The organism is Streptosporangium sp. DT93, from assembly GCF_049844535.1.
Lineage (GTDB): Bacteria > Actinomycetota > Actinomycetes > Streptosporangiales > Streptosporangiaceae > Streptosporangium.
Map to the genome: position 1 here is coordinate 360086 of NZ_JBNCLF010000005.1, position 57671 is coordinate 417756.

General features: G+C 73.4%; 38 protein-coding genes (1 of these 38 cut by a window edge). 19 read left to right on the forward strand and 19 right to left on the reverse strand.

The annotated features are described in order from the left end of the window. Positions 1-195 precede the first annotated feature (195 nt). Positions 196-747: a nitroreductase/quinone reductase family protein gene (locus ACLQ2R_RS14285; protein ID WP_425959960.1), complete on the reverse strand. Its 552-nt coding sequence runs from the start codon at positions 745-747 to the stop codon at positions 196-198. Between the two features lie 76 nt (positions 748-823). Then, positions 824-1933 (reverse strand): amidohydrolase family protein, encoded by a 1110-nt coding sequence (locus ACLQ2R_RS14290; RefSeq protein WP_425959961.1) that lies wholly within the window; start codon positions 1931-1933, stop codon positions 824-826. A 143-nt stretch (positions 1934-2076) separates the two neighbouring features. Here ACLQ2R_RS14290 and ACLQ2R_RS14295 point away from each other — a divergent pair, with 143 nt between their 5' ends. From ACLQ2R_RS14295 to ACLQ2R_RS14305, 3 genes are all read left to right on the forward strand, one after another. Next, positions 2077-4188 carry a M6 family metalloprotease domain-containing protein gene (locus ACLQ2R_RS14295; RefSeq protein WP_425959962.1) on the forward strand — a complete coding sequence of 704 codons (2112 nt, stop codon included), beginning with the start codon at positions 2077-2079 and terminating at the stop codon, positions 4186-4188. A gap of 255 nt (positions 4189-4443) precedes the next feature. Beyond that, entirely contained in the window at positions 4444-7041 is a 2598-nt protein-coding gene (locus tag ACLQ2R_RS14300; protein ID WP_425959963.1) for a tetratricopeptide repeat protein, read from the forward strand. 283 nt (positions 7042-7324) lie between these two features. Continuing rightward, positions 7325-8143, forward strand: a complete 819-nt coding sequence (locus tag ACLQ2R_RS14305; protein ID WP_425959964.1) for a tyrosine-protein phosphatase — start codon at positions 7325-7327, stop codon at positions 8141-8143. A 15-nt stretch (positions 8144-8158) separates the two neighbouring features. On the opposite strand, the gene ACLQ2R_RS14310 is transcribed toward ACLQ2R_RS14305, so the two are convergent. Both ACLQ2R_RS14310 and ACLQ2R_RS14315 read right to left on the reverse strand, forming a co-directional pair. Beyond that, entirely contained in the window at positions 8159-9277 is a 1119-nt protein-coding gene (locus tag ACLQ2R_RS14310) for a Gfo/Idh/MocA family protein (RefSeq protein WP_425960049.1), read from the reverse strand. An 82-nt stretch (positions 9278-9359) separates the two neighbouring features. Then, positions 9360-10268, reverse strand: a complete 909-nt coding sequence (locus tag ACLQ2R_RS14315; protein WP_425959965.1) for a proteasome assembly chaperone family protein — start codon at positions 10266-10268, stop codon at positions 9360-9362. A 490-nt stretch (positions 10269-10758) separates the two neighbouring features. Here ACLQ2R_RS14315 and ACLQ2R_RS14320 point away from each other — a divergent pair, with 490 nt between their 5' ends. Continuing rightward, positions 10759-11742, forward strand: coding sequence for a 4-epi-cubebol synthase (locus ACLQ2R_RS14320; protein ID WP_425959966.1), 984 nt, complete (start codon positions 10759-10761; stop codon positions 11740-11742). A 72-nt stretch (positions 11743-11814) separates the two neighbouring features. On the opposite strand, the gene ACLQ2R_RS14325 is transcribed toward ACLQ2R_RS14320, so the two are convergent. Then, on the reverse strand, positions 11815-13923 hold the full coding sequence (locus ACLQ2R_RS14325) for an ATP-binding protein (RefSeq protein WP_425959967.1): 2109 nt from the start codon (positions 13921-13923) through the stop codon (positions 11815-11817). A 167-nt stretch (positions 13924-14090) separates the two neighbouring features. Here ACLQ2R_RS14325 and ACLQ2R_RS14330 point away from each other — a divergent pair, with 167 nt between their 5' ends. Continuing rightward, a complete protein-coding gene (locus ACLQ2R_RS14330) occupies positions 14091-14255 on the forward strand; it encodes a hypothetical protein (RefSeq protein WP_425960050.1) in 165 nt (54 codons plus the stop codon). Between the two features lie 24 nt (positions 14256-14279). Here ACLQ2R_RS14330 and ACLQ2R_RS14335 read toward each other — a convergent pair whose 3' ends face one another. The 4 genes from ACLQ2R_RS14335 to ACLQ2R_RS14350 all read right to left on the reverse strand — a co-directional run bounded on the left by ACLQ2R_RS14335 (position 14280) and on the right by ACLQ2R_RS14350 (position 21182). Further along, positions 14280-16343 carry a glycosyl hydrolase family 28-related protein gene (locus tag ACLQ2R_RS14335; RefSeq protein ID WP_425959968.1) on the reverse strand — a complete coding sequence of 688 codons (2064 nt, stop codon included), beginning with the start codon at positions 16341-16343 and terminating at the stop codon, positions 14280-14282. A 254-nt stretch (positions 16344-16597) separates the two neighbouring features. Beyond that, a complete protein-coding gene (locus ACLQ2R_RS14340) occupies positions 16598-17365 on the reverse strand; it encodes a class I SAM-dependent methyltransferase (protein WP_425959969.1) in 768 nt (255 codons plus the stop codon). Between the two features lie 54 nt (positions 17366-17419). Continuing rightward, positions 17420-18427: an ABC transporter permease gene (locus ACLQ2R_RS14345; RefSeq protein WP_425959970.1), complete on the reverse strand. Its 1008-nt coding sequence runs from the start codon at positions 18425-18427 to the stop codon at positions 17420-17422. A 34-nt stretch (positions 18428-18461) separates the two neighbouring features. Next, a complete protein-coding gene (locus tag ACLQ2R_RS14350) occupies positions 18462-21182 on the reverse strand; it encodes an alpha/beta fold hydrolase (RefSeq protein ID WP_425959971.1) in 2721 nt (906 codons plus the stop codon). Positions 21183-21425: 243 nt separating this feature from the next. On the opposite strand from ACLQ2R_RS14350, the gene ACLQ2R_RS14355 reads away from it, so the two are divergent. After that, positions 21426-22586 (forward strand): hypothetical protein, encoded by a 1161-nt coding sequence (locus ACLQ2R_RS14355; RefSeq protein ID WP_425959972.1) that lies wholly within the window; start codon positions 21426-21428, stop codon positions 22584-22586. Here ACLQ2R_RS14355 and ACLQ2R_RS14360 read toward each other — a convergent pair. From ACLQ2R_RS14360 to ACLQ2R_RS14380, 5 genes are all read right to left on the reverse strand, one after another. Then, on the reverse strand, positions 22544-23578 hold the full coding sequence (locus ACLQ2R_RS14360; protein WP_425959973.1) for a CopD family protein: 1035 nt from the start codon (positions 23576-23578) through the stop codon (positions 22544-22546). The two genes, ACLQ2R_RS14355 and ACLQ2R_RS14360, sit on opposite strands and share 43 nt — an antisense overlap. Continuing rightward, positions 23575-24159 (reverse strand): copper resistance CopC family protein, encoded by a 585-nt coding sequence (locus ACLQ2R_RS14365; RefSeq protein WP_425959974.1) that lies wholly within the window; start codon positions 24157-24159, stop codon positions 23575-23577. The genes ACLQ2R_RS14360 and ACLQ2R_RS14365 overlap by 4 nt, the downstream gene beginning before the upstream one ends. Before the next feature lie 166 nt (positions 24160-24325). Next, positions 24326-25597 (reverse strand): 2-oxo acid dehydrogenase subunit E2, encoded by a 1272-nt coding sequence (locus tag ACLQ2R_RS14370; RefSeq protein WP_425959975.1) that lies wholly within the window; start codon positions 25595-25597, stop codon positions 24326-24328. After that, positions 25594-26616, reverse strand: coding sequence for an alpha-ketoacid dehydrogenase subunit beta (locus tag ACLQ2R_RS14375; protein WP_425959976.1), 1023 nt, complete (start codon positions 26614-26616; stop codon positions 25594-25596). Before ACLQ2R_RS14375 ends, ACLQ2R_RS14370 begins: the two co-directional genes overlap by 4 nt. Beyond that, complete coding sequence (locus tag ACLQ2R_RS14380; RefSeq protein WP_425959977.1) at positions 26613-27542, reverse strand: thiamine pyrophosphate-dependent dehydrogenase E1 component subunit alpha; 930 nt, start codon at positions 27540-27542, stop codon at positions 26613-26615. Before ACLQ2R_RS14380 ends, ACLQ2R_RS14375 begins: the two co-directional genes overlap by 4 nt. Positions 27543-28049: 507 nt before the next feature. Here ACLQ2R_RS14380 and ACLQ2R_RS14385 point away from each other — a divergent pair. From ACLQ2R_RS14385 to ACLQ2R_RS14420, 8 genes are all read left to right on the forward strand, one after another. Then, complete coding sequence (locus ACLQ2R_RS14385) at positions 28050-33839, forward strand: amino acid adenylation domain-containing protein (RefSeq protein ID WP_425959978.1); 5790 nt, start codon at positions 28050-28052, stop codon at positions 33837-33839. Continuing rightward, entirely contained in the window at positions 33836-34084 is a 249-nt protein-coding gene (locus tag ACLQ2R_RS14390) for an acyl carrier protein (RefSeq protein ID WP_386248320.1), read from the forward strand. The genes ACLQ2R_RS14385 and ACLQ2R_RS14390 overlap by 4 nt, the downstream gene beginning before the upstream one ends. Positions 34085-34254: 170 nt before the next feature. Then, the gene (locus ACLQ2R_RS14395) at positions 34255-35856 is read left to right on the forward strand and encodes a class I adenylate-forming enzyme family protein (protein WP_425959979.1); all 1602 of its coding nucleotides are present in this window, start codon (positions 34255-34257) and stop codon (positions 35854-35856) included. A gap of 1 nt (position 35857) precedes the next feature. Continuing rightward, positions 35858-37576 carry a condensation domain-containing protein gene (locus ACLQ2R_RS14400; RefSeq protein WP_425959980.1) on the forward strand — a complete coding sequence of 573 codons (1719 nt, stop codon included), beginning with the start codon at positions 35858-35860 and terminating at the stop codon, positions 37574-37576. After that, positions 37573-39117 carry a condensation domain-containing protein gene (locus ACLQ2R_RS14405; RefSeq protein ID WP_425959981.1) on the forward strand — a complete coding sequence of 515 codons (1545 nt, stop codon included), beginning with the start codon at positions 37573-37575 and terminating at the stop codon, positions 39115-39117. Before ACLQ2R_RS14400 ends, ACLQ2R_RS14405 begins: the two co-directional genes overlap by 4 nt. Further along, complete coding sequence (locus ACLQ2R_RS14410; RefSeq protein WP_425959982.1) at positions 39114-40625, forward strand: condensation domain-containing protein; 1512 nt, start codon at positions 39114-39116, stop codon at positions 40623-40625. Before ACLQ2R_RS14405 ends, ACLQ2R_RS14410 begins: the two co-directional genes overlap by 4 nt. Then, complete coding sequence (locus tag ACLQ2R_RS14415; protein ID WP_425959983.1) at positions 40619-42802, forward strand: non-ribosomal peptide synthetase; 2184 nt, start codon at positions 40619-40621, stop codon at positions 42800-42802. Before ACLQ2R_RS14410 ends, ACLQ2R_RS14415 begins: the two co-directional genes overlap by 7 nt. After that, positions 42799-46065, forward strand: coding sequence for an amino acid adenylation domain-containing protein (locus tag ACLQ2R_RS14420; protein ID WP_425959984.1), 3267 nt, complete (start codon positions 42799-42801; stop codon positions 46063-46065). Before ACLQ2R_RS14415 ends, ACLQ2R_RS14420 begins: the two co-directional genes overlap by 4 nt. 208 nt (positions 46066-46273) lie before the next feature. Here the strand turns inward: ACLQ2R_RS14420 and ACLQ2R_RS14425 are convergent, their stop codons facing one another. Next, positions 46274-47263 (reverse strand): AurF N-oxygenase family protein, encoded by a 990-nt coding sequence (locus ACLQ2R_RS14425; protein WP_425959985.1) that lies wholly within the window; start codon positions 47261-47263, stop codon positions 46274-46276. Positions 47264-47479: 216 nt separating this feature from the next. Between ACLQ2R_RS14425 and ACLQ2R_RS14430 the strand changes: the two genes are divergently transcribed. Beyond that, on the forward strand, positions 47480-48376 hold the full coding sequence (locus ACLQ2R_RS14430; protein ID WP_425959986.1) for a DMT family transporter: 897 nt from the start codon (positions 47480-47482) through the stop codon (positions 48374-48376). A gap of 121 nt (positions 48377-48497) precedes the next feature. On the opposite strand, the gene ACLQ2R_RS14435 is transcribed toward ACLQ2R_RS14430, so the two are convergent. Beyond that, the gene (locus ACLQ2R_RS14435; RefSeq protein WP_425959987.1) at positions 48498-49112 is read right to left on the reverse strand and encodes a TetR/AcrR family transcriptional regulator; all 615 of its coding nucleotides are present in this window, start codon (positions 49110-49112) and stop codon (positions 48498-48500) included. A gap of 94 nt (positions 49113-49206) precedes the next feature. Further along, a complete protein-coding gene (locus ACLQ2R_RS14440) occupies positions 49207-50643 on the reverse strand; it encodes a sensor histidine kinase (protein WP_425959988.1) in 1437 nt (478 codons plus the stop codon). Between the two features lie 162 nt (positions 50644-50805). On the opposite strand from ACLQ2R_RS14440, the gene ACLQ2R_RS14445 reads away from it, so the two are divergent. From ACLQ2R_RS14445 to ACLQ2R_RS14455, 3 genes are read left to right on the forward strand one after another with little or no spacing between them, the layout of a single operon-like run. Then, positions 50806-51984, forward strand: a complete 1179-nt coding sequence (locus ACLQ2R_RS14445) for an acyl-CoA dehydrogenase family protein (RefSeq protein WP_425959989.1) — start codon at positions 50806-50808, stop codon at positions 51982-51984. Positions 51985-52036: 52 nt separating this feature from the next. Next, positions 52037-53017 carry an acyl-CoA dehydrogenase family protein gene (locus ACLQ2R_RS14450; RefSeq protein ID WP_425959990.1) on the forward strand — a complete coding sequence of 327 codons (981 nt, stop codon included), beginning with the start codon at positions 52037-52039 and terminating at the stop codon, positions 53015-53017. Between the two features lie 8 nt (positions 53018-53025). Further along, positions 53026-54585, forward strand: a complete 1560-nt coding sequence (locus ACLQ2R_RS14455) for an AMP-binding protein (RefSeq protein ID WP_425959991.1) — start codon at positions 53026-53028, stop codon at positions 54583-54585. Here the strand turns inward: ACLQ2R_RS14455 and ACLQ2R_RS14460 are convergent. Beyond that, complete coding sequence (locus tag ACLQ2R_RS14460; RefSeq protein WP_425959992.1) at positions 54560-55651, reverse strand: dipeptidase; 1092 nt, start codon at positions 55649-55651, stop codon at positions 54560-54562. The genes ACLQ2R_RS14455 and ACLQ2R_RS14460 overlap by 26 nt on opposite strands. 55 nt (positions 55652-55706) lie before the next feature. After that, positions 55707-57170, reverse strand: coding sequence for a flavin-containing monooxygenase (locus ACLQ2R_RS14465; protein WP_425959993.1), 1464 nt, complete (start codon positions 57168-57170; stop codon positions 55707-55709). 66 nt (positions 57171-57236) lie between these two features. On the opposite strand from ACLQ2R_RS14465, the gene ACLQ2R_RS14470 reads away from it, so the two are divergent. Continuing rightward, positions 57237-57671: the 5' portion of a Nif3-like dinuclear metal center hexameric protein gene (locus tag ACLQ2R_RS14470; protein WP_425959994.1), read on the forward strand. Its footprint extends 402 nt past the window's final position; only the first 435 of its 837 coding nucleotides appear in the window; its start codon is at positions 57237-57239; its stop codon lies beyond the right edge, outside the window.

The window sequence follows — 57671 nt, forward strand, 5'->3', positions numbered from 1 at the left end:
CGCGCCGCCCCCCCCCCCCCCCCCCCGCCCCCCGCCGGCGGCGGCCGCCCCCCCCCGCCCCCCCCCCCCCCCCCCCCCCCGCCCGGCCCCGGGGGCGGTTCGTTCCCTGGCGCGCCGTGCCCCGCGGCACGGCGCGCGGGGGCGGCTCCCCGGCCCCGCCGGGCCTTCCGGCCCGGCGGGGCCCGGGACGGTTCCCTAGCGCGGCGTGAGGTAGACGACCCCGAGGTTGCGCCGGCGGATCGCCTCCGCCAGTTCCTCGCGGGTCGGCAGGCGGTCGACGTGGACGACGATGCCGAGCCGCTGCTTCGCCTCCTTGAGCCCGATCCGCCGGACCAGGCCCTCCATCTCGGCGGCCATGGTGTCGGGATCGTCCATCAGTTCGGCGCGCATCGGGGTGCGCACCCCCATGTCGGTCACCTCGACGTCGGCGCCGCCGCGCAGGTTCGCCTTCCACCGGGCCTCGGTGTAGACGCAGAGCCTGCCGCCCTCGTCCTGCTTCATGACGGGAACCTCGTACCGCTTGCCGGTCTTTCTCCCGGTGAAATGAAGAAGGATCACATCGCCGATGGTGCGCGCTTTCCCCCTGCGTATCTGGACGCGCATCAGAGGGTTGAAGAGGCGCATCATGAATTTCATCATGATGGGCGTTTCCTTGATGGTCACCGCATGAGTCGTGTTTTCCGCCATGACCCATTGTTTCATCTCCGCATGGAATTGAAAAAGGGTGACGGCCGATTCACGCGTCACGGCGGGGGAGTCCGGGGCCGGGGACGGTGAAACATGGGATGAAAGGACGTTTGGGTGGGAAGGGGCGGGTGCCGGTTCAGGCGAGGCGCCTGCTCCTCGCGTCCCCCGCGTCCTCGGCGCCACCGCCGCCACCGGTGCCGCCGGTGATCCCGGTGCCGCCCCGGTGAGCGGGCTCGTCGAGGCGCCACCGGGCCACGCCGCCCGCGAACGTGGCCACGCACCGGCCCGGCCCCTCGTGCAGCAGGACGGTGTACGGGTCCCGCCCGCCGGGCTCCACCGCGAAGACCGCGAAGTCGGCGCGACCTCCCCGCTCCAGGCAGCCCAGGCGACCGGGACCCTCGCCCATGCCCAGCGCCCGCGCGCCGCCCAGCGTCACGGCCTCGACCAGGAGCCGGTCGTGACCGGGGGCGCGCGAGAGGGCGCGGGCGACGGCCAGCGGGTCGCCGCCGCCACTGGTGCCGATCGCGATCGCGCTCTCGCCGTCGAGGAGCCCGTCGGCGGCGAACGGCGACGAGATGGCGACGACCGTGCCGCGGGCCCGCAGGAGTTTGCGGTCGGCCTCGTCCAGCGGGCCGGAGATCGCGATGTGACAACCGGCGTCGAGCGCCCCGACCTCGTCGAGGAAGGCGACGGTGTGCCGTCCGGGCTCGACGTGCAGGCGCAGGCCGAACGTCCTGGACAGGACGGTCAGGTCCTCCATGACGATCGCGTCCGAGGAGTGGGCGGCGATGCCGATGACGCCCGGGTGGTCCACCTCCCGGATCGCGGTGATCAGCCGGTCGCGCGCCTCGTCCTCCCAGCGGTCCTCGTCCTCGCAGCGGGTCTCCAGGTAGGTGACGCCGCCCAGCCCGGCCTCCCCGAGGGTGGAGGCCGCGTCCAGGTCGGCGGCGATGCCCCCGGCGGCGGTGACGCCGTACACCGAGACCGGGGCCGCGGCGCGGTCGAGCCGCAGGTGGGCGTCGATCAGGCCCGGCACGATCATTCCCGGCCAGTGGACCGGGGTGAGCAGGGGATGGGCGGCCACGATCTCGGCGCGCGGGCCGACCCTGGCGATCCTGTCGTTGCGGACGACGATCGCGCCGTCGTGCACGGGAGGGCCGCAGACGGGGAGCACGACGGGGGCGCAGTGGACGGAGACGACTGCCCGGGCGCGCGTGCCGACGGTCCGACCGGCACGGGTGGGCATAGGCACTCCTGGTGTTCGTCCCCTCCGGAGAGGTTAAGGGGAGTGGCCCCCGATCTCAAATGGGTCTCCGGCGGGTCTCGCCTCCGCCCTTCCTGACAGGGGGCTGTTGATCCCACTGTAAAGGATCTATAGCGTCAATTATCGTGACTCGTCCCCCCAAGCTGGTGAAAGCGGCGATCGCCGCGACCATGCTGATCCTCGCCGGTCTCGCCACCTCCCTCCCCGCCGCCGCCGACCCCGTCCAGGACCCCGAGCACCCCTGGCGCCTGGAGCAGTGGCCCAGGACCCAGCCCTGGCAGCAGGACGCCCCCACCACCCCCGGCGCCGACGCCACGCGCCGCGCCGACCCCGCCGCCCCGGCCGCGATCGACCCGCAGAACTGGAAGAACCCGGACCACATGACGTGGGCCGACTACCGCAAGCCCCCCGGCACGAACTGGGCCGACCCCGCGGTCAAGGGCTCCAAGCGGACCTTCCGCGGCGCGCTCGTCCTGGCCGACTACCCCGGCCGGCCGTTCGTGGTGACCCAGCCCAAGGGCTCGACCGTCTTCGGCAACCCCAGCGCCGAGGCCCACGACATCCCCCGCGACCAGGTCGCCGGCTTCTACCGGGACTTCCTCAACACCCCCGGCGCCCTCAACCGGGGCCACACCATCCACGAGTACTGGATGGAGGACTCCGGAGGCCGCTACGGCGTGGAACTGACCGCGTTCGGGCCGTACGAGATGCCCGGCAAGTCACACGAGTACGCCATGGAGTTCCAGGGCGGCACGGCCTGCCCGGCCGGCGACACCTGCAACCGCAACCTGCGCACCGACGCGCGGGCCGCCTGGAACGGCGCGGTCGGCCCGGAGATCCCCGCGGGCTTCGACTTCATCTTCTACCTGAGCGCCGGACAGGACGAGTCGGCCACCTGGCAGGAGTTCGGCCCGATCAAGTTCCCCACCAAGGAAGCGGTGACCGACGCCTTCGGACCGCCCGACGAGACCCTGCCCAACTGGGCCAGGACCCGCTACGTGGAGTGGACCTCCTGGGCCTCGGCCTCCTCGATCTGGCCCAACGCCGGGGGCGGCTCCTCCACCCAGGCCGAGAGCTCCGGGCAGGGCGTCTACGCCCACGAGCTCAGCCACATCCTCGGCATCGGCGACAACTACAACAACCCGTTCGGGGTGCCGCCGCGCCGGGCCTACACCGGCGTCTGGGAGATGCTCAGCCGGGGCAGCTTCAACGGCCCCGGGGGCCCGCACAGCCGCTGGCTGATCCCGCCCACCGCGGGCGCCTCGATGGGTGCCCAGCACATGCTCCGCAACAAGATCAAGCTGGAGATGGTGGACGAGGCCAACGTGCTGCGCCTGTCCAGGGAGGCGCTGGCCGAGTCCGGCCTCGTCGTGGCGAACGTGACCGCCCGCGTCGTCCAGCCGGGGGCGAAGGACCTGTCCGGCGTCAACATCGCCTTCACCGGCGGCGACCGCGCCCCGGCCTGCGACGTGGGCACCGACCCGTTCTGCGACGGCGGCGGCTACGACAACTACACCATCGAGGTCGTGGACCGGATGGGCGCCGACTCCTTCACGCCCGACTCCGGCGTGCTGCTGGCCAAGACCAAGAACGTCGACCAGGCCCCCTTCGAATGGGTGGTCGACGCCAACCCGCAGGACATCGGCATGACCGACTACGTCCTGCCGGACGGCACCGCCGTGCCCATCACGATCGGCGACTACCGCCAGCTCTCGGACGCGCTCTTCCACGCCGGCACCGGCTCGGGCTCGGAGTTCGAGTACGTGGACCAGGCCAACAGGCTGCACTTCTACGTCCTGGACCTCAAGCGCGACCGCAAGGGCGTCCTCTCCTACACCGTGGCCGTCCGCTCCCTGGACGGCGCCGGGCCGAACCGGCGCGGGGTCACGGTGCTGCCCACGCTGGGACTGCCGTCCAAGGGCGGCGCCTCGACGTGCCGCTTCCCGCTGTTCAACACCGGCAGGACCGCGCCGGTGCGGGGGACGCACCCCGAGGACGTGAGCGCCCACCTCTCCGGTGACGTCTACCGCCTCTCGGCGACGGTCTCGGGACGGGGATGGACGGCCTCGCTGCCCAACGAGCTCGCCACCGCCGAGCCGGGCCGGAGCGCCCAGGTCACGGCCGTGGCCCGCAGGGCCGCCGGAGGCTCCCGCCTCGCCACGGTGACCCTGACCGCGGTCTCCGAGAGCGACCCGTCCAAGAAGGCCAAGGCGACCTGCCACGTGCTGGGACGCTGAGGACCCGCCTCACCGCCCGCGTCACCGACGGTGACATCGCCCGCGTCACCGACGGTGACATCGTCCATGGCACCGGCCGCGTCGTCGCCGGCGCCGTCGTCCGCGTCACCCGGGTCGTCGCCCGGGTGACGCGGCGCCACCGGGTGGCCGTCTGGTTCAATTTCCAGGAATCAAGGGACATGCCGGCCGCCACGGGGAGGCCGCGGGCGTGCCGTGGTCCTCGTGCGAGGGGTGTGGATGGCCGGGGCGCCGAACGTGCCTGACAAGCCCAGCAAGCCCGACAGGGCCGACAGGGCCGAGAGGCCGGATCTCCGGCCGCCCGGCCGGCGGCCGGGACGCCGGATCCGCCTCGCCGCGCCCGCCGCGGCCGGGCTGGCCGCCGCCGTGGCCAGCGTCCTGGCCACCTCGCTGGACGTGTGGGACCTGCCCCTTCAGGCCAAGGTCGGCGTCACCGCGGTCGCCGGGCTGCTGGTCGGCCTGCTCACCTGGGCGACGGCCGGCAGCCGGGCCGAGGAGCGCGGCGCCTCGGCGGGAACGATCTGGCGCCCGCCAGACCAGTGGCCGCCGGTCTCCGCGCACTTCACCGGCCGTACCGAGTCGCTGGCCGAGCTGCGCGAGGTCTTCGCCGCGCGCCACCGCTCCCGCGACCACGCGGACGCCGCCCCGCTGGTCGTCTCGGTGTACGGCAGGGGCGGGGTGGGCAAGTCCATGCTCATCGCCCGCTTCGGTCACGACGTCGCCGGCGACTTCCCCGACGGGCGGCTGTACGCCGACCTGCGGGGCCAGGTGGAGGCCCCGGTCGACCCCGCCGAGGTGCTGATCGGCTTCCTGCGCGCGCTCGGCGTGCGCCTCACCACCGACCCCGGCGGCCTGGCCGAGCTCCGCGCCCTCTGGCTGACCTGGACCAAGGGCAGGCGCATCCTGATCAACCTGGACAACGCCCGCGACGGCGACCAGGTCAAGGCCCTGATCCCGGCCGATCCCGGCTGCGCGGTCCTGATCACGTCCCGGCAGCCGCTCTTCCTGCTCAACACCTACGACAAGCAGCTGTCGGTGTTCGACGAGGCCCAGGGCGTGGAACTGCTGGCCAGGCTCGCCGGGCACGACCGGGTGGCCGCCGACCCGGAGGCGGCCCGGGAGATCGTACGGATGTGCGACCACCTGCCGCTGGCCATCGGCATCTGCGGCGGGCGCCTGGCCACCAGGGAGAACTGGACCCTGCGCCGGTTCGCCGACCGGCTGCTCGACGAGCGCCGGCGCCTGGACCAGCTGGAGATCGCCCGCAGCCTCGACAAGAGCGTGCGCGCCTCCCTCCAGCTCAGCCACGACGACTGCACCGGACTGCAACGCCGCCTGCTGCGCCTGCTCAGCCTGATCGACGCCCCGGACGTGCCCGGCTGGGTGGCCGGTGAGCTGCTCGCCACCTCCGAGCCGGAGGGCGCCGACCAGCTGGAGGCGCTCATCGACGCCCAGCTCGCCGAGTGCTCGGGCACCGACCTGTCCGGGGCGATGCGCTACCGGCTGCACGACCTGGTGAAGATCTTCGCCAGGGAGCCGGCGCTCGCCGAGGACGAGGCCCGCCGCCGGGCCGCCATCGAGCGGGTCCTGTCCGGCTACCGTCGCCGGGCCGAGGCCGCGGCCGTGGCCCGCTGGCCCCAGGACTGGGGACGCGCCAGGCCCGCCGGTCGGGAGCCGGGGCCCGAGCCGGTGACGTCGGCCGAGGTCTCGGCGGCCGACTGGCTCAACGCCGAGCGGCTGACCCTGGTCGCGGTGATCGGCCAGGCCAGGAGCATGGAGATGTGGGAGCTGGCCTGGGGCCTGGGCAGGGCCTTCTGCTCGCTCTGCCACTCGCTGCGGGCCTACTGGTCCGACTGGCGTACGGTCGCCGAGATCCTGTGCGAGGCCGCGGAGCGGACGGGCGACCCGCGCGCGCTGGGCATCGCGCTGCTGGACCGGGCGGCGGTGGCGGGCGGGCAGGGCGGCCACCGCAGCGCCCTGCGCGACGCCGAACGGGCACTGGAGATCTTCGAGGGGCTCGGCGAATCGTGGTGGGCGGCGCGGGCGAGGCGCGCGGTCGGCATGACCCTGTTCAACGACGGCAACCTCGACCGCGGGCAGGACTACCTGGCCGGCGCGATCACCGTCTTCACCGACGAGGACGACCGCTGGTGGGCGGCCAGGACCCGGCGCAACCTCGCCGAGCTCCGGCTGGCCCAGCGCAGGCCCGCCGAGGCGCGGAAGCTGCTGGAGGAGGCCCTGGGCGTGTTCGAGCGCGACCGCAACCGCTACTCCGAGGCGCAGACGCTGCGCGCGTACGGCGAGGTGCTCGGCGCGACCGCCAGGTCCCTGCGCGCCGACGGCGACGACCGCGCCGCGGGGGAGGACTTCACCAGGGCCGGGCTCAGCCTGGACCGGGCCGCGGAGATGTTCCGGCTGCGCGGCGAGCTGTGGGAGGAGGCCAGGTGCCTGCGCGCGGCCGGCGAGGTCGGCGATCCGTCCAACGCGCTGCGCGAGCTCACCTACGTGCGCCGCGCCGCCGAGATCCTGGTCGCGCTCGGTGACACGTGGGGGGTCGCCAGGAGCGAGCTGTCGGCCGGGCGCGCCCTGGGCAGGCTGGGCCGTACGGGAGAGGCGCTGGAGTCCCTGCGCCGGGCCGTGCGCGACTTCGAGGAGCTGGGCGACCGCTGGTGGATGGCCAGGAGCCTGCGCTACCTGGGGGAGACGCACCTGGAGGCGGACGAGAGGGGGGCGGCGGCGGAGGTGCTGCGGCGGGCCCTGGACATCTACCGCAGCCTGGGCAACCGGGCCGGGATGGACCGCACCCTGGAACTGCTGCGCCGCGCGGGCGGCTGAACCTCCTCGCCGCGGGGCCCGATCGGTCCTTGCGCGAGCCTCGCACCCAAGGGCGTGCTCCGACGCGAAGATTCGCGGGCCCCGCAGGGCGCGATCGGTCTTTCCACGGGCTTGCTCCGGCGCGAAGGCTCACAGGTCCCGCAGGGCGCGGTCGGTCCTTCCGCGAGCCTGATACGGGGATCGATGCGTGTTCGTCGGCGCCGTCCAAGGATGTCGGTAGTTACGGCAACAGGCGCCCCCTGTTAACGGTCCGCTGGTAAAGCGGCGTATAAGCTCGGGGGCGATGAGAGACTTCACGCGCTGGATCGAACTCGAAGGTGCCGTCAACGTCCGCGACCTCGGCGGGCTCGCCACGGTGGACGGCGGGACAACGCGCTTCGGCCGGATCTACCGGTCGGACAACCTGCAGGGACTGACCGAGCGGGACGTGCGGGTGCTCGTCGGCGACCGCGAGCTCCGCAACGTCGTCGACCTGCGCTCCGGGCCGGAGGTGCGCCTGGAGGGGCCGGGGCCGCTCACCGCCGTGCCGCAGGTGAGCATCCACCACCTCACGCTCTTCGCCGAGGGCGGCCTGTACACCGACGTCGAGGCCGACACGGCCGGGGGCGACGCGATCGAGGGCGACAAGGTGCTGCCCTGGACCGCGCGCGACGAGAACGACGAGCGCATGGCCGAGCTGCGGGTGACCGGCTACTACTACGGCTACATCCGCGACCGCCCCGACTCGGTCCTGGCGGCGTTGCGGGCCATGGCCCTCGACGACGGCGCCGCGATCGTGCACTGCGCGGCCGGCAAGGACCGCACCGGGGTGCTCTGCGCCCTGGCGCTGGAGGTCGCCGGCGCCACCCGGGAGGCGATCGTCGACGACTACGTCGCCACGGGCGACCGCCTGGAGGGCATCCTGGCCCGGCTGCGCGCCAGCGAGACCTACCGCGTCGACCTCGACAACCGGCCGGCCGACGACCACCGTCCCCGCGCCGAGTACATGCGGCAGTTCCTGGGCGTCCTGGACGAGCGCTTCGGGGGACCGCTGGCCTGGCTCGCCTCGCAGGGCTGGACCGAGTCCGACTCCCGCACGCTCCGCGCCCGCCTGCGCGACTGACCCGCGACCGGGTGGTCAGAGGGTGACGACCCGGCGTTCGGCGGCCGAGAGGCGGGCGGCCTCCAGGACGGCGAGGGCGGCGGCGACCTCCTCCGGCTCGACCGGCGGCGGGGCGCCGTCGCGCAGGCAGGCCAGCACGGCCGGGTAGAAGCCGCCGTAGCCGCCGGGCTCGGTGCGCACGGCGCGGTTCCCACCGGCAGTTCCGTCGGTGCCCTCAGCGGCGCCGGAACCGTCGGCGCCGACGGTGCCCCACCGCTCACCGGGCTCCTCGCCGAACCCCGGCGAGGCCGGGGTCAGCCCGGCCCGCAGCTGCTCCTCCTGCACGTCCAGGCCGTACTTCACGTAGCCCGCCCGGGTCCCCAGCACCCGGAAACGAGGGCCGAGCCTGGGGGTGAGCGCGCCGGCCCACAGGTGGGAACGGGCCCCGCCCGCGTGGGACAGGGCGACGAACACGTCGTCGTCGGCGCTCACGCCGTCGCGCCGGACGTCGGTCTCGGCGTAGACGTCGACGACCGGGCCGAGCAGGCGCAGGGCCTGGTCGACCAGGTGGCTGCCGAGATCGTAGAGCAGCCCCGGGATCTCCTCGGCGCCGCCCGTCTCGCGCCAGCCGCCCTTGGGCACGGGCCGCCACCGCTCGAAGCGCGACTCCAGCCGGGTCACCTGGCCCAGCTCGCCCGCCTCGACCAGCCGGGCGACCGTCAGGAAGTCGCCGTCCCAGCGCCGGTTCTGGAAGACCGTCAGCATCAGGCCGCGCTCCCGCGCCAGCGCCGCCAGCTCGCGGGCCTCGGCGGCGGTCGCCGCCAGCGGCTTGTCCACCACGACGGGCAGGCCCGCGCCGAGCGCGGCCCGCGCCAGCGGGACGTGGGTACGGTTGGGGGAGGCGATCACGACCAGGTCGACGGCACCGGCCCCTTCGGACGTGCCGCCGGAACCCGCCGCGCCGGTCGTCCCCCAGAGCGCGGCGGCGTCCGGGACCGCCCGGGCGCCGTACTTCGCCTCCGCCTCGGCGGCCCGCGCGGGGTCGCGGGTGACCACGGCGGACAGCCGCAGGCCAGGGGTGGCCGCGATCAGCGGGGCGTGGAAGAACGCCCCCGCCACCCCGTACCCGATCAGGCCGACCCGCAGGTCGTCCACCGCGCCGTCCGCCGCGCCGGGAGCGGTCACCGCGCTGCCCGTCGCGCCGGGGTCGTCCGCCGCGCCGTTCGTCGTGCCGGGGTCAGTCACCGCGCTGCTCGTCGCGTTCGGCCAGGAACGCCTCGAACTGGGCGGCGAGCTCCTCCCCGGTGGGCATCTCCGAGCTCTCGGCCATCAGGCTCTCCCGCTCGGCACCGGCGGCGAACGCGTCGTACTGCTGCTCCAGGCCGGTGATCGCGGTGGACAGCTCCTGGGAGGCCTGGATCTGCTCGGCGATCTCGGCGTCGGTCTTCTCGGCGGCCTCGCGCAGGCCGTCCAGCGGGAAGACCAGCCCGGTGCCCCTGGTGACCGCGTCCAGGGCGGCCAGCGCGGCCGTGGGGTACTCCGCCTGGGCCAGGTAGTGCGGGACGTGCACGGCGTAGCCGAGGGCGTCGTAGCCCTTGGCTCCCAGCCTGAACTCGACCAGCGAGGCCGCGCTGCCCGGCACCTGCACCTTGCCGAAGGCGCTGGTCTGGCCGGCGACGAGCTCGGGGCGGCTGGCGTGGCCGGTGACGCCCAGCGGGCGGGTGTGCGGCACGGCCATCGGGATGCCGTGGGTGGTCACCAGCCTGCCGACGCCCAGCCGGGCGGCCAGCGTCTCCATGGCGGCGGCGAACAGCTCCCACTCCCGGTCCGGCTCGGGGCCGGTGAGCACCAGGAACGGCGTGCTCGTGGTGTCGTGGAGCAGGTGCACCACGAGCTCCGGGCTCTCCACCGCCACCCAGCGGTCGGTGTCGAAGGTCATCACGGGACGCCGGGAGCGGTAGTCCAGCAGGCGATCCACGTCGAACGTCGCCACGACCCGGTGCTCCAGCTCGTCGAGCAGGTGGGCGATGGCGAGCCGTCCGGCGGCGCCAGCGTCCACGAACCCGTCGAAGTGGTAGAGCAGCACCGGATCGGTCAGCTCAGGGACATCCCCGCTGAGCCGGTAAAGATCCGTCGGGTCGGACACCGTTTCCAGCCTTTCGTCGGTCTTCTCTTCAGCTCAACCCGCCAGGGGTCCGCCGAATTCCGCAGACACTCACCGATCACCGGGAACCCTACCGGGGCACAACGGGTCACATGCAGCCTGACCCGGAGCCGGAGAGGTTCGCACCCGTCCGATCGACCGGGCCGGGAGCGGCGGGACCGGGGCCGTGCTCCCGCGCGGGACCGGAGCCGAGGCCGTGCTCCTACGCGGGACCGGAGTCCCGGCCGGACCGGCCACGCCCGGGCCGGCACGTCGCCGGCGGAGCGGTGTTCGCGGGGAAACCCGCTGTGACCAGGGCATCACCCCAGGTCGGCGCCGATCGGGGCGCCGGGCCACCGGAGCCGCGATCATGATCGGGACGTCCGGCCAGGGTGAGCCCCCGAAATGATTCGACCGTCAATGCCCTAGATCGCGGCATGGACCTGATTGGCGACGTATATGAAAACGGCCCCGCTTCGGTCATTCTGGGGACGTGGGAACTACTACTCCGCGTAGGTCCGGCCTACCTCTCCGCATCCCTCCCCTGCGCTGCCCCTTCCCCAGTGAGATCAGTCCCTACGTCGAGAGGGTCAACACCGAGACCCTCGACTGGCTCGCGGAGACGGGCCTGCTGGAGGACACCGACACCCTGGAGCGCTACCGGCGGGCCAAGTACGGCTGGCTGGGGGCGCGCACCTATCCGTACGCCGAACACCACACCCTGCGCCTGGCGACCGACTGGTGCGTCTGGCTGTTCGCCTTCGACGACGCCTTCTGTGAGGAGAACCGCGGCGCGGGCGAGATCAGCCGCGCCCTTCCCGGGTTCCTCGCCGTCCTCGACGACCTGGACGAGGACGACAAGGTCGACGACGCCTTCGCCAGGGCGCTGCTGGAGATCAAGTGCAGGATCGCCCGGTACGGCGACCCCGACCAGCTCGACCGCTGGAGGACCGTCACCAAGGACTACCTCTTCGCCCAGGTGTGGGAGGCCGCCAACCGCGAGGCCGACGTGGTGCCCAAGCCGGACGACTACATCTTCATGCGGCGGCGTACCGGCGCCATGCTCACCGTCTTCGCCCTCATCGACGTCGCCAGCGGCCGCAGTCTCTCCCCCGAGGAGTGGCGCCACCCCGCGGTCAGGGCGATCACCGAGAACGCCAACGACGTCGTCGTCTGGGACAACGACCTCATCTCGTACGCCAAGGAGAGCGAGGGCGCCAACTCCCGCAACAACCTGGTGAACGTGCTGGCCACGCACCGGGGCCACTCCCGCCAGCACGCCATGGAGGCGATCGGCGCCATGCGCGACCGGGCCATCGCCGAGATGGTGGGACTGCGCCCCGCCCTGGAGGCGCTCGGCTCCGAGGCGGTGCTCGCGTACGTGCGCGGCCTGGAGTTCTGGATCAGCGGCAGCGTCGACTACTCGCTGACCAGCACCCGCTACACCACCGCCTGGGAACGGCGCGAACCCCGCTGAGCCGCCGCCGGTGGACCCCGTCCGGGGGCACCGGCGGCGCGGGCCCGCCCCGCGCGGCGGCCGGCGCGGGCTTCACAGCGGCCGCTCGTCCTCGTGGTCGCCGAGCGCGAGGATGATCAGCTCCTCCAGGTTCATCTTCCTGCCCTGGGCGAACGCCTCCTCCTGGGCCTGGTCGCCCAGGAGGCGCTTGCACTCCTTGATGCAGCGCTCGTGCTCGACGTTGAAGAACGGCGAGCCGAGCTGCGGCATCCCGAAGGTCCGCCAGTTGGCCTGGCCGCCGCCCATCAGCCGGGAGGCGAGCTCCGGCTGCCCCTCCTCCAGCGCCTGCTTGGCCACCACCTCGATCGCCAGGCCGATGCCGAGCACGTCGTGGAAGTAGCGCTTGAGGCGGAGCGCCTCACGGGCGTTCGACATGGCCTCGGCCGACCTGCCCATCGCCTGGTACACGCTGGCGAGCGCGTAGATGGCGTACGAGCGCAGCCACAGCTCGCCCCGCTGGGTGCAGACCGCGATGCAGTCGCGCAGCAGCACCTCGGCCTCGGCGGGCTCGTTCTGGATGAGCAGCACCATGGACAGCTCGACGATCGAGGGCAGCAGGCCCGGGTTGAGCTCGCGCCCGCTCTTGTGGAACTCGATCGCCACCCCCAGCAGCGCGCTCGCCTTCTGCAGGTCGTTCTGCAGGAACGCGGCCGTGCCGAGCATCTTGGTGGCCAGGATGACCGCGCCGGAGTCGCCGACCCTGACGGCGTCGGAACTGCACTGCTCGGCCGCCTCGACGGCGCCGCTGATGTTGCCCTGCGCGCTGTGGATGTAGGACAGCACCCACAGGGCCTTGCACCGGTCGGGGGTCGGCTGGGTCGCCAGCTCCAGGGTCTTCTCCAGGTACAGCCGGCCCTCGCGGGCCAGGCCGCAGGCCACCCACATGAACCACAGCGAGGACAGGAGCTTCAGCCCCGCCTGCACCTCGCCCGGGGTGCGCAGGCAGTGGTCGAGCGCGACGCGGATGTTGTCGTGCTCGTGGCGCATCCTGACGTACCAGTAGACCTGGCGGGCGCCGGACCACGCCTCCTCGCTCCGCTTGGCGAGCTGCAGGTAGTAGTCGCGGTGCCGCTGCCGGATCACGGCGGTCTCGCCCAGCTTCTCCAGCCACTCCTCGCCGTACTGCCGCAGGGTGTCGATCAGCCGGTAGCGGTGCCCGGACGGCGTGCCGTCGCTCAGCAGGATCGACTTCTCCACGAGGCTGGAGATGAGATCCATGATGTCCTCGGAGGGGAGGTTGTCCCCGGAGCAGACGTAGCGGGCGGCGTCGAGCTCGAAGTCCCCGGCGAAGACCGACAGCCGCGCCCACAGCAGCCGCTCGGCGGGCTCGCACAGCTCGTGGCTCCAGCCGATCGCGGCACGCAGCGTCTGGTGCCGGGGCAGCGCGGTGCGGCTGGCGCCCGCGAGCAGGCTGAACCGGTCGGCCAGCAGGCCGAGGATCTGCTCCACCGACAGGGCGCGCATCCGCACGGCGGCCAGCTCGATGGCGAGGGGGATGCCGTCGAGGCGGCGGCAGAGCTCGGCCACCGGCCCGATGTTGTTCTCGTCGAGCTGGAAGCTTGGCACCACCGCGCTCGCCCGCACGGCGAAGAGCTGCACCGCCTCGTTGGTGAAGACGTCCTCGCCGGGCGAGTCACCGGGGACGGCCAGCGGCGGGATGGCGATCGTGTGCTCGCCCCTGGCGTTGAGCGACTGGCGGCTGGTCGCCAGGATGGTCAGCCCGGGGGCGCCGGCGAGGAGGTCCTCGAAGAGCGCGGCGCACGCGTCGACCAGGTGCTCGCAGGTGTCGATGATCAACAGGAGCTCGCGGTCGCCCAGCCACTCGATCAGCGTCTCGTCCGCCGAGCGGGCGGACTGGTCGGCGATGCCGAGGGCGGAGGTGATCGTGTGGCGGACCATGCCGGAGTCCTGGAGGCGGGCCAGGTCGGCGAACCAGACGCCGTCCCCGAACCGGCTCCGCATCTCGTGCGCGATCCGCAGGGCGGTGCGGGACTTGCCGACGCCCCCGATGCCGGTCACGGTGACCAGGCGGTGCTCGCCCAGCCGCTGCCGGAGTGTGGTGAGCAACCTGGTGCGTCCCACGAAGCTGGTCAGCTCGTTGGGGAGATTGCCGTCTCGCCGCCATCCTGATGGCGTTGTCATGGCGCCTCACGGGGGGTAGCTGAAACCTGCCACCGCATCGTACCGCCTGGTTTCCCGCCTGTCCCCGGCGTTGCCGGGCAGGGGCGGTCTTTCCGGGCACTCACCCCGCGCCGGTGTACGGGCGGCTTCCCGGGCGCCCGGCCCGCGCGGGTGGCTAGCATGGGATCGTGACAGTGCCAGAACCCGATGACCTGCGCCCCGTCGACTTCGCCGACGACGGCCTGCCGATCCTGCCCGACCAGACCGTGGACGACACCGACCTCGGCTGGAGCGAGTGGCGCGAGGCCGACGACGACGCCCGCCTGATCGCGGACCGCCCGCCCCACTGGTGAGGCGGGCGGTCCCCGATCAGGTGATCACCAGGGGGACGGCGCCGGCGGCGCCACCACCGGCGGGCGGTCGTCGCAGGTGATGGTGTTCGGCAGCAGCCAGGGCGCGAGCCAGGAGCCGTCGTTGCCGCCGAGGTCGGTCAGCGAGAACTCCGAGCCGGTGGACGGGAAGCCGAACGACCCGCAGTTGTTGACGCCGACCGCGCCGACGTTGCGGGCGTCCACGTTCTCGAAGGTCGCCGAGCCCTTCACGCGGGCGCTGACCACCGAGGTGCCCGTGCCGTCGACCCTGGTGTCCTTGAAGTGGACGCCGTTGATCGAGTAGAGGTCCTTCACGCCCCAGTCGCTGACCAGCATGATCGCGTTGTAGGTGTTGTCGAGGAAGTGGTTGCCGGCCACCTGGACGTCCGCGTCGATGCTCTTGTCGAGCGCGTAGAACCAGATGGCCCCCAGGCCGATCTTCCAGTTCAGCTCGAACGTGCCGGCGCGGACCGTGGTGTTGTCCTTGATCGACAGTTTCCCGGCGAACGCCTCGGCGCCGAAGCGGGATCCGACGTGGAGCGCGCTGCCCTCGCGGACCGGGTCGGCCACCAGGTTGTTCGAGACGGTGTTGTCGGTGCCGCCGTAGACGGCGATGCCGTTGGCCAGGGTCGGCGTCTGCACGGTGTTGCGGTCGAACGTGTTGCCGGTGTTGGCGATCTTCTCCGACCACAGGGCGAGGCCGTCGTCACCCGTGTTGCGGGTGACGTTGTTCGACACGACCGAGTTCGTGACACCGCCGTGGAAGTTGAGGGCGTCGGCGATCTGGTCGACGATGATGTTGTTCGTGATCCTCAGGTTCGTCATCGGCCCGTCGAACCACATGCCGACCTTGGTGTGGCGGATGTGCAGGCCGTCGACGGTCGAGTCGCTCAGCGCCCCGCCGATCGCGTTCACCTGGTCGGTGTCGATGCGCTCGCGGACGTCGCCCTCGATCGCGAAGCCGGACAGGTGGACGTTCCTGCTGCCGCCCGCCGAGGCGTCCTTGCCGTAGAAGCCGACGCCGGTGTGGGTCGAGCCGTCGGGGGCGGGGGAGGGGAGGGCGACCTCCTTGCCCTTGATGATCGTGTACCAGTTACCGGCGCCCTCGATCGTCACGTCGTCGACGACGATGTGGCGGTTCACCTGGTAGACGCCCGGGGGGACGTACACCTTGAGGTGCTTGCGCTTGGCGAAGGCGATGGCTTTGTCGAACGCGGCGGCGGAGTCGCGGCGGCCGAACGGGTCGGCGCCGAACGCCAGGACGTTCGCCGCGACGAGCCGGACGCGCGGCGCGCCGACGAGCTCGGAGTCGAGCAGGTCGACGACCGTCCACGCGGCCTTGCTCGCGGCCGGGACGGTCAGCCGCACCCGGTCGCCCGCCCGGTAGGTGCGGCCGAGCAGCAGGCGCTGCTCGTCGTAGAAGTGGGTGGGGCGGAACGGCTTGGTGATGACCGGCGCCGGGGTCGTGGCCGAGGGCACGCAGGCGCACTCGGTGATCCACCAGTCGGGGTGGAGCAGGTCGGCGCCGGGGTCGTTGGTGAACGGGTACTGGTTGTACAGCCAGGAGTACTGCGAGGTGAGGGTCATCGCCCGCCTGCCGCCGCCGTTGACCGTGACGTCGAGCGGCGCGGTGATGCCGCCGCCGCCCGGCGCGTCGGGGATGCTGTAGCGCACCGTGATCGCGTTGGCGGTGGCCGGCAGCGTGAACTCCACGTGCTGGCCGGGGGTCAGCCTGACCGCCCTGCGGCCGGAGGCCTCGGACGGCAGCGTGTACGCGGTCCGGTCGGGGCCGATGACGGTGCCGTTCGTGACGGCGTTCTCGGCCTCCTGCTCGGCGAAGCGGACGTCGGCGCCCCGGCCCGCGACGAGCGCCGGGTTCAGGGCCGCGCGCGTGACGACGGGGGCGGCGGCGCGGGCCGTGCCGCCCGCGGCCCGGTCGGCGAGGGCGGGACCCGCGGGCACGGCGCCGAGCCCGGCGACGGTGACGGTCAGCGTCGTGACCGCCACCGCCGCTCTGCGCGCCGACCTGCCGGACCACCTCGCCATGGCTCCTGTGATGCTGCGCGACATCGAACGCTCGTTTCTCTCGGGGGGTGGGCACCTGAGGGCGCTCGGGGGCGGACGCCATGAGGGTGAGGTGACAGTAGGACTCGCGTACACCGTTCCACAAGGGTTCTGTGAAATAATTTCGTAACGTTGCCACATCTCTGCGTTACTTCTACATCTTCTTGCAAAGAGCTGTCAGGGCGACCGGCCTGCGGGAGCGCGGTCGTGGCGCGGGCGCGAGGCGGCGGGCCCGCGAGGGGCGGCCCGGGGAGGGGCCGCTACAGCTCGTGGCGCCGGCGCGCGAGGTGGACGGTGATGTCGGCGGCGAGCTCGACCGTCTCCGGCAGGACCCGCATGATCCGCTCGAACACCCGCTCCCGCTCCGGGGCCGGCAGCACGAGGTAGGCCGAGACGGTCGACAGATGGCCGACGTAGTCGCGGGCGCTCAGGGCCGGGCGCCGCTCGATCGTGCACTGCCGGACATCGGTGAACAGCCGGGAGCGCCGCAGCTCCGTACCCGGCCACTGCATGTCGCTCTCCGCGGGCGTGCCGTCGGGTGAGGGGACGTCGTCGCTCTCCAGGAACGGCGACCGCGCCACGCGCACGGCCTCCTCCACGGCCGGGTCGGCCGGCCGGAGCGGCCCGCCGAACGAGGCGAACACGCCGTCCGGCTCCAGGAGCGAGGCCATGCGTGACCACCGCCCCCGCGGGTCGGTCCAGTGCAGCGCCGCCGCCGCGTAGACCAGCCCGTACCTGCGGCCCGGCCGCAGGTCCTCGAACGCGGCCCGCACGACCCTGACGCCCGCCGGTACGTTCCCGCGCAGCTCGGCGAGCATGGCCTCGTCGGGTTCGGTCGCGGTGACCGCGACCCCCCGCCGGGCGAACAGGCGGGTCGCCTTGCCCGTCCCGGCGCCGATCTCCAGGGCCGTGCGGACCGGCCGGGCCGCGTACGCCGCCACCATGTCGAAGAGCTCCTCGGGGTATCCCGGCCGGAACCGTTCGTACGCCTCCGCGACGGTCCCGAAGCTCAGTGCGCGATCAGACATGCGGAGCATCCTGACACGGGGCGGGAAGGCCCGCCGGGAACCCGGCGGGGACCGTCAGGAGACGACGTCCTTGGCGCGGAAGCGGCGGAAGGCGAAGGCGATCAGGATCACCGAGTAGGTGACCGAGACGGCCACCCCCTTGAGCATGCCGTCGTACTGGGGTTGCGGGGCCAGGGCGTCCAGCCACGCCGTGTTCCAGAACGTCGGCAGGAACTCCCTGAGCGCGCCGAGCTCCTCGACCGCCTGCAGGATGTTGCTGACGATCACCAGGCCGACCGCCCCGCCGACCGCCCCCAGCGGGGCGTCGGTGCCGACGGAGAGCAGGAAGGCCAGGGAGGCGACCACGAGCTGGCTGACCATGGCGTAGCCGACCACCACCGCGAACCGGGGCAGCATGTCCAGGGCGGCGATCGTCTCGCCGGTCCCGGGCACCCGGACGTCGTTCCAGCCGAAGGCGAGGGTCCCGGCCAGCAGCGCCGTCACCGGCACGCAGATCACCGCCGCCGCCGAGTAGCCCAGCGCGACGATCAGCTTCTGGCGCAGCAGCCGGTCCCGGGGGATCGGGGCGGCCAGCAGGTAGCGCAGCGACGACCAGCTCGCCTCGACGGACACGGTGTCGCCGCAGAACAGCGCCACCGCGACGACCAGCAGGAAGGTCGCCGAGACCGACAGGGCGAACGCCGCGAAGTTCAGCCCGCCCTCGGTGGCCAGGTCGGAGATGCGCAGCGCGGCACCGGGCTGGCCGGACCCGGCGCCGAACGTGAAGGCGATCACCAGGATCCACGGCAGCGCGAGCAGCAGTCCGAACATCACCAGCGTGCGGCGCCGCTTGAACTGGCGGACGACCTCCACGGCGAGCGGCAGCGTGCGCCCCGGGGCATACCCGCGCGCCGCACCGGTCGGGGCCGCGTCCGTCACGGTGGTGCCCGCCGGGGTCGCACCCGCCGGGACCGTGCCGTTCGGAGGCGTGCCGTTCGGAGGCGTGCCGGCCGGGGCCGTGCCCGCGGGGGTCGCGCCGGTCCGGCCCGGTACGGGGGCGGATGCGGGGGAGACGTCGCTCACGCTTTCTCTCCGATCAGGTCCAGGAAGACGTCGCTCACGCTTTCTCTCCGATCAGGTCCAGGAAGACGTCCTCCAGGCGGGTGCCCGAGCCGTCGACGGGCGCGCGGCTGTCCAGCAGCTCGCTCACCGTCCCGGCCGTGACCAGGCGCCCGCGGTGCATGACGACCACGTGGCTGCACGACTGCTCCACCTCGGCGAGCAGGTGGCTGGAGACGATGACGGTACGGCCCCCCTGGGCGTAGCGGATCAGCACCTCGCGCATCTCCCGGATCTGGGGCGGGTCCAGGCCGTTGGTGGGCTCGTCCAGGACGAGCAGGTCGGGCAGGCCGAGCATGGCCTGCGCGATGGCCAGGCGCTGGCGCATGCCCTGGGAGTAGGTGCGCACGGCACGGTCCAGCGCCTTGCCGAGCCCGGCGATCTCCAGCGCCTCGGCGAACCGGGCGTCCTCGGCCGGCCTGCCGGTGGCCTTCCAGTACAGCTCCAGGTTGTCGCGCCCGTTGAGGTGCGGCAGGAAGCCCGGCCCCTCGACGAACGAGCCGAGCCGCGACAGCACCGGCGCGCCGGGCGCCACCCGGTGACCGAAGATCCGCACCTCGCCGCCGTCGGGCCGGATCAGGCCCATCAGCATGCGCAGCGTGGTGGTCTTGCCCGCCCCGTTGGGACCGAGCAGGCCCAGCACCTGGCCCTGCTCGACGGTGAACGACAGGTCGTTCACCGCGAGCTCGCCGTTGCGGTACGCCTTGGTCAGGCCGCTGATCCGCAATGGCACGGAGGCCAGCTCGGGATCGTGCTCGTCGGCGGCGCGGCGGCGCCCGGCCAGCAACAGGATCGTCGCGACGACCAGGGCGGCCGGCGGCAGCGCCCAGATCCACCAGGCGGGGCCGGAGGAGGGGGTGCGCAGCGCGGTGTGGGTGGGAACGGTCACCGAGGGGGAGACCAGGCCCACCGTGTGAACGGCCGGGGCCGCGGGGGTGCTGTAGCCCAGGTCGGTGGTGGTGAACGCGACCCGCAGCCGGTGCCCCACGTCGAACCCGTGGTCGATGGCGGGCAGCGTCACCGTGGCCTCGCCGGAGCCGTCCGCGCCGAGCGTGATCCTCACCGGCGCGGCGAGCCCCTCGGGCAGGATCGGCGCCTGGGTGGCGCCCGCGACGTCGTAGAGCTTGGCGAACAGCGTCACCTCACCCCCGGCCCCGTTGCCGGTGTTCCCGGTGTTCCCGGCTCCGGTCGTCGCGTCGCCGGGGGAGCCCGGCGACGAATCGGGCGACGGATCGGGCGGGGAGCCTGGCGGGGAGGTCACCCGTACGCGGACCGTCGAGCTGCCGGTCACCTGGAGCGGGGCCGTCAGCGGGGCGGAGTCGAAGGTGGCGCTCTGCCCGGCCATGTCGGCCGAGATGCTCACCGCGCCGCCGAGGGCGCCGAAACCGGGCACCGCGGAGATCGAGGCGGGGGAGCCGCCCGGCGGGTTGGCCACCGGCTGGTCGGGGCCGGTGAGCGGCACCGAGACCCGGTCGCTGCCCGACAGCCCCGGGTAGTCGCGGGCGACGGCGTGCAGCTGCACCGGGCGGCGGGTGCCGGGGTCGCGCCCGCCGTCGCGGGTCACGGTGAAGGCGCCCCGCTCGCCGCCGTCCTGACCGGCACCGGTCTTCCTCAGGTGGCGGTCGAACCAGCCGAGCGTCCTGTCGTGCAGCCAGTCGACCTCGCCGTTGCCTCCGTCGTGCCCGCCGTCGAACCAGGCGACCTCCACCGGGGCGCCGGTCGCGGCGACGGCCCTGGCGTTGGCGTCGGCCTGGCCGAGCGTGAACAGCGAGTCGCGCCGCCCCTGCAGCAGCAGCGTCGGGATCCTGATCCTCCCGGCCACCGAGACCGGGCTCGACCTGCGGAGCGTCTCCACGGCCTCGGGCGTCGCCCGGCCGCTCTCCGCGATCCCCTGGTACATCTCACAGATCTCCGGCAGGAAACGGCCGCACCGCACCTCCTGCGCGGTGAGCGGCCTGGTCGTCCCGGGGCGTGCAGCACCGCCGCCGCCGCCGTCGTCGCTGTCGCTGTCGCTGTCGTCACCGCCGTCGGTGGCGCCGCTCCCGCCGCCGAGGGCGGCCAGGCCGCCGGGGCCGGCCGAGGGGCCGCCCCGGCTGAAGAACAGCCCGGCCCACATGCGCTTGAACACCCCGCTCCCGGGGCCCTGGCCGGTGGCGTTCGGGAAGAGCGCGTCGGCCAGGTCGTACCAGGTGATCTGCGGGACGATCGCGTCGATCCTGGGGTCGTGGGCGGCGGCCATCAGCGCGATGGCGCCGCCGTAGGAGCCGCCGGCGATGCCCACCCGGGGGTCGCCCGCCGCGTCCAGCCGGACCTCGGGCCGCTTCGCGACCCAGTCGACGAGCTGGCGCACGTCCTTGACCTCGTAGTCGGGGGAGTTGAGCGCGATCTCCCCCGAGGAGCGCCCGAAGCCCCGGGCCGACCAGGTCAGCACCGCGTAACCGTCCTGCGCCAGCCGCAGGGCGGACTGCCTGACGCTCTGCTTGCTGCCGCCGAAGCCGTGCGCGAGCAGCACCACCGGGGCCCGGCCGCCCCCGGCCGGGGGGAAGAAGCTCGTGTCCAGCGTGACGCGCCGGTCGTCGCGCGGCCCGTCCACCACGGTGATCATCTGGTTCTGCGCCCGCACCTGCGGCGCGGACGGCCACACCAGCCAGGTCACGACACCGACCGCCAGCACGGCGACCACCGCGACCCAGACGGCCCGCCTTCCCCCACGTCTCATGACGTGAGCCTACTGACCGCGTCCAACTTTCCCCTGAGACCGTTCTCAGGTTCGTCGTACTGGTCCGCATAGGTTTGTGCTGCTCATTGGCTATATGTGCCCGTCTGAGGTGGTCTGGAGCGGTGTTGCCGCGGTCCTCGGCGCCGTGGACCGCCCGTCGTGGGCGGAGAGGAGACGCTCGCCCCGATGCCTCAGGGTTCTCCCCGATTGCGGAGCACGGCGCAGGGGGGCATCATTTCGCGCGTGAAGCCAGTAGAGAGCCTCCGAAGAAGAGCGACCCCCGTCATCGAATGGGCGCTGCCGTACTGGACACGGGGGAAGGCGGGCAGGGAGACCCCCGAGGACCTGTTCCGGCTCCTCTACCTCGGCTGGCTGGTGGCGTTCTCCTTCAAGGTGCTCGGCGCCTCCTGGGACGTCTCCTGGCACTTCAAGTGGCTCCGCGACGACCTGGCCCCGCCGCACCTGCTCAACAGCGTCGGCACCGCCGTCGCGCTCGCGCTCACGATCATCCACCTCTACACCGGGTACGGCGTCGACAGGCTCGCGCAGCGCCTGATCGCCTGGGGCACCGGGATCTTCCTGCTCGCCGTGCCGCTGGACCTGATCAACCACCGCGTCAACGGGCTCGACATCACCTCGTGGAGCCCGTCCCACCTGATGCTCTACATCGGCACGCTCTTCATGATCTGCGGCGTCATCAGGGGCTGGTTCGTCCGGGCGGTTCCCGGGCGGACGCGCACGCTCGTCCTGGGCGGGCTCTTCGTGTTCCTCTTCGAGAACGTCTGGTTCCCCGAACAGCACCAGGAGTACGGCGTCTACGGCCTCGCGGCCTGGGACCGGGGCACGCCCGAGGCCGAACCGATCCTGATCAGGTTCGCCGCCGACCAGATCGGCCTGCCGGTGGACGACAGGGCGGTGGCGCTGCACTTCACGCTGCCCGTGCCCGACGCGCTCTACCCGCTCTACGCGGCGATGGCCGCCCTGCTGGTGGCCGTCTACGCCCGCGCGATGATCGGCCGGATGTTCTCCGCCACCGCCGTGATCGGCGCCTACGTCGCCTTCCGCATGCTGATCTGGCCCCTGCTGGCCGCCGCCGGCTTCCCGCGCTCGGCCGTGCCGGTCTTCCTGATCGCCGGAGCGCTCGCCGTCGACCTGGCGTTCCTGATCAGGATGCCGGTCGTCAGGGCACTGGTCGGCTCGCTGGGCGCGGTCGTCCTCGTCGACCAGGCGCTGCGCCTGCAGAACGCGGCGTTCATGTCACCGCCGCTGGTCCCGCCCATGACCATGCTGATCGGGGGGGCGGGGCTGGCCGTGCTCTGGCTGGCGGCCGAGTGGTCGTTCGACCGCCACACCCTGCGGGCTCAGGACAGGGAGGCCGTGGTCAGCGCCACCGCGACCCCGTAGGCCAGTCCCATCACGACGAGCTCGGCCGCCGCCCACCCGGCGACCGCCGTCGCCCGTCCCCGCGCGACGTGCGGCATCAGGCGGAAGCGGATGTGGGCGGCGAGCGGGATCAGCAGCGCCACGCAGGCGGCCTTGGCCACCAGCAGCGGCCCGTACTCGCCGCTCAGCAGCGCCCCGGGCAGCTCCACCCCGGGCGTGAGGGCCATCGTGGCCAGGCCGTTCACCACCCCGGACACGCCCACCACCACCAGCGCCAGCGTCGCCAGCCGGGAGAACGCCGGCAGCACCCGCGCCAGCAGAGCGCGGTCCGAGGCGACCAGCGCGGCGACCGCGACCAGCCCGCCGGTCCACGCCGCCGAGCCCATCACGTGCAGCTCCATCGAGATCATGATGGGGTCGTGCCAGACCGAGTCGACCGCGTGGCCGGTCACCGGGATCGGCAGCAGGCCGAAGAAGGCGACCACGATGCGCAGCTCGGCCGGGACCTTCTCGCCGTAGCGGACGGCCAGCAGCCCGACCGCGGCGGCCGACAGCGCGCAGGCCGCGCTGAAGAGCATGCCCTGACCGGCGCCGACGCCGCCGACGTACTCCGCGATCATTCCCGGAGTGGGCAGCCGGCCGGGGGTGAGCTCGGCCGTCTGGAACACGATGACGACCAGCGCCAGCAGCGCCCACGCCCACGCGAAGGTCACGGCCATCGGCCGCGCCCGGCGCATCACCGGCTCGGTCCGCTCCGGGTCGTCGAACCCGAGCAGCTTCGGCAGCAGGCTCAGCCCGACCACCGCCACGGCCGCCAGGTCCAGCAGCACCCGCAGCACCGGCAGGCCGTACTCCACCAGCGGTCCGGGCACGGCGATGCCCGGCACCGCCTCCTGGGCGGTGAGGGCCGTCGCGGCCAGTACGGCCACGACGGCACCCGACACCAGCCCGCCGGCCAGCAGCCTCCTGGTCGTGGCGCTCTCGCGCGGGACCGGTTCGGCGGTCACGGTCATCGGGTGCCTTCCTGCTCCCTGGTACGGCGCATCGCCACCACGGTGGCCCCGCCCAGCAGCACGATGGAGCCGGCGATCCACAGCACGGCCATCCCGGCCCCGCCGTTCTGCGACGCCTCGGCGGCCTGGGCGCCCAGGCCCAGCTCCTGGGCCTGGGGTGCGGCGGCGGCGGCGGAGGCCGCCGGGGCGGCGGACGCGGGCCCGGCGGCTCCGGGGCCCGGCGCGGTCAGGGTGAAGGTGATCTTGCTGGAGACGGGGTGGCCGTCGGAGGAGAGGATCCGGTAGCCGACCACGTACGTCCCGGCGGGACCGAGCGGCCTGACGCCGACGCTGACCCGCGCGCCGTCGACGACGGTCCTGCCGTCCTCCCAGCGGGTGCCGTCCGGGCCGGTCACGCTGATCTGCGCGTACCCCTGCCGGGCCGGCTGGTCGAAGACGAGCGTGATCCTCGCGGGGCCGTCCGCCAGCGCGGCCCCGTCCTTGGGGTCGCTGCCGATCAGCACGTTGTGGGCCTGCGCCGGGGTGACCGCGCCGAGCGACGCGGTGACCACGAGGAGCAGGACCGTGAGTAACCGCCTCACCGGTCGTGGCCTTCCGTTGGGTTCGTCATTACCCGGCCATGCTCCCATCCCCGGCGGCCGCGGGGCGCGCTCGCGCGGGGGACGACGTCAGGACCGGCCTGGCGAACGGGAGGGCCCCGGGACGGGCCTTGACGGGGAGGGACCGGCCGGGGCCGTTCCCTCCCCGTCACTCCGCCGGGGGGACCGGCTTCTCCATGGCCGTCCTGAGCGCGCCGAGGAACGCGGCGGCGTCGCGGCCGTTGACGTAGCGGTGGTCGTAGGAGAGGCCGAGGGAGATCACCCTGCGGGTGACGAAGGCGCCGTCGCGGGCCTGGACCGTCTCGGGGCGGGGAGAGGTGAGCGAGAGCGCGCAGATGTGGCCGGGAAAGACGATCGGGACGGCCATGGTGATCGAGGCGTCGGTGTGCAGGGTCACCATGATGTTGCTGTCCCGCAGGTCCTGCTCCCTGAACGACCCCTTCAGCGCGATGCCGCGGAAGCGGGTCAGGTCGCGGGCGATCTCGTCGAGCGGGCGCCGCCCGGCGTCGCGCACCACCGGCACGTACATGCCGTTGCCGACGTCGACGGTCACGCCCACCTCCGCCGTCGTGGCGCGCCGGGCCCGGCGGCCGTCGAGGGGGGTGGCGAAGAAGAGCGGGAAGTCCTCCAGCAGCCGCCCGGTCGCCTGGACGAGCAGTTCGGGCAGGCCGATCAGGGCGCGCAGCCGCTTGGTCTCGGCGCGGGTGAACGGCAGCGCGTCGGTCACGTCGACCCGCATCGCGGTGAAGGAGGCGGGGATCTCCCGGTGCGAGCGCTCGACCACCTCGGCCGTCCGCCGCTGCGCCCTGGACGGCTCGATCAGGTCCGCCTCCCCGGCGCCCGGATCCGCGGTGATCAAGCCCGCGACGGCCGTGACGTCCACGCCCGCGACGTCCGTGCCCGCCGCGACCGTGCCCGCCGTGCGCGTGCTCCCGGTGTGCGCGTCGACGGCGGTGTCCGCGCCGCCCCCGCGTGCGCGGACACCGTCCGGTCCCGTCCCTGAGGAGGAGGGGACGAGCGGTTCCAGGTCGGCCCGGCGGATCACCTTCCTGCCCAGGGCGCGCACCTGCTCCATGGAGATGCCGGACTCCTCCATGAACCGCCGGGCAGGTTCGGTGACGACGGGCTCCCCCCGACCGGCGCCCGGCGCGGCGGGCCCGGCCGCCGCGTCCGCCCCGGGGTCCTCGCCCTCGGCCAGCAGGGTGGCGATCACCTGGCCCGGTTCGCACTCGGCGCCCGCCGCCAGCAGGTGCCGGACGACCCCGTCCAGCTCGGCGGTCAGCTCCTCGACCGCCTTGGAGGTCTCCAGCTCGACGAGCGGCTCCCCGGCGCGCACGGCCTGCCCGTCCTTCGCCACCCACTCCACCAGCACGTACGTGGCGTCGTTGTTGTTGAGCTTGGGCACCCGGACCTCGGTCACCGAAGGGCCTCCACGATCGCGTTCCGGATGTCACCGGCCTGGACGAGAACCTCGCGCTCCAGGTGGGGAGCGGCGGGGATGACGCTGTCGGCCGCGTTGAGCAGGCCGATGGGGCGGCGCAGGACGGGCCAGAGCCGGGGGTAGAGCACCCGCGAGACCTCCGCGCCCCAGGTGCCGCCCGCCGAGCCGTCCTCGACGACGAGCACGTGCCGGGCCCGCTCCAGACCGGCGAGCTCGGGCAGGGGGTAGAGCCGCGAGGGGATCAGCAGCTCGCAGGCCACGTCGTCCTCCAGCAGCAGGGCGCGCGCGGCCTCCAGCGCCCGGTGCGTCATGCCGCCGTGGGTGACGAGCACGCAGTCGGGCTCGGTCACCCCGTCCACGAAGACCCGGGCGACGCCGTCGCGCACCTCGTACGCGAACAGGTCGTCCACCACGCCGCCGGCGTACATCCGCCGGGTGTAGAGGACCTTGTCCTCGAACAGAAGGCAGGGCCGCTCCTGCGCGAACATCTCGGCGAACAGCGCCCCGGCGTCGTGGAACGGCGTCATCTCGAACAGCGACAGTCCCGGGACGCCGATGAAGTGCTTCTGCGGGCTCTGGCTGTGGGTGGGCCCGTACCCCCGGTTGCCGCCCGACGGGCAGCGCACGACCAGCGGGATCGGGACCGGCCTGCCGTACATGGAGGTGGACTTGGCGGCGAAGTTCACGAGCTGGTCGAAGGCGAGCGCGGCGAAGTCGGCGAACATGATCTCGACGATCGCCCGGTCCCCGGCCAGCGCCAGGCCCGCGCCGATGCCGGTGATGGCGCCCTCGCTGAGCGGGGTGGAGCGCACGCGCCGGCCGAAGCGGGTGGACAGGCCCCGGGTGACCTTGAAGGCGCCGCCGTAGGGGTCGGAGATGTCCTCGCCGAACAGGTGCACCCGGGGGTCGGTCTCCATCAGGTCGTGCAGGGCGCGGTTGAGGTGCTCGGAGACCCGCTCGTGCAGGGCGCGGTCGAGGCGCTCGGAGACCGGCGTCACCCGCGCTCCCACACCGACGGCGGCCGGGCCGCGACCTCGGCGGCGATCCGCGCGACGTTCTCGCGGGCCTGGGCGTCCAGCTGGGCGAAGGAGCCGGGGAGGTCGCGGGCGTAGCGGGCGTGCCAGTCGTGGGAGGCGGCCAGGGCGACCTCCTCGGGGGTCCTGCTGTCGTCGCCCTTGCTGTGCGGGCCGATCCGGTGGGTGACGAACTCGACGACCAGCGGTCCCGCCCCCGAGCGGGCCGCCTCGACCGGCGCGGCCAGCCCGGCGCGGATCTCGCCGACCTCGGTGGAGGTCACCCGGTGGTACGGGACGTCGAACGCGGCGGCGCGGGCCGCCACGCTCCCGGCCATCTGCTCCCGCGTCGGGGTGGACTGCGCGATGCCGTTGTTCTCCACGACGACCAGCAGCGGGACCCGCCAGAGCCGGGCCATGTTGAGCGCCTCGTAGACCGAGCCCTCGCCCCAGGTGCCGTCGCCGACGTACACGCAGGAGAGCGCGCCCGTCCCGGCGAGTTTCAGCGCCACGCCCACCGCGACCGGCAGGCTCTCGCCCTGGACGCCGGTGGACAGGAAGCGGCGGTGGTAGACGTGCTGGCTGCCGCCCACCCCCGCGCAGAGCGCGCCCTCGCGGCCCATGATCTCGGCGAGCAGCGCGTGCGGCTCGGCGTAGCGGGCCAGGAAGTGGCCGTGACCGCGATGGTTGCTGAGGACGAAGTCCTCCTCGCGGAGCAGCGGGGCGAGGGCGACGGGGATGTACTCCTGGCCCAGGCAGGTGTGGGTGGTGCCGCTCAGCTCGCCCGTCTCGAAGAGCCTGAGCAGGGTCAGCTCGAAATGGCGGATCAACAGGAGGAGCTCCAGGTCCTCCTGCGCCGGCGAGGGCGACGGTCTCCGCAGGTCATGGGGTGTCGAAATGGTGGCGACCACGTGTGCTCCTGGCATCGGGAGTGAGGGAACACGCTCGGCCGGGCGCGAGAGGACGGCATGGGAGCGCTCCCATAGGGGAGGGTAAGAGGCGGGGATGTGAGAGTCAATGACTGGGAAGATGACAGAAAATCAGGAAACCTAAAAAGTCGGATTTATCTACGTAAGGCCCCTAACAGCCTGTCTATTAGGCTTTATTGGTCTCGAAAACGCTCCTGAAACCTTGACGAATTTGGCGTGTCATCCCTAGCCTCCTCCGTGGGAGCGTTCCCACGCAGCCGTGCCAGCACGGTGGACGACGCGCTCAGGGGGGCGGTCCTCGTCCCGCTCGTGTGCCCGCGTCGCCCCGCGGCGGAGAACATCCGCGCCGATCATCACCGCCACCGGACCGGCCCGTCCCTCTCTCGGACGGGCCGGTCCGGCCGGCCACCATGGGACCGCCCGCTCGGGCGGCCCCGTTCTCCACCGCGAGGGGGCTCCGGTGGTTCCCCTCGCCAGCACGGAGGTGTCGTGACGCGAACCGGCCTCTCACCGGCCAAGAAAGCTCTGCTCGCCCAGCGTCTGGGCGGTCGCGTCGTCGCGGCGTCGATCCCGCCGCGCCCGGCGGGCATGCCGCCGCCGCTCTCGGCGGCGCAGGAGCGCCTGTGGTTCCTGGAGCAGTACGCCCCCGGCACCTGCGCCTACACCGTGGCCTTCGCCGCCACCCTGGAGGGGGAGATCGACGAGGCGGCGCTCGGCCGCGCCCTGACCGAGGTGGCGCTGCGCCACGAGAGCCTGCGCAGCCGCCTGGTCACCACCGACGAGGGCGGCCCCGCGATCGTCGTGGACGACCTGCTCACGGCGGACGACGCGCCCCCCGAGGACGGCGCGTTCGCGACGGCCGGCGCGCCCCCGGCAGGGCCGCGGATCGAGCTGCGGGTCACCGACGACCCCGCCGAGATCGACGCCGAGACCGCCAGGCCGTTCGACCTGGCCGCCGGCCCGCTCCTGCGGGCGCTGCTGGTGCGGCGCGGACCGGCCGAGCACGTACTGCTGCTCACGATGCACCACGCGGTCACCGACGGCTGGTCGTGCGACATCGTCATGGAGGAACTGCTCACCCTGCACGCCGCGTACCGCGAGGGCCGCGAGGCGGACCTGCCGGCGGTGCGGGTGCGCTACGGCGACTACGCGCACTGGCAGCGGGGGCGCGACCACGCCGGCGACGTCGCCTACTGGCGGCGGCGCCTGGACGGGCTGGCCCCGCTGGAGCTGCCCACCGACCACCCCCGCCCGGCCGAGCAGGGCTGGCGGGGAGCCGCCCGCGGCGTGACGCTCGACCCCGCCCTCACCGAGGCCGTCACCGCCCTCGGCCGCTCCCACGGCGCCACCCCGTACATGACGCTGCTGGCCGCCTTCGAGGTGCTGCTCTGGCGCTACTCGGGACAGCGCGACTTCGCCGTCGGCTCGCCCGTCTCCGGCCGGGACCTGCCCGAGCTGGAACGGGTCGTCGGGGTGTTCGTCAACTCGCTGCCCATGCGCGCCGACCTGTCCGGCGACCCCACGTTCACCGGGCTGCTGGAGCGGGTCAGGGAGACGGCGCTGGACGCCTACGCCCACCAGGACCTCCCCTTCGACCGCCTGGTCGGCGAGCTGGGCGTGGAACGGGACGTCGCCCGCACGCCGGTGTTCCAGGTGATGTTCGCCCTGCAGAACTACCGGTCCCGTCCGCTGGACACGCCGGGGCTGAGCATGACCCCGCTCCCGGTCACGGTCACGGCCAGCCGCTTCGACCTGGCCCTCTACCTGTTCGACACCCCCGAGGGGCTCGTCGGCCACTTCACCTACGGCACCGCGCTGTTCCGGCCCGACACGATCGAGCGGATGGCCGCCTGCTTCGAGCGGCTGCTGAGGTCCGTCGTCGCCGACCCGGACGCGCCGATCTCCGAGCTGGAGTTCCTGCCGCCGGACGAGCGCCGCCGGGTGCTGGCGCTGGGTGAGTCGGGGCCGGTGACGCCGCTGGGCCCCGGCCTGCTGCACGAGGCCGTGACCGGGCGGGCCCGGCTCGTCCCGGACGCCGTCGCGGTCGTCGCCGGCGAGGTCTCGCTGACCTACGCGGAGCTGGAACGGCGATCCGACCGGCTCGCCCGCCTGCTGCGGCGCCGGGGCGTGGGCGCCGGCGACCGGGTCGCCGTCCTGCTGGAGCAGTCGGCCGAGACGGCCGTCGCGGTGCTCGGCGTGCTCAAGGCCGGTGCCGCCTACCTGCCGCTGGACCCCGACCATCCCGCCGAGCGGCTCGCGTACGTGCTCTCCGACGCCGGCGCGCGGGCGGTCGTGACCACCGCCGAGCTCCGCGACCGCGCGCCGGGCGACCTGACCGTGGTCCTCGCCGCCGGTCCCGACGGGCGCGGGGGAGAGATCGACGGACCGGACGGGGACGGCGAGGGCCCCGTGGACAGCGGCGTCACCCCCGACGACCTGGCCTACGTCATCTACACCTCCGGGACCACCGGGCGGCCCAAGGGCGTTGCCGTTCAGCACCGGCAGGTCATGGTCTACCTCGCCGGGGTGGGGGAACGCCTGGAGATCGAACCCGGCGGCGTGTACGGGCTGCTGCAGTCCCTCGCGTTCGACTTCGGGGTCACGATCTTCTACCTGTGCCTGACGACGGGGGGCGCGCTGCACCTCGTCCCCTCCCGCACGGCCGGGCCCGAGCTGGCCGCCTACTTCCGCGAGCACGGCCTCGACTACCTCAAGATCACGCCGTCCCATCTGGCGGCGCTGCTCGCCGACGCGGGCCCCGACGAGCTGCTTCCCCGCAAGCTGCTGATCCTCGGCGGCGAGGCCGCGCCCCGGGCCTGGGCGGCCGGGCTCGCGGCGGCCGGGCGGTGCAGGGTGGTCAACCACTACGGCCCCACCGAGGCCACCGTCGGCGTCACCACCTACCCGGTCGACCCGGGAACCGCATCCTCCGGCGCGGTCGTGGCCGCGGACGGCGGCGGGGCGGTGGGGTCGGGAACGGTCCTGCCCATCGGCTCGCCCATGCCCGGTGCCACGGTGCGGGTGCTCGACGACGACCTGCGGCCCGTCCCGGCCGGAGTGCCCGGTGAGATCTTCCTCGGCGGCGACCGGCTCGCCCGCGGCTACCTGAACCGCCCCGGGCTCACCGCCGACCGCTTCCTGCCCGACCCGTACGGCGCCCCGGGCGCCCGGATGTACCGGACCGGGGACCTCGGCCGGTGGCTGCCCGGCGGGGAGCTGGAGTTCCTCGGCCGGCGCGACCTCCAGGTGAAGATCCGCGGCTACCGGGTGGAGCCGGGCGAGATCGAGGCGGTGCTCGCCGAGCACCCCGCGGTGGCGCACGCGGTCGTGGAACTGCGGGGCGAGCGGCTGGTCGCCTACCTGGTCGCCGTCGACGCGGCTCCGGCGAGCGCGGCTCCGGACGACGCGGCCTCGAACGGCGCGCTCGCGAACGGAGCGGCCTCGAACGGCACGGTTCCCGTCGCCACGGTTTCCGGCGACGCGGTCCCGGACGGCGCGGAGATGCGGTCCTGGCTCGCGGAGCGGCTCCCCGACTACATGGTCCCGGCGCGCTACCTCTGGCTGGAGGAGCTGCCGCTGAAGTCGCACGGCAAGGTCGACAGGTCCAGGCTCCCCGAGCCCGGCACCGAGGCGCCCGCCGCCGAGTTCGTAGCGCCGGCGACCCCCCTGGAGGAGACGATCGCCGCGATCTGGGCGGACGTCCTGGAGGTGGAACGGGTCGGCGCGCTCGACGACTTCTTCGACCTGGGAGGCCACTCGCTGCTCGCCATGCGGGTGATCGCCCGGTTGCGCAGGGAGGGGCCCGAACGGGTGCCGACCGTGCTGGAGCTGTTCAAGAACCGCACGGTCAGGGACCTGGCCCGGTTGCTGGAGAGCGGCGAGGAGGGCGCGGGCGGGTTGCTGCACCGGCTCACCCCGGCCAGGACGGCGGCGGCCACCATGGTCTGCGTCCCGTTCGGCGGCGGCAGCGCCGTCGTCTACCAGCCGCTGGCCGACGAGCTGCCCGCGGACTGGGCGCTGTACTCGGTCGCGGTCCCCGGGCACGAGCTCGGCGAGCGGGCCCGCCCCTTCGACGAGGTCGCCCGCGACTGCGCCGACGAGATCCTCGCCGGGATCAAGGGGCCGCTGATCCTGTACGGGCACTGCGGGCTCGGCGTCATGCTGGTCACCGAGATCGCCCGCCACCTGGAGGCGGCCGGCCGCCCGGTCGACGCCGTCTACCTCGGAGGGGTGTTCCCCTTCGCCCGACCCGGCAAGGGACTGGGCCGGCTCGGCCTCCTGATGGACCGCCTGACCAGCGACCAGGGCAGGATCAACGCCCTGGCCGCCGCCGGCCTGGACGTCGAGGAGTTCGAGCGCGACCAGCTCAAGCTGATCATCGAGAACCGCCGCAACGGCACCCGGACGGCCGAACGCTACTTCACCCGCCTGTTCGAGGAGGAGACCCGCCCCTTCCAGGCGCCGATCATCTCGGTGGTGGGGGAGCGGGACCCGGCGACCGAGTTCTACCAGGAGCGCTACCGCGAGTGGCGGCACCTGTCGGGCACCGCCGCCTGCGTGGTGCTCGACGAGGCCGGGCACTTCTTCGTGAAGTACCGCGCCCGCGAGCTGGCCGCCATCCTCACCGGCACCCACACGGCCATCGCGTCCGGGAGGACCGCGCCCCTGGAGCGCACCGAGGACTCCACCTGGTGGCTCCAGGGCGTCTCCGGCCCGTCCCCGGAAACGGGAACGCCGCCCGTTCCCGCGCTGTCGCTGGTGGCGGGGTCGTCCCTGGCCGCGGGACCGTCCTCGGTGGCGGGGGTGTCCCCGGTCGCGGAGGCGTCCCCGCCCCCCGCGCTGTCCCTGGTCCCCGGATCCCCCTCAGGGTCCGACGGACCCGGTACGGGAGCGGGAACGGCGGGCCCCCCGCCCGGCATGCGGCGGTTCCTGCTGGTCTCGGCCGGACAGCTCGTCTCGATCACCGGGTCGGCGCTGACCGAGTTCGCCATCCCCATCTGGATCTACCTGACCACCGGTTCGCTGGTGAGGTTCGCGCTCTTCGCCGTGCTCGGCCTGGTGCCGGGCATGCTGGTGGCGCCGCTCGCCGGGGCGATCGTGGACCGCTACGACCGGCGCAAGGTCATGCTCTGCGGCGACATCGGCGCCGGGAGCACGCAGCTCACGCTCGGCGTGCTGCTCTGGACCGGGAACCTGGAGATCTGGCACATCTACCCGCTGCTGGTCTGCCTGTCGATCGCGCTCACCTTCCAGCGGTTCGCGTACGGCTCGGCGATCCCGCAGCTCGTCCCCAAACGGTTCCTCGGGCACGCCAACGGCGTGGTGCAGATGGCCACCGGCACCGCGCAGCTCATCGTGCCGCTGATCGCGACCGGCCTGATGGCCACCATCGGGCTGGGGGGCATCCTCATCATCGACGTGGCCAGCTACGCGGTCGCCACGCTGGTCCTGCTCTTCGTCCGCTTCCCCACCGCCATGCCGTGGCGGCGCAGGGAGAGCGTCCTGACCGAGATGGCGAACGGCATCCGCTACTCCTGGGGCAACACCGGATTCCGCGGCATGCTCGTGTTCTTCGCGGTGCTGAACGTCTTCCTCTCCCCGCTGTTCCTGATGATCTCGCCGCTGGTGCTCTCGTTCGCCACGCTCGACGACGTCGGCGCGATCGCGTTCGCCGGAGGGCTCGGCGCCTTCCTCGGCGGCCTGTCCATGACGATCTGGGGAGGCCCCCGCAGACGCCGCCTGTACGGGGTGCTGCTGGCCACGCTCGCCCTCGCGGTGTTCTGCGTGCTCACCGGCCTGCAGCAGAACCTCGTCGTGATCGGGGCCGGGGCCTTCGGGATGTCGTTCTGCCTCACGATGCTCAACGGCGTCTACGCCACGATCATCCAGGTCAAGGTGCCGCAGCGCTTCCACGGCCGCGTCATCGCGCTCAACACGCTCGTCGCCTGGTCGACGCTGCCGATCGGCTTCGGCCTGGTGGCGCCGTACGGCAGCGCCGTGCTGGAGCCGCTGATGGCGCCGGGCGGGCCGCTCGCGAGCACGTTCGGCCTGGTGCTCGGCACCGGCGAGGGCCGGGGCATCGCCCTGATGTACGCGTGCTTCGGGCTGGCCATCGCCCTCATCGCGCTCGTCGCCATGCGGGTACGGGTCCTGGCCCGTTTCGACCTCGACGTCCCCGACGCGGTGCCCGACGACCTGGTCGGTTTCGAGACGCTGCAGAACCGGGCCCGCGCCAGAACCCGTGCGAAAGAGACGGAACAGGAAGAGGTCCGGACATGACCGACGCGCTGGCACTTAAGATCGCCGACATGATCTCCACTGCCTGCGACGGGCGGCCCACCGCGCAGGAGATTCTCGCGTCGGACGGCTCGCTGTCCGCGCTGGGCGTGACCTCACTGGGACTGCTCCGGCTCATCGACGCCGTGGAGGAGGAGTTCGACGTGCCCCTCGACCTGGACGGCGAGGCGGCCTACCTGGACAGCTTCCCGCTGCTGGTCGGCCACGTGGCCGCGAGGACGCCGTGACCCCCCCGGCGGACGCGACCGGCCCGGCGACCTCCGAGGCTTCGGCGACCTCCGGGACTCCGGCGACCTCCGGGGTTCCGGTGTCCTCCGAGGCTTCGGTGTCCTCCGAGGCTTCGGCGGTCCCGGGTCCGAGGCCGCCGGCCCCGCCGGTCCCGGCGACCGTGCCCGAGATGCTCAGGCTCCGCGCCATGCAGGAACCGGACCGGGCGGCGGTGATCGTCGAGGGCGGCCCGGAGATGACCTTCGAGGAGTGGGAGCGCCGCTCGGACGCGGTCGCGCACGGCCTGCTGGACCGGGGCGTGCGGCCCGGCGACCGGATCGGGCTGCTGTTCGGGAGCCGTGACTGGACCGACTTCGCGGTCGCCTTCTGCGCGGTCCACAAGGCGGGGGCGGCCGCCGTGCCGGTCTCCGACCGGCTCGCCCCCGCCGAGGTCCGGCACATGCTGGAGCACTGCTCGGCCTCGGCGGTGCTGTGCGGGAGCGGCCTCGTCGCTCCCGAGGACCTCTTCGAGAGCCTCTCCGGGGGTTCCTCCGACGGCCCCCTCGGGGGCTCCGCCCGACCTCCCTCCGGGGGTGGCCGGTGGAGCGCGGCCGTCGCGGACCTGGAGGGCGCGACGGACACCCCGCCGGGCGTGCCGGTCGAGCCCGGCGACCTGGCCCAGATCCTCTACACCTCCGGCACCACCGGCCTGCCCAAGGGGGTGGGCGCCAGCCACGCGAACCTGGCGTACGGCTGCGAGACCCGGCTCAACCGCCGCAGGTTCGGCCACTCGCGCCACCTGCTGCACGCGTTCCCGATCGGCACCAACGCCGGCCAGACGATGCTGATCAACGCGCTGGACGCCCGCCCGGCCATGCTCACCCTGGCGCGCTTCACCCCCGCCCGCTTCGCCAGGCTGATCGAGTCACGCGGGGTGGGCACCGTGTTCGTGGTACCGGCGATGGCGATCGAGTTCCTCAACGCGGGCCTGCACGACCGGCACGACATGTCGAGCGTGCGGCTGCTCGGCTCGGCGGCCTCGGCCCTCCCCCCGGCCGTGGCGACCCGGCTGGCCGCGGCCTTCCCCAGGGCGACGATCACCAACTACTACACCTCCACCGAGGCGGCCCCCGCCCAGACCATCATGATCTTCGACCCGTCCCGGCCGGGGGCGCTGGGCAGGCCCGCCGCCGGCGCGGCGCTGCGCGTCGCCGACGCGGAGGGGAACGCGCTGCCCCGGGGCGAGACCGGCGAGGTCTGGCTGCGCTCTCCCACCGCCCCGCGCTCCTACTACCGGGACGAGCGTTCCGGCGGGGGGACGTTCCGCGGCGGCTGGGTGCGGATGGGGGACCTCGGCTACCTGGACGACGAGGGCTACCTCCACCTCGTCGACCGGGAGAGCGACGTGGTCAAGTCGGGCGCGTTCAAGGTCTCGACGATCCAGGTGGAGGCGGCGCTGCACGAGCACGAGGACGTCGCCGAGGCCGCGGTGGTCGGCGTCCCGCACCCGGTGCTCGGCACCGTCGTCGCCGCCGCGGTGGTCCTGCGCTCCACCGGGCCCGCGCGTCCCGGCGAGGACGCCGCCGGTGCCGACGCCGCTGTCGTCGGCACCGCAGGGGGGTTCGCCGGGGAGCTGCGGGCCTTCCTGAAGGAACGCCTGGCCGGGCACGAGCTTCCCGACCGGGTGCTCGTCGTCGACGCCCTGCCCAGGAACCAGTCGGGAAAAGTCATCAAAAGGGAGCTGCGGGGCCTGTTCGAGGCCGCCGCGGCAGGCCGTACGGAGGGCACCTGAAATGTCGCTGCCGCTGATAGACGGATGGGAAAGGGCGTCCTTCGCCCAGCAGGGAATGTGGATCACCGAGCGGACGGGTGCCGGCGGCCGGGCCTACGCGATGCCGCTCACCGTGCGCTTCGACGGCCCGCTCGACGTGGACGCGATGCTCGCCGCCTGCGCCGCCGTCGTCGAACGCCACCCCGTGCTCGCCGCGGTCCTGGCGGAGCGGGACGGCGAGATCCGGCTGCTTACCGGCGAGGCGCCCCCGCCGATCCGGTTCGCCGACCTCTCCGGAACCGCCCACCCCTCCGACCTCCTCGAATCCGCAGATCCGGCTGATCCCGCAGATCCGGCGGCCCCTGCCGATCCCGCGGACCCCGCAGATCCTGCGGACCAGGCGGACCCCGCCGACCCCTCGGACGCGTTCACGGACACGGCCCGGATCGCCCAGGCCCTTGAGGCCGAGGTGGCCCGCCCCTTCGACCTGGAGGCCGGCCCGCCGTCCAGGTTCACCCTGTTCCGGCTCGCCCCCGGCCGTCACCTGCTCCAGGTCGTCGCCCACCACGCCGTCTTCGACGGCATGTCCAAGGAGGTCCTGCTTCGCGACCTCGCCGCCGCCTACGCGGGCTCCGCGCAGGAGCCCCTGCCGATCTCGTACGGTGAGGCGGTCCGGGCAGAGCGGGAGCGGGTGACCGCCGCGCTGGAGGAGGCCGCGGAGTTCTGGCGCCCGCGCTGGCACGACGAGCAGCGGGTGGCACTGCCCGGCCCGGCCCGCCCCTCGCTGCGCGCCGCCCCCGGGGACACCGTGGAACTCCGCCTCGGCGACGAGGTCGCCGCCGTCGCCGGCCAGCTCGGCCTGACCCGCTTCGAGGTGGTGCTGGCCGTCCTGCACACGCTGCTGTACGGGTACGGCAACACCACGGTCGCGGTGGCCGTGGACCTGTCCACCAGGACCGAGGAGACGCGCGAGCACGTGGGCGCGTTCGTCAACGAGCTGCCCGTGGTGTCCCGTCCGGCGGGCACGTTCGCCGAGTTCGCCCGGTCGGTGCGGGAGGAGGTGCGGGAGGTCTACCGCCACCGGGAGGTCCCCCTCGCCAGGGCGCTGGGCGGGATCAGCCCGCGCGCCGCGCTCACCCCGGTCTCGCTCAGCTACCGGGGACGCTCCGGCGCCGACCCCTCCTTCGCCGGGCTCGACGCCTCGGTCGAGTGGTCGGCGTTCAGCGGTGCGGTCCGCAACACGCTTCACCTGCACATCGTCGACGGCGTCGACGGTGACGGCGGGATGCTGGCCCACCTGCGGTTCAACCCCGAGGCCATCGACCGCGCCGCCTGCGAGAGCGTCGCCGGGCACCTGCGCGTCCTGCTGGAGGGTGTCGCCGCCCGCCCCGGAACCCCGATCGACGAGCTCCCCCTGCCCGCCCGCGTCACCCCGGCGGCTCCGGAAGGCGGCCGGGAGCCCGGGGAGATCGCGGGTTCCGTCCCCTCCCCGGTGGCCGCGCCCGCCCAGGAGGCGGACGCCGGGCTGACGGCACTGGTGACGGAGATCTGGTGCGAGGCGCTCGGGATGGACGAGGTCGACCCGGAGGACGACCTGTTCGACCTCGGCGGCCACTCGCTGACCATCACCCAGATCATCGCCAGGGTCCGGGACCGGATCGGTGTCGAGCTCTCCTTCGAGGTGTTCATCGACTCCCCGACCGTCGCGGGCGTCGTCGAGGAGATCGGACGGTCCCGATGACCGCGGCCGGGCAGGTGCCGTCGTCGTCGGAGACGGTGGAGTTCGCGGGCACGCGAGGCGGCGAGGCGCCGTTCACCTGGGGCCAGCTGGCCTTCTGGCGGCTCGCCCGGTGGCTGGACGACGACGACCCGTTCTACAACATGTCCTGGGTGCTGCCGGTCTACGGCAGGCGCGACCTGGAGGCCGTCCTGTCGGCCCTGCGCGCGCTCGTCGAGCGCCACGAGGCCCTCAGGACGACGTTCGCGCAGACGCCCGGGGGACTCCTCCAGCGCGTGGCCGAGCGGGGCGAATTCACCGTCGAGGTGTTCGACACGAACGTCAAACCGCTCGCCGCCGCCAGGGACCTGGCCGCCGCGATGGCCGCCACGGCGTTCGACCACACCGCCGAGCTGCCGTTCCGCGCCGCCGTGGTGACCGTCGACGGGCGCCCCAGGATGGTCGCGTTCGCCTTCTGCCACCTGGCCGTGGACGGCGGCTCGCTGGACGTGCTGGCGCGCGACTGGCGGAGCCTGCTGGCCGGGAACGAGCCGCCGGGACCGGTGTGGCAGCCGATGGACCAGGCCGTCTTCGAGCAGGAGGGAGCCGGTGCCACCCGTGGCGAGCGGGCCCTGCGGTACTGGCGCACCCACCTGGAGCGGGTGCCCAGGACCATGTTCGACTTCCCCCGTACGACGCCGGAGGAGCCGCGGTTCATCCGGCTCGGCATGGAGTCGGCCGCCGTCGCGGCCGCGGCCGAGGCACTGGCGGCGCGCTGGTCGGTGAGCACGTCCACCGTGCTGACCACGGCCGGCGCGGTGCTGCTGAGCGTGCTCACCGGGCACGACCCGATGGTCATGCAGCTCGTCGTGGCCAACCGGCACGACCCCCGGGTGGCGGGCATGGCGGGCACCTCGGCGCAGGACGGGCTCTTCGTCCTCGACCTGCCGGAGGGGACGTTCGCCGACGCCACCCGCGCCGGGCACCGGCAGGCGCTGGCCGCCTACCGGCACGCCCAGTACGACGCGTACCGGATGATGGCGCTGCGCGAGGAGATCGGCCGCGAGCGCGGCGGGCCGATGGACCTGTCGGCCTACTTCAACGACGCCAGGACCATCACCGACTGGCCGCACCTGCCCGCGGTGGACCCGCCGGGCGATCCGGCCGCGATCGCCGCCCTGGCCGGGCGGACCAGGATCTTCCACGTCGCCGGCTGGGACCAGGTGGACGCCACGGCCATGTTCTCCACCGGCCCGGCCACCGACGTCTGCCAGCTCTACCTGCTGGTCGACACGGCCTACGTGCCGCGCTCCACGACCCGCACGCTGCTGCTCGGCATGGAGACCCTGCTGGTCGCCGCGGTGGCCCGGGACGTCCGGCTCGCCGAGGTCGCGGAGCTGTGCGGCATCACGCCCGTCGAACGTCCCGCCGCGACCGCGGAGCACTCCTCCGCGACCGGGGAGCGCCTCTCCGCGACCGGGGAGCACCCGGACGCGCGGGACGCGGGTCCGGTGGAGGCCGGGCAGGCGCCCGCCGTGCCCGCGACGCCGGGAGGTGGCCGGTGACCGCCGAGGAGCCGGTGACCGCGGAGGAGCCCGCGCCGGGCCCGCACGCGGCGCTGCTCGCCCGACTGGTGCGGCTTCCCCCCGAACGGCGCAAGGCGCTGCTGAGGGAGATCCGCAGGCAGGGCGGGAACGACCCCGGCGCGACGGCGGAGCGGGACACGTCCCGGAGCGCGGCCAGGCGCGCGGTCGAGGCCGGCGAGGGCCTGCCGCTCTCGTTCGGGCAGGAACGCCTGTGGTTCCTCGGCAGGTTCTACCCCGAGGACACCACCTACCACACCCCCTGGTGCGTACGGCTGCGCGGACCGGTCGACGCCGACGCGCTCGCAGCGGCCTTCACCCGCGTCGCCGAGCGGCACCACGTGCTGCGTACCCGCTACCTGCTGGCCGGGGACAGTCCCGTCCAGGTCGTCGTGCCCGCCGAGCCGGTGCCGGTGGAACGGGCGGACGTCACCGGCGACCCCGACCCCGCCGTGGTGGAGTTCGTCAACCGGCCGTTCGACCTGGAGCACGACCGGCCGCTGCGGGTCGCGCTGCTGCGGCTGGGCGAGGACGACACCCTGCTCTGCATCGTCCTGCACCACATCGTCGTGGACGGCTGGTCGCTGGACGTCCTCATGCGGGAGGTGACCGAGTTCTACGCCGCCCGCCGGGAGGGCAGGGAGCCTGAGCTGGAGGAGCTTCCCACCCAGTACCCGGCGGTCGCCCGGGAGGACAGGCTCCGCGCCGAACGCGGCGAGGACGCCTCGCACCTGGAGCACTGGACCAGGACGCTCGCCGGGGCACCCGCCCTCGACATCCCGCCGGACCGTCCGCGCCCGGCCCGCTGGAGCGGGCGCGGCGCGCAGGAGAGCTTCCTCGTGCCCGACGAGACGATCACCCGGCTGGAGGAGGTCGCCAAGGCGGCGCGCTGCACGCTCTTCATCGCGCTGCTCTCGGCCTACCAGGTGGCGCTGGGCGCGGCCTCCGGGCAGGACGACTTCTGCGTGGGGGTGCCGGTCGCGGGCCGGGACCGGGTCGAGATCGAGCCGCTCATCGGCTACTTCGCGACCACCATGGTGATGCGCGCCGACCTGTCCGGCGACCCCACCTTCGGCGAGCTGCTCAAGCGCAACCGGCTGGCGCTCTTCAGGGGGCTGCCGCACGCCGGCACGCCGTTCGAGCGGATCCTCGGCGCGCTGCGCCTGCCCCGCGACCTGGGCAGGCCGCCGCTCTACCAGGCCATGTTCAACCTGCACAACCTGCCCAAGGGTCATCTGCTGCGCACCACGATGGGCGACCTGTCGGCCGAGGCGCACCCCGTCCCCCCGGTCGGCCGTACCAAGGCCGAGGTGTCCGTGGACGCCTGGCGGGGGCCCGAGGGCCTCGGCGGCGTCCTCGACTACAGCAGTGACCTGTTCTCCGCCGAGACCGCGCGACGCCTGACCCGGTCCTTCACCGGTGTGGTGGAGCGTGCCGGGGCCGACCCGGATCTTCGGCTGTCCGACCTGAGAGGTGCAACACCATGGTGACGACCGTGCCGGCGACGCCGAACCCGTCCCTGAACCCGTCCTTGATCCCGATGTCGGCGCCGGAGCCGGTGCCGGGGTTCGGCGGGGAGACCGGTCCCGCACGGGAGCCGGGAGCGGGAACGGGACGGTTCCCGGCCGGGTCCGCGCGCCGTTCACCCGGTCCTGCGCCGGACGCGGTGGCCGTCAGCGGCCCCGGGGGCGAGCTGACCTACCGGGAGCTGTACCGGCGGGTCGACGACCTCGCGGCCGTGCTGCGCGAGCGGGGCGTGGGCCCCGAGGTGCCGGTCGGGCTGTGCATGGAACGGACCACCGGCATGGTCGTCGCGCTCCTGGCGGTCTGGAGCGCGGGCGGCGCCTACGTCCCGCTCGACCCGGCCTTCCCCGAGGACAGGCTGCGCCTGATGCGCGAGGACGCCGGGATCGGCCTGGTGCTGACCCAGCCCGGCGTGGACCGGCGGCTGGTGGCGGGCGTTCCCCAGGTGCTCTCCCTCACGGCCGGTGGCGAGGTCCCGCCCGCAGCGGGCACCGCCCTGTCCGCACCGGGCGCCGCGCTCCCTTCCGCCACCGACGGCGGGCCGGTGCCCGCCGCACTCGCCTCCGCCTCCGCCTCCGCCTCCGCTTCCGCTTCCGCTTCCGCTTCCGCTTCCGCTTCCGCTTCCGCTTCCGCTTCCGCTTCCGCTTCCGCGTCCGGGGACGGGGACGGGGACGGGGACGGGCCGGTGTCCGCCGCGCTCGCGTCCGCCCCCGGCGACGGGCTGGCGTACGTGATCTACACCTCGGGGTCCACCGGGCGGCCCAAGGGGGTGGAGGTGCCGCGGGACGCGGTGGCGAACCTGCTCGCCTCGTTCGCCGACCGGCCGGGGCTCCTCCCCGAGGACCGCTGGCTCGCGGTCACCACCCTGTCGTTCGACATCTCCGTCCTGGAGCTGCTGCTGCCCCTGGCGTGCGGGGCGCGGGTCGTGGTGGCCTCCGCCGAGCAGGCCGCCGACGGCCCGGCCCTCCGGGCGCTGGCGGTCGCCGAGAGGATCACGGTCATGCAGGCCACCCCGGCGACCTGGCGCATCCTGCTGGAGGCCGGAGGCGTGCCGGAGACGATCCGCCTGCGGCTCTGCGGGGGAGAGGCGCTGCCCCGCGACCTCGCCGACGCGCTCCTCGCCCCCGGCGCGGACCTGTGGAACGTGTACGGGCCGACCGAGACGACCGTGTGGTCCACCGCCGGGATCGTCGGGCCCCCCTCGGCCGGGATCGACCTGGGAGAGGCGATCGCCAGGACGTCCCTGTACGTCCTGGACGACCGTGGCCTCCCGGTGACGGACGGCGAGGCCGGCGAGCTGCACATCGGCGGCGCCGGCCTGGCCCGCGGCTACCGCGGGATGCCCGCCCGGACCGCGGAACGGTTCCTGCCCGACCCCTTCGCGGGCCGTCCCGGCGCCCGCATGTACGCCACCGGCGACCTGGTCAGGAACGCCCCGGACGGCCGCCTGGAGTACCTGGGCCGGGCGGACCGGCAGGTCAAGATCAGGGGGTTCCGCATCGAGCTCGGCGAGATCGAGACCGTGCTGCGCTCGGCGGAGCGGGTGCGCCAGGCCGCCGCGGGCGTCTGCGAAGGACCGGACGGCCTGCCGAGGCTGGTGGCGTACGTGGTCCCCGCCTCCCTGCCCGCGCCGGAGGGACTGTGGGGGACGCTGCGCGGCAGGCTCAGGGAGAGCCTGCCCGAGTACATGGTCCCCGCGCACCTCGTCACGCTCGACGCCCTGCCGCTGACCCCCAACGGGAAACTCGACCGCGCGGCGCTTCCCGCGCCCGACTGGACGGCGTCGCCGACGACCCCCTACCGGGCGCCCTCGACCCCCGCCGAGGACGAGCTCGCCACGATGTGGGCCGAGGTCCTGGGGGTGGACCGGCCGATCGGCGTCGACGACGACTTCTTCGAGCTCGGCGGGCACTCCCTGACCGCCGCCCAGATCATCGCCAGGGTCCAGTCGCGCTTCGGGGCGGCCGTGCCGATCGTGGTCCTCTTCGAGCATCCGACCGTCGCCGGGCTCGCCCGGTGCCTGGACGACCTGGACGACGACGACCTGGACCTCGCCGAGATCGCCGCGCTGCGCGACCAGCTCGACGGGCTCGACGCCGAGGAACTGGCCGCCATCTTCGACGAACTGGCGCCGGGCTCGTGAGGGCGCCCCTGTCCCCGGCGCAGGAGCGGCTCTGGCTCCTGCAGCGTCTCGACCCGGGCAACGCCTCCTACAACGTCTACCTCGTCCGCGGGCTCCAGGGCCCGCTGGAGCGGCCCGCGCTGCTGCTCGCGCTCGCCGACGTCCTGTCCCGGCACGAGAGCCCGCGCACCCGCTTCACCGAGGAGGAGGGCGTGCCCTGGGCCGTGGTGGAGACCGCTCCGCCCGCGGTCGAATGGCTGGACGCCGACGGCCGCGACGACGCGGAACGCCTGGTGGCCGAGCGCGCCAACGCCCCGTTCGACCTGGCGGACGGGCCGCCGCTGCGCGTCGCGGTCATCCGGGTCGCCGAGGACGAGCACGTGCTCTGCCTCACGATGCACCACATCGTCGCGGACGGCTGGTCGCTCAACGTCCTCCTCGACGACCTGGCCGACTGCTACACCGCCCGCCTGGCAGGGACCGAGCCCCGGCTGCGCCCGCTGCCCGTACAGGCGAGCGACTACGCCCGGTGGCAGCGGCGCAGGGCCGGGCGGGCCGTGCCGTACTGGCGTGAGAAGCTCGCCTCCCCGCCGGTGTCGGAGCTGCCGTTCCGGCGCGGCGGGCAGGGGGGCGGGCGCGGGGAGACGCAGCGCGTCCGGTTGCCCGCGGCCACCGCGCGCAGGCTGGAGTCGCTGGCGGCCGAGCACCGCACCACCCTGTTCACGGTGCTGGTCGCGGCCTACCAGACGCTGCTGCTGCGGCACACCGGGCAGGACGACGTCCTGGTCGGCACCGTCGTCGCGGGCCGCGACCGGGTCGAGCTGGAGCCGATGGTCGGCTACGTCTCCCAGACGCTGATCCTGCGCGGCGACCTGTCGGGCGACCCGCCGTTCACCGCGCTGATCGGCCGCACCCGCGGCGAGGTCCTCGGCGCGCTGGGCAACCCGGCGGTCCCCTTCGAGCAGCTCAGTCACCCCGCCGAGTCGCTGCTGCCCTCGATGCTCATCCTGCACACCCAGGACACCGGTCCCCGGCGGCCCTTCGGCGACCTGACCGTGACCGACACCGACGCCGGTTTCCAGCAGGCCAAGGTGGACCTCCTCGTCGAGGCGTGGGCCGACGGGAACGGCCTGGAGCTGTCCTTCTGCCACGACACGGCCCTGTTCGAGACGGCGGAGATCGGCCGCCTGGCCGCCCGGTTCGCCGTCCTGCTCGGGTCCGTCGCGGCGCGGCCGGACGCGCCGCTGTCGGCCCTGCCGGTCTGGACCGACGCCGACCACTCCGACATCCGCACCCTGGCGACCGGACCCGCCCCGTCCTCCCCGGAGGCCGTCGCGGTTCCCCCGGACGTGGTCCCGGTCATCCCGGACGCCGCACCGGCTCTCCTGGGTGCCGCCCTGGCCTCGTCGACCGCCGCCCCGGCCGCCCCGGGCGTCGTCGCGGTTCCGCCGGGCGTCGTCCCGGTCCCCGAGATGATCGCCGAGGCGGCGCGGAGGTCGCCCGGCGCGGTCGCGGTGGTCTGCGGCCCGCGGACCCTCACCTACGGTGAGCTGCTGGCCGCCGTGGAGGCGCTCGCCGGTGTCCTGCGCGAGCACGGCGTGCGGCGCGGCGACGTGGTCGGGGTCTGCCTGCCCCGCTCGACGGAGTCGATCGTGGCGCTGCTCGCCACCTGGTGGGCCGGGGCCGCCTACCTGCCGTTCGATCCCGAGGTACCGGACGAGCGGCTGGCCTTCTCGATGGCGGACGCCTCGGCCGCCTGCCTGATCACCCTGCGCGAACCCCCTCCGGGTCACGTCGCCGTCGCCCCGTCCACCACGGGGCACGGGACCGGAGGCACCGCCGGGCACGCGACCGGAGGCGAGGCCGCGGGCGCCGCCGTGCACGGCGGCACCGGTCCGGGCCGCGTCGGGGTCGGGCCGCCGGACGCCGCGTACGTCATCACCACCTCGGGCTCCACCGGTGTGCCCAAGGGCGTGCTGGTCGAGCACGGGGCGGTGGCGGCACGGGTGCGCTGGATGCGCGCGGACTACGGGCTCACCCCGGCCGACGTCGTCGTCCAGTTCGCCTCGCTCGGCTTCGACGCCCACGTCGAGGAGATCTTCCCCGCGCTGGCCGCGGGCGCCACGCTCGTGCTCCTGCCCGACGGCGCGACGGCCCTGCCCGCACTGCTGGCCTCGCCCACGGGTGAGACGGTCACCGTGCTCGACCTGCCGACCGCGTACTGGCACGCGCTGACCGAGGAACCGGAGGAGACGGCCTGGCCGCCCGCCCTGCGCCTGGTCATCCTCGGTGGCGAGCAGGTGTCGGCACCGGCGGTGGAACGCTGGCGCGACCTGCTCGGCGACCGCGTCCGGCTGGTCAACACCTACGGCCCCACCGAGGGTACGGTGATCGCCACCGCCGCCGACCTGGGAGCCGGGGACGTGACGGGGCGGCCGCCGATCGGGACGCCGATCGGCGAGACCACCGTCCGGGTGCTCGACGGACGGGGAGAGCCGCTGCCCCCCGGAGCGGCCGGGGAGCTGGTCATCGGCGGCGCCGGGGTCGCCAGGGGCTATCTCGGCAGGCCGTCGCTGACGGCGGGCGCGTTCGTCGCCGACCCGTACGGGACGCCGGGAGCGCGCCGTTACCGGACCGGGGACCGGGCGCGATGGCGTCTCGACGGCAGGCTGGAGTTCCTGGGACGGCTCGACGCGCAGCTGAAGATCAGGGGTTTCCGGATCGAGCCCGGCGAGGTGGAGAGCCGCCTGCTCGCCCACCCGGAGGTGCGGCAGGCCTTCGTGACCGGCCGGGGGGAGGAGCTCGTCGCCTACGTCACCGGAACCGCGGACCCGGCCGTGCTGCGGGCGCACCTGGAGCGGTCGCTGCCCCACCAGCTCGTCCCCACCTCCTGGGTGAGCCTGGACGCGCTGCCGCTCACCAGGAGCGGCAAGGTCGACCGGGCCGCGCTGCCCGAACCGGCCGCGGCCGTCGCGTCCGAGGGCCGCGTCGAGCCGCGGACCGACGCCGAGGCGCTGGTGGCCGGGATCTGGGACGAACTGCTCGGCGCGGGACCGGTCGGCGTCTTCGACGACTTCTTCGCGCTGGGCGGGCACTCCCTGCTGGCGACGCGGGTGGCGGCCCGGATCAGGCGGGCCACCGGGATCGAGGTGCCCATCCGCACGGTCTTCGCCCGCAGCACCGTCGCCGGCCTCGCCGAGGCGCTGGAGGAGTTGCTCATCGAGGAACTGGAGGGACTGTCGGAGGAGGAGGCCATGGACCAGCTCGCCGCCGAGTCCCGCTGACCCGTCCCGGCCGAGCGCCTCCCCGGAAGGCGGCCCCTCGCAGGGCCGCCTTCCGAACGGCCGCACCGCGGCAAGGCCGAACGGCCGTCTCCCCGCAAGGCCGAACCGGTCATTCCTCGCAAGGCCGGACGGTCGCATCCCGTGAGGCCGGACGGTCGTGCCCGGGAAGGCCGGGTCGCCGTGTCCCGGGACGGCGCCCTCCCGGCACTCAGGAACGCGCGGTCCCCGCCGGGGCGTCCCAGATGCTCATCGCCCTCCACACCCCGCGCTGCACGGCGTTCGCCATGCCCAGCTCGGCGCAGAGCTCGCGGGTCTTGCCGATGGAGTCGCGGATCTCCTGCACCATCGCGGGGTTGTGCGTGTAGACGTCCCTGACGACCCGGTCGGGGATGCCGAACGCCTTGATCATCGCTCCCGGCGGGGAGAGCATGATCCGGACCATGATCCCCAGCACCACGGGGGAGACCAGGCCCAGCACGAACCGCCGGTGACGCGGCATGCGGGGCACCCGGCGGCGCAGGTAGTGCCGGGCGAAGGAGATGTGCCTGGCCTCCTCCGCCACGTGGATCCGCATGATGCTCTCCTCCAGCGGATGCCGGACGGCGCCGTTCCTGAGCGTCCTGCGCTGGATGTGGTCGATCGGGTCCTCGCCGCCGAGGACGAAGACGAAGAACAGCTCGGTGGAGATCAGCGGGATCCACGGGGTGATCTGCGCGATCAGGCTGAGATGCCGAGGCATGCCCCTGATGGGAAGCCCCGTGCGGTTGACGAACTCCTGGAACATCATCCCGTGATGTCCCTCTTCGATGGTCTCGTGGTAGACGTAGCGGAACTCGGGGGAGCCGTTCGGCAGCCGGTAGGCGTAGTTCAGCAGGCCGCGCTTGAGCAGGTTCTCGAACTGCAGGCCGATCTTCATGGCGGTCGCGACCCGCCACAGCCCCATCCTGGCGCGCACCTCGGGCGGCTGCGCCCGGTACCACGGGTGGCCGCCCAGCCGGTCGACCTCGGGCAGCTCCCAGCGCGGGTCGTCCTGGACGACCAGGAAGTCCTCGTCGTCCCAGGGGATGTCGACGTAGGGCTCCCAGTGCCTGTCGACGGACGCCTTGGAAAGGCGCTCGACGACGGCCTCGTAGGCGCTTCGGTCGGCGACGCGGCGGTCGTGCTCCCTGTCCGCGGCGGTCTCTGGAGCGGATGTCATCGCTGCACTCCCATCGGATCTCTTCGTATATTGTACGAATCATCCAATAAGACGAAAAGGTCCCCGGGGGTATGAGGTCCCGCATGCCGGTGTGACGTCCTTCACTCAGGGTTGTATTCGGACCACTCCCGTCCCTCTCGGTGACCTGTCCGTCGCGTTCGGTGATGCAACCCTTCCGGTATGTCACCGGTAGCTCCCCGGCCCGTCGTGGGAATCATGCTTCTGATCTTCGTCAGCGCCGCCTGGGGATCGGCCTTCCCGCTGATGAAGGACCTCATCGCCCGCATGCCCGTCGCGGACCTGCTCGCCGAGCGGTACGGCATCGCCGCGCTCGTGCTGGCGGCGCTCCGCCCCGGCAGCCTGCGGGGGCTGCCGGAGGGGACCTGGCCCGCGGGGGTCCTGCTCGGCCTGCTGTTCGGGGTGGGCCAGACCGCCCAGGCGGTCGCGCTGCACGATCTGCCCTCGTCGGTCTCCGGGTTCACGGTCGGCTCGTACGTGGTGATCACCCCGCTTCTCGGGCTGGTCCTGCTCGGGGTCAGGACGTCGCCGCGGGTCTGGGCCGCGGCGGCCCTGGCGATGGCCGCGATGGCCGTCTTCACCGTGCTGCGCGGGACCGGGGAGGGGCACGTCTCACCGCCCGCGCTGGCCGCCACCCTGCTGTCGGCGGTGCTGTACGCGGCCCACACGCTGGTGCTGGGCGACTCCCGCGCGGCCCGGCAGAACGCCTACGCGGTCACGGTGATCCAGCTCGGCACCATCGCCGTCATGACGGGCGTCCTGGCCGCGCCGGACGGCCTGACCCTGCCCGCCGCCCCCGGCGACTGGGCCGCCCTCGGCCATCTGTCGATCGTGGCGTGCGCCCTGGGCTTCCTGGCCCGCTCGTGGGGCCAGGTGCACGTCCCGCCGGTGTCGGCGGCGGTGATCCTGTCGGCCCAGCCGCTCTGGGTGACCGCCCTGGCCGTCGCCCTGTACGACGAGCCGCTCACCGCGGGCGTCTTCCTCGGCGGAGGACTGATCGCCCTGGCGATGCTGCTGATCGTGCTCCCCGCAGGGCCGCCCGGCCGAGGCCGCCGGGCGCCGGCCCCGGTCCCGCCGTCGCGGCCGTCCGGATGAACCCGCCGGCCCGGGCCGCCGGGCGGCGGGGCTCCGTTCCGCCGCGGCCGTCCGGATGACCGGCTGCTCCGGGTCGCCGGGCGGCGGGCCCGGTCCCGCCGCGGCCGTCCGGATGGGCCCGCTAGTCCAGGTCGCCGGGCGACAGGCCCAGCTCCGCCGTCGCGGCCGTCCGGATGAACCCGGTCATGCGGGCCCTGGGCAGCACCCGGCGGTGCACCGTGAGCTGCGTGGACAGGCCGTCGATGAGCGACATGATCCGCCAGGTCGAGCCCTCGGGATCCTCACAGGTGAACATCCCGTCCCTGACGCCGTCCTCGATGATCGTCCGGAGGGCCTGCCTCCAGCTCAGGTCGATCCTGCGGGACATCTCCTCCAGCTCGGGGTTGCGCATCGACTCGGCCCAGGCGTCGATCCACAGGGCCCACGACTTGGACTTCCCGATGGGGGAGTAGATCCTCAGCAGCTCCCGCAGCCGGTCGAGAGGGGAGCCGCCGGCCTCCTCCGCCGCGGCGAGCGTGTCCAGGTCGAGCTGGGCGGCGTAGGAGAACGCCTGGGCCAGCAGCCTCTCCTTGGTCTCGAAATGGTAGAAGAGCAGCGCCTGGCTGACACCGGCCGCCTGGGCGATGTCGGCGGTTCGGGTGTGAGCGAACCCCTGGGTCACGATGACATCACAGGCGGTCCGGAGCAGATCTTCACGACGTAATCGCCCAAATCCCCTTGCCACAAGGGAAAACACTAGCGGGTCACATCCGGCCCCTCAGGATAGGGGGGAAGGTCGGACGGAACCGCCGGTCGCCGAAGCCGTCGTGGTCAGGGCCGTGGAGGTCGCCTCAGGGCCCGTCCCCGCCCGCGGGGGAGGGCTCGGGTGCGGGGCAGAGCGGGATGCGCACGACGAAACGCGCCCCCAGCGCGCTGTCCTCCAGCCTCAGGGTGCCGCCGTGCGCGAGGGCGATGTCCCTGGCGATGGGCAGCCCCAGCCCGGTGCCGCCCGCGTCCCTGTTGCGGGAGGCGTCCAGCCGGGTGAAGCGCTGGAAGACCAGCTCCCGCTGCTCGGGCGCGATCCCGGCGCCGTCGTCGAGCACCTCCAGCACGGCAGTACCTCCACCGCCCCCGTCGCCCCCGTCACCCTCGGTGCCGCCGGTCCCGGTGCCCCCGTCGTCGTCCCGGGAGACGCTCACCGAGATGCGGCAGGCGGCGTGCCGCTCGGCGTTGTCCACCAGGTTCGTCAGCAGCCGGGCCAGCCGGAGCCGGTCGCCGAGGACCGTCAGGCCGGGCTTGAGGTCCCTGTCGATCCGGACGTGTGCCCTGCGCCTGTCCAGTTCCTCCCCGGCCAGCACCCCCAGGTCGATCCGCTCGTAGTGCGCGGGGACCCCCGAGTCGAGCTTGGCCAGCGTGAGCAGGTCCGAGACGATCGCCTGGAGCCGGTCCAGGCTGCGGAGCATCGCGTGGGCCTTGGCCTTCCAGTCCACGTCGTCGGGGTAGTGCAGCGCCTCCTCCACCTGGGCGCGCATGGCGGTGAGCGGGCTGCGCAGGTCGTGGGAGGCGTCGGAGGTGAACCGGCGCTGCCGCTCGGCCGCGACCTCCAGCCGGTCCAGGGTCTGGTTGATCGTCTCGGCGAGCTGCCTGATCTCGTCCTGCGCGGCCGGGACCGGCACCCGGCGGCCGGTGTCGGTGGCGGTGATCTCCGCCAGCTCCCGGCTGATCGCCCTGACCGGTTCGAGGGCCTCGCCCACCGTCCGGCGGGCGCTCAGCCCCGACATCAGCACGGTCAGCAGCGAGGCGCCGAGGATGACGGCGAACAGCCCCGGATGGACGTACCAGGGGACCGGTTCGGCGACGGAGTAGACGACCAGGTCGCCCTCCTCGCGGTGCACCCGGAAGGCCGCCACCCGCACGCACTCCCCGGGGAAGGCGGGGAGGCTGCAGACCCTGCGGTCGTGTGTGGCGCCCGCCCCCGGGGGAACGAAGTCCGTCATCGGGGGGTCACCGGCCAGGTTGGGCGAGGTGGCGACGATCCGGCCCGCCATGTCCAGCACCTGGATGCCGTCGCTCTTGCCCTGCGGCACCACGGCCGGGAGCGGCCCCCGCCAGGACAACTGGGCCGTCTGCACGGCGGCCCCGGCGACCTCCTCGGTCTTGAAGGCCCCGGAAAGGCCGTACAGGGCGGCCGTCGCGACCGCGGTGATGGCGGCGCCGGAGATCAGGGCCATCACGACCGCGGTCACCGTCAGCCTCAGTCGTACCGACCACGCCTTCCCCTCGAACACGCCACCTCCCTGCTAGATGTGAACTTTAGGGGGATTAATTGCCGTTTCCTTGTTATTAATGGCCAAAGGGGAGCAAAGGTACCCAAAACTCCTTAGTAGAGCATTGCTCTGTACGGCCGATCCGGCGCTGGCTAGAGTAAGTGGGCACTGATTGGAGCGGACATGAATCTTCAGGAGTACCGGCGCGACGCCAGGGCCTGGCTGACGGCCAACGTCGGGAACACCGAGGTCGAGGCCGCCCCCGACGCCGGTGGCGTCACCGCGGCGCAGTCCTTCATGGCACGCCTGTACGACGCGGGCTACTCGGGGATCACCTGGCCCGGCGAGTGGGGCGGGCAGGGGCTGACCCAGGCCGAGGAGCGCGCCTTCGCCGAGGAGGCCAAGGACTTCACGCTGCCGACGTACGTCTTCTCCATCGGGCTGGGCATGTGCGGGCCCACGCTGGTCGACCTCGGCACCCCCGAGCAGAAGGCCCGCCACCTGCGGCCGCTGCTGCGCGGCGAGGAGATCTGGTGCCAGCTCTTCTCCGAGCCCGGCGCCGGCAGCGACGTCGCCGCCCTGCAGACACGGGCCGTCCGCACCGAGGACGGCTGGCGGGTCACCGGGCAGAAGGTCTGGACCTCCGTCGCCCAGCACGCCTCCTACGGCCTGCTGCTCACCCGCACCGACGTGGACGTGCCCAAGCACAAGGGCCTGACCATGTTCATCGTGGACATGCGCGCCCCCGGCGTCACCGTCCGCCCGCTGCGCGACATGACCGGCCGCGCCCACTTCAACGAGATCTTCTTCGACGACGTGCACATCCCCGAGGAGAACCTGGTCGGCCAGGTCAACGACGGCTGGAGCTGCGCGGTCACCACCCTGCTGCACGAGCGCCTGTCGATCTCCAGCGGGGTCGGCATGGGCGGGCAGAAGGACAACCCGGTCGCCTTCGACGCGCTGCGCCGCACCACCGACACCTCCGACCCGGTCGTCAGGGACGCGCTCGTCGAGCTGCACATCCGCTCCCGCGCGCTCGCGCTGTTCAACCAGCGGCTCTCCCAGGAGACCAAGGCCGGGATCTTCCCCGGCGCCCGGGGCAGCGCCGCCAAGTTGCTGCTGGCCGAGCTGACCATGTTCCAGGCCGACCTGGCCACCTCGCTGGCCGGCCCCGAGGCCGTCGCCTACGAGGAGGGCGGCGGCGGCCTGGCCGAGGCGCTCTCCCTGGCCCCGGCGATGGCCCTGGGCGGTGGCACCAACGAGATCATGCGGAACATCGTCGGGGACCGGGTGCTCAACCTGCCGCCCGAGCCGCGCCTGGACAAGAACGTGCCGTTCAAGGACCTCACGGTGAACGGATGACCCGCCGGTCGGCGCGGACAGGGCGAGACCTGGTGCAGAAAGGGCGAAACACATGAAACTCGTGCTCACCGAGGAGCAGCGGGAGCTGCGCGGCGCCGTCCGGTCCTTCCTCGCCTCGGCCTCGCCGCTGCCCGCGGTCCGGCGGGCCGCCGAGTCCGGGGCCGGGCACGACCCCGAGGTCTACCGCAGGCTCAACGGCGAGCTGGGCCTGTCCGGGCTCGTCGTCCCCGAGGAGCACGGCGGCTCCGGAGCCGGTCACGCCGAGCTCGCCGTCGTTCTGGAGGAGACCGGCGCGGCCCTGCTGCCCGGCCCCTTCCTCGCCACCACGCTGGCCACGATCCTGCTGACCGAGACCGGCGACAAGGAACTGCTGCCCGCCATCGCCGCCGGCACCACGGTCGCGACCGTCGCGCTCGACGGCGACCGCGCGATCAACGGCGCCGAGGCCGACGTGGTGCTCGCGCTCGACGGCCCCCGCGTGCTGGCCGTACGGGGCGGCACCCGCACCCCGCTGACCACCCTGGACATCACCCGCCGCCAGGCACGGGTGGACCTGAGCGGCGCCGAGGAGATCGCCTCCTCCGAGCAGGGCGTGGCGCGGGCCAGGGACCTGTTCGCGGTCGCGGTGGCCGCCGAGCAGCTCGGCGTGCTGCGCGCCTGCCTGGACGCCATCGTCGGTTACGCGAAACTCCGGGTGACCTTCGGCCGCCTCATCGGCTCCTACCAGGGCGTCAAGCACAAGCTCGCCGACATGCACTGCAAGCTGGAACAGGCCGAGTCGATCGTCCGGTACGCCGCCTGGGCCGCCGACGAGGCGCCCGGCGAGCTGCCCTCGGCCGCCGCGCTCGCCCAGGCCTACACCGGCCGGGCCTGCTTCGAGGTGGCCCGCGACAACCTGCTGCTGCACGGCGGCATAGGGTTCACCTGGGAACACGACGCGCACCTGTACTACAAGCGGGCCAAGGCCGACGAGGTGCTGCTGGGCCCGCCCCGCGTGCACCGGGCACGTCTCGCCGGGCTGCTGGAGCTCTGAGGAGGATCATGGCCGACATCACCGGACTTCCCGGCTTCTACCGGATCGCCGAGGCCGACCCCGGACGCCGCGCCCTGATCGACACCGACGGCACCGTGACGACCTACGGCGAGCTGCTCACCCTGGTCAACCGCGTCTCCCACGGCCTGCGGGCACGCGGCCTCGTCCCGGGCGACGTGGTCGCCGGGGTGCTGCCCAACGGCATCGACCCGGTGGTCATGATGATGGCCACCGGCCAGGTGGGGCTGTACTACGTACCGGTCAACTGGCACCTCACCGACGCCGAGATCGGCTACATCCTCGGCGACTGCGACGCCCGGATCGTGGTGACCGGCCCGTCCGGCGGTGCCACCGACGGCGCGGTCGCCGACCCGTCCGGTGGCGCGACCGGTGGCGCGGACGGCGGTCCGGCCGGGGGCGTCCCGGAGGGCGTCGTCGTCCTGGAGGGCATCGCCGCCCTGGCCGGGGGGCAGCCCGGCACCGCCCCGGACGGCCGGACCGCCGGCGCCGTCATGTGGTACACCTCGGGCACCACCGGCTTCCCCAAGGGCGTGCGGCGCCCGCTGTCCGGCAAGGAGCCCGAGGAGACCGTCCCGCTCTACACCTGGTTCCTGGGAGAGGTCTGCGACCTGCGGCCCGGTGACGAGATCCACCTGGTGACCTCCCCGATGTACCATTCGGCGCCGTGCGCGCACACCATGTTCGCCCTGCACCTCGGGCACACCCTGGTGATCGCCGCCCGGTTCGAGCCGGAGACCGTCCTGGAGCTCGTCGACCGCCATCGGGTGAGCAACGCCATGATGGTCCCGACCATGTTCCACCGGATGCTGCAGCTCCCGGCCGAGGTCAGGGAGCGCTACGACGTCTCCTCGCTGCGGCAGGTGATCCACACCGGCGCGGCCTGCCCGGTCGCGGTCAAGAAGGGCATCATGGACTGGTGGGGCCCCGTCCTGTACGAGTACTACGGCTCCACCGAGTCCTCCATCGCCTTCGCGGTCAAGCCGCACGACTGGCTGGAGCGCCCCGGCACGGTCGGCCGCCCCGTCCCCACCTTCGAGGCGAGGATCCTCGACCCCGACGGGGAGGAGCTGCCCCCGGGCGAGCCTGGCATGATCTACGTCAGGTCGAGCACCGGCGGCTTCGAGTACCACAAGGACCCGGCGAAGACCGCCGCCAGCATGCGCGGCCCCTGGTACGCCCCCGGCGACATCGGCTTCACCGACGAGGACGGCTTCCTGTTCATCTGCGACCGGCGCACCGACCTGATCATCTCCGGCGGGGTCAACATCTACCCCGCCGAGATCGAGGCGGCCCTGCTGGAGCACCCCTCGGTCGCCGACGTCGCGGTGATCGGCGTGCCCGACGAGGAGTGGGGACACCAGGTGGTCGCGCTGATCCAGCCGGTGCCCGGCGCCGTCCCCGCCCCGCAGGACCTGCTCGACCACCTCGGCCCGCTCATCGCCCGCTTCAAGCACCCCAGGGTGGTGGAGTTCCGCGACGAGCTGCCGCGCACCCCCACCGGGAAACTCTCCCGCTCCCGCGTCAGGGAGGACTACCTGTCCCGCTAGACGCCCCGCCGCCGGGACGGCCCAGCTCGGCGCGGAAGAACCGGTGCACGTTCCCGCCGATGATCTTCACGACCTCCTCCTCGGCGAAGCCGTGCTTGAGCAGCGCCTCGGTGACCAGCGGCAACCCGCTCGGCCCGGCGAGCCCCGGCACGGCCGCGAACGCGTCGACGTCATAGTCGTTCTCGCAGCACGGCGGGGTCACGTCCTGCATGACCTCGCGGATGAAGTCCGGCCCCAGGCCGACGTGGTCGATCCCGGCGACGCTCGCGACGTGCTCGATGTGGTCCACCAGCCGGTCCAGCGTGTACTCCAGCGGGTCGGTCGACAGGAAGGCGGCCACGAAGTTCACGCAGACCACGCCCCCGGTCGCGGCCACCCCGCGCAGCTGCTCGTCGGTGAGGTTGCGGTGGTGGTCGCGCAGCGCGCGGGCCGACGAATGGGTCGCCATCACCGGCCGGGCCGCCAGCTCCAGAACGTGCTCCACCCCGCTCGCGCCCAGGTGGGAGATGTCGAAGACGACGCCGAGCCGTTCCATCTCCCGCAGCGTCTCCACCCCCGCCGCGGTGAGCCTGCTGCCGGTCGCGTCCTCGCCGCTGCCGTCGGCCAGCGCCGTACGCCCCCAGTGCGCGATCGAGGCGACGCGCACGCCCAGCCGGTGCAGGGTCGGCACCAGCTCGACGGCCGAGTCCAGCCCCGGCATGCTCTCCAGCGCCAGCACCAGGGCGATCCTGCCCTCGGCGAGCGCCTCGTCGACCTGCGCGCCGTCCAGGCAGAGCCGTACGGCGTCGGCGTTCCCCTCGGCCAGCACGTGGGCGCACTCGATCATGCGCAGGGTCTGCCGGAGCGAGCCCTCGGGCCGGTAGGCGTCGTCGACGAAGACCGGCAGCACCTGGAGGTTCACCCCGCCCTCGACGAGCTGGGGCAGCCACCGCTCCCTGAAGAACGACGCCCACCGCCTCGGCGGCCGGGCGGTGACGGCCATCAGCAGGTCGTTGTGGGTGTCGGCGACCACGGAGTCGCGGTGCAGGTCGTCGGCCGGGGGGCCGAGGTGCAGGTCGGCGGACATGGGCGGGCCCTTCTGGGTGGACGGCTCTCGTTCCCCCGACGCTACCGCCGGTGGATCAGCGGGCGAAACGGAAGGCCCGCGGGCGCGGGGTCCTGGTGATGCGGCGGTACAGCGACGCCGTCCCCGGCCAGTTGTTGGTCACCCGGCCGGAGTCGTTCTTGTACCAGCTCGCGCAGCCCGCCTGCCAGACCATGCGGCCCATGGCCCGCTCCAGGCTCCGCCGCCAGGTGTCCATCGCCTCCGGCCTGACCTCCATCGGCCCGCGCGCGGTCAGGTGCGGCAGGCACCCCATGACGTAGCGGACCTGGCATTCGATCATGAAGACGATCGAGTTGTGGCCGAGGTTGGTGTTGGGCCCGTACAGCAGGAACAGGTTGGGGAAACGCGGGACGGCGATGCCGAGGTAGGCCTCGGCGCCGTCCTTCCACTCCTCGGACAGCACCCGCCCCCCGCGCCCGACGATCCGGACGGGGGCCAGGAACTCGGAGGTCCGGAAGCCGGTCGCGTAGACGATCACGTCGGCCTCGCGCAGCCCGGCGACGGTCCGCACGCCCTCGGGGACGATCCGGGCGATCGGGTCGGTGACGACGTCCACGTCGGGGCGGGTCAGCGCGGGGTAGAAGTCGCTGTCGATGACGACCCGCTTGCAGCCGAGCGGGTAGCCGGGGGTGAGCCTGGCCCGCAGCTCCGGGTCCTGGACCTGCGCGTGCAGGTGCTCCAGGGCGCGCCTGCGCACCAGGTCGGCGCTCCACCCCCCGGCCAGGGCCGGGTAGAGGGTGTTCTCGCCGTAGTGGAACACCCATTCGCGGTAGGCGCGCTGCAGCAGGGGCAGCCGGTGCAGGGCCGCCCGCGTGCGCGCGCCGAAGACGGCGTCGGGCTTGGGGACGACCCAGTTGGGGGTGCGCTGGAAGACGTCCAGGTGAGCGGCGACCTCGGCGACCTTCGGGATGAACTGCGCGGCCGAGGAGCCGTTCCCGATCACGGCGACCCTGCGGCCCGTCAGGTCCCGCGAGTGGTCCCAGCGTGCCGAGTGAAAGGCCGCCCCGGCGAACGACGACATTCCCGGAATGTCGGGTAGGTGGGGCCGGTTGAGCTGCCCCATGGCCGACACGACCACGTCGAACATCTCGTCCCCCGCCGTGGTGCGCACCCGCCACCGGCCCGAGGTCTCGTCGAACTCGGCCGCGGTGACCATGGTGTTCAACCGCGTCTTCGAGCGCAGCCCGTACGAGTCCGCGCACCCCTCCAGGTAGCCCAGGATCTCCGGCTGCCCGGGATAGCGCCGCGTCCAGCTGGAGTACCTCTCGAAGGAGAAGGAGTACAGGTGCGAGGGAATGTCGCAGCCCGCCCCCGGATAGGTGTTGTCCCGCCAGGTGCCCCCGACGCCGGACCCCTTCTCGAAGATCGTGTACGAGTGGATGCCGGCCCTCTCCAGCTGGATGGCCATGCACAGACCGCCGAATCCGGCACCGATGATCGCGATCTTCGGGCTCACACGCGTCCTGGGGGAGGTCAGCATTCACTTACATTAGGTGATCCGCCTGTGCCGGGGAAGTGCCGGGGAATAGGCCGGTAGTCTGCGCAGGTGCCTACGCTTGCCGAGATCGTCACAGAGCTCGAGACCCGCTACGACCCGCGCTGGGCGGAGTCGTGGGACGCGGTCGGGCTCGTCTGCGGGGACCCCTCCGCCGAGGTGCGCCGGATCCTGTTCGCGGTCGACCCGACCGCCGCCGTCGCCCGGGAGGCCGTCGACTGGGGCGCCGGCCTCATCGTCACCCACCACCCGCTCTACCTGCGCGGCACCACCAGCGTCGCGGCCACCACCCCCAAGGGCCGCCTGGTCCACACGCTCATCAGGAACGACGTCGCGCTCTTCGCCGCGCACACCAACGCCGACGTCGCCGACCCCGGCGTCTCCGACGCGCTCGCCCGCGCCGTCGGCCTGACCGGCCCGCTCGTCCCGCTCAGGCCCGCCGCCGACGACACCCGGCGCGGCCTGGGACGGATCGGCTCGCTGCCC

What these genes read in the sequence shown, in the direction of transcription:
- ACLQ2R_RS14450 (WP_425959990.1), top strand. Translation starts at nt 52,037, where the DNA reads ATGAAACTCGTGCTCACCGAGGAGCAGCGGGAGCTGCGCGGCGCCGTC.
- ACLQ2R_RS14455 (WP_425959991.1), top strand. Translation starts at nt 53,026, where the DNA reads ATGGCCGACATCACCGGACTTCCCGGCTTCTACCGGATCGCCGAGGCC.
- ACLQ2R_RS14405 (WP_425959981.1), top strand. Translation starts at nt 37,573, where the DNA reads ATGACCGCGGCCGGGCAGGTGCCGTCGTCGTCGGAGACGGTGGAGTTC.
- ACLQ2R_RS14465 (WP_425959993.1), bottom strand. Translation starts at nt 57,170, where the DNA reads ATGCTGACCTCCCCCAGGACGCGTGTGAGCCCGAAGATCGCGATCATC.
- ACLQ2R_RS14360 (WP_425959973.1), bottom strand. Translation starts at nt 23,578, where the DNA reads ATGACCGTGACCGCCGAACCGGTCCCGCGCGAGAGCGCCACGACCAGG.
- ACLQ2R_RS14445 (WP_425959989.1), top strand. Translation starts at nt 50,806, where the DNA reads ATGAATCTTCAGGAGTACCGGCGCGACGCCAGGGCCTGGCTGACGGCC.
- ACLQ2R_RS14395 (WP_425959979.1), top strand. Translation starts at nt 34,255, where the DNA reads ATGCTCAGGCTCCGCGCCATGCAGGAACCGGACCGGGCGGCGGTGATC.
- ACLQ2R_RS14325 (WP_425959967.1), bottom strand. Translation starts at nt 13,923, where the DNA reads ATGACAACGCCATCAGGATGGCGGCGAGACGGCAATCTCCCCAACGAG.
- ACLQ2R_RS14390 (WP_386248320.1), top strand. Translation starts at nt 33,836, where the DNA reads ATGACCGACGCGCTGGCACTTAAGATCGCCGACATGATCTCCACTGCC.
- ACLQ2R_RS14430 (WP_425959986.1), top strand. Translation starts at nt 47,480, where the DNA reads ATGCTTCTGATCTTCGTCAGCGCCGCCTGGGGATCGGCCTTCCCGCTG.
- ACLQ2R_RS14415 (WP_425959983.1), top strand. Translation starts at nt 40,619, where the DNA reads ATGGTGACGACCGTGCCGGCGACGCCGAACCCGTCCCTGAACCCGTCC.
- ACLQ2R_RS14290 (WP_425959961.1), bottom strand. Translation starts at nt 1,933, where the DNA reads ATGCCCACCCGTGCCGGTCGGACCGTCGGCACGCGCGCCCGGGCAGTC.
- ACLQ2R_RS14335 (WP_425959968.1), bottom strand. Translation starts at nt 16,343, where the DNA reads ATGTCGCGCAGCATCACAGGAGCCATGGCGAGGTGGTCCGGCAGGTCG.
- ACLQ2R_RS14425 (WP_425959985.1), bottom strand. Translation starts at nt 47,263, where the DNA reads ATGACATCCGCTCCAGAGACCGCCGCGGACAGGGAGCACGACCGCCGC.
- ACLQ2R_RS14305 (WP_425959964.1), top strand. Translation starts at nt 7,325, where the DNA reads ATGAGAGACTTCACGCGCTGGATCGAACTCGAAGGTGCCGTCAACGTC.
- ACLQ2R_RS14340 (WP_425959969.1), bottom strand. Translation starts at nt 17,365, where the DNA reads ATGTCTGATCGCGCACTGAGCTTCGGGACCGTCGCGGAGGCGTACGAA.
- ACLQ2R_RS14400 (WP_425959980.1), top strand. Translation starts at nt 35,858, where the DNA reads ATGTCGCTGCCGCTGATAGACGGATGGGAAAGGGCGTCCTTCGCCCAG.
- ACLQ2R_RS14460 (WP_425959992.1), bottom strand. Translation starts at nt 55,651, where the DNA reads ATGTCCGCCGACCTGCACCTCGGCCCCCCGGCCGACGACCTGCACCGC.
- ACLQ2R_RS14350 (WP_425959971.1), bottom strand. Translation starts at nt 21,182, where the DNA reads ATGAGACGTGGGGGAAGGCGGGCCGTCTGGGTCGCGGTGGTCGCCGTG.